A 56482-nucleotide genomic window follows, 5' to 3' on the forward strand; every position below is an offset into this window, starting at 1 on the left:
GGGCGTGGCGGATCGGCTCCAGCCACAACCACAGCGGCTACCAGAACCCGCTCGCGGCCTACGCCCTCAGCTCCTACGCCCCGCTCAAGCCCAAGTCGGCCACGGGACAGGCGGACTGGGCCACCAGTCTCGACCGGCAGCTGGAGTTCTACCGCTGGCTCCAGTCGAGCGAGGGTGCCATCGCGGGCGGCGCCACCAACAGCTGGCAGGGCCGCTACGCCACCCCGCCGGCCGGTACCCCCACCTTCTACGGCATGTACTACGACGAGAAGCCCGTCTACCACGACCCGGCGTCGAACCAGTGGTTCGGCTTCCAGGTCTGGTCGATGGAGCGGGTCGCCGAGTACTACCAGCAGACCGGTGACGCCAAGGCGAAGACCGTCCTCGACAAGTGGGTCTCCTGGGCGCTGTCGGAGACCACCGTCAACCCCGACGGCACCTACCGCGTCCCGTCCACCCTCCAGTGGTCCGGCGCCCCGGACACCTGGAACGCGGCGAACCCCGGCGCCAACGCCGGCCTGCACGTCACCGTCGCCGACTACACCGACGACGTCGGCGTCGCCGCCGCCTACGCCAAGACCCTGACCTACTACGCGGCCAAGTCCGGCCACGCGGAGGCCAAGCGGGTCGCCAAGGCCCTCCTCGACGGCATGTGGGACCACCACCAGGACCCGCTGGGCATCGCCGTGGCGGAGACCCGCGCCGACTACAACCGCTTCGACGACCCGGTGTACGTGCCGAGCGGCTGGACCGGCGTGATGCCCAACGGCGACACGGTGAACTCCGGCTCCACCTTCGCCTCGATCCGCTCCTTCTACCAGGACGACCCGGCCTGGCCGAAGATCGAGGCCTACCTGGCGGGCGGCGCCGCCCCCGTCTTCACCTACCACCGGTTCTGGGCCCAGGCGGACATCGCCCTGGCCATGGGCTCGTACGCGGAGCTGCTCGAATAACAGCCCGCCCCGCGAGAGCGCGCTCCGCGTACGACGAGGCCGAGCGGACCCCTTCCGAGGGGCCCGCCCGGCCTTCGGGCCTCCGGAGAGGTGATCCATTGACCGGGCGCCGACCGCGCTCTTACGTTCTCGTTCGGAAACGCGGCCGTTGGTCGACATCTCGAACGAGAGGATCCCCCGTGTCACTTCCCGATGCGTCACTTCCCGAGCACCGCGCCCGCTTCACCATCGACCCCGACTTCACCGTCGGCCCCGTCGACCCCCGCCTCTTCGGCTCCTTCGTCGAGCACCTCGGGCGCTGCGTCTACACCGGCGTGTACGAGCCCGGCCACCCCGCCGCCGACGCCGACGGCCTGCGCACCGACGTCCTCGGCCTCGTCCGCGAGCTCGGCGTCACCGTCGTCCGCTACCCCGGCGGAAACTTCGTCTCCGGCTACCGCTGGGAGGACGGCGTCGGACCGGTGGAGCAGCGCCCGCGCCGGCTCGACGTGGCCTGGCGCTCCACCGAGTCCAACCGCTTCGGCCTGAGCGAGTTCATGGGCTTCCTGCGCAAACTCGGCCCGGAGGCCGAACCGATGCTGGCCGTCAACCTCGGCACCCGGGGCGTCGCGGAGGCCATGGACCTCGTCGAGTACGCCAACCACCCCGGCGGCACCGCCCTCTCCGACCTGCGGGCGAGCCACGGCGACAAGGACCCCTTCGGCATCCGCCTGTGGTGTCTGGGCAACGAGATGGACGGCACCTGGCAGACCGGCCAGAAGACCGCCGAGGAGTACGGGCGGCTCGCCGCCCAGACCGCCCGCGCCCTGCGCCGGATCGACCCGGACCTCGAACTCGTCGCCTGCGGCAGCTCCGCCCGCGACCTGCCCACCTTCGCCGCCTGGGAGGCGACCGTCCTCGCGGAGACGTACGAGGTCGTCGACCACGTCTCGCTGCACGCCTACTACGAGGAGACCGACGGCGACCGCGACTCCTTCCTCGCCTCCGCCGTCCACATGGAGGCGTTCATCCAGGAGGTCCTCGCCACCTGCGACCACGTCGCCGCCCGGCTGAAGTCGGAGAAGCGGCTCACGCTCTCCTTCGACGAGTGGAACGTCTGGTACTACAGCCGCCCCAACCCGCACCCCGTCAAGGACTGGCAGGAGGCGCCGAGGCTCCTGGAGGACGTGTACACGGTGACCGACGCGGTCGTCTTCGGCTCGCTCCTCATCACCCTGCTGCGTCACGCCGACCGGATCGCGGTGGCCTGCCTCGCCCAGCTGGTGAACGTGATCGCGCCGATCATGACCGAGCCCGGCGGGCCGGCCTGGCGGCAGACCACCTTCTTCCCCTTCGCCCAGGCCGCGCGGTACGGGCGCGGGACCGTCCTCGACGTGCGCCCGGTCTCACCGGCGTACACCACGGAGAAGTACGGCGAGGCGCCGCTGCTCCACGCGACCGCCGTGCGCGCCGAGGACGGCGGCGTCACGGTCTTCGCGGTCAACCGCGACCGGTACCGGGCGCTCCCCCTCGACGTGGTGCTGCGCGGCTTCGGGCTGGACCGGGTGGTGGAGCACAGCGCGCTGGCCGACGCCGACCCGGAGGCGTGCAACACCCTGGCCGAACCCGAGCGGGTGGTGCCGCACGCGGTGGCCGGCACGGAGCTCGCGGACGGGGTCCTGAGGGCCGTCCTGGAGCCGCTGTCCTGGAATGTCATCCGGCTCGCCTGACCCCCTCTTTGAATCCTTTCATCGCGGCGGAGCGCATCCGCGTTTCGAAGCGCTTCGAAAGATCCTCGTAGATCCTGTCCGAAGCGTTGACGTGGCTGACGGGCGACCCTACGGTGACCCAGCAAGCGCTTTCCTGAAACGTTCTAATCACGCGCGGGAGGACGAACTGTGCGTACTCATGGCACTGTCGACCGTCGGAGTCTGCTGAAGCTCACGGGTGGCTCGGTGGCGGCACTCGGTCTGACCGCGGCGGGCTGCGGAGGCGGCTCCGGCTCGGGAGGCGGCGACGGCACCGTCACCATCCGGTACACCTGGTGGGGCTCCGACGACCGCGCCAAGCGGATCAACCAGTCGATCGCCCTCTTCGAGAAGAAGTTCCCGAAGATCAAGGTCAAGACCGACTTCCAGCCGTACGCCGACTTCTGGAAGAAGTTCAACACCCAGGCGTCCGGCGGCAATACGCCCGACGTCTTCCAGAACGCCATCGGCTTCCTGCGCAAGTACGACGCCAAGAACGTCCTCCTCGACCTGCGCGAGCAGGTCGAGGCAGGAAACCTCCGCCTGGAAGGCTTCCGGGCCGGCCTGGAGAAGTTCGGCGAGGTCGACGGAAAGCTGCTCGGCGTCCCCGTCGGCAGCAACTCGATGGCCCTCGTCGTCGACCAGGCCGTCTTCGACAAGGCCAAGATCACCCCCAGGCCCGGCTGGACCTGGGACGAGTACCACGACGCCCTGGCGAAGATCCGGGAGACGGCCGGCCGGGCCGGCGACGCAGGACCTTACGGGATCATGTACCTGTACGACGTGTACCTGCGCCAGCAGGGCAAGGCGTTCTTCACCACCTCCGGACTCGGCTTCACCGAGGCCGACCTGACGGACTGGTGGACCAAGGCCGCCGCCCGGGTGAAGTCCGGCGTCTACGCCGACCCGAAGAAGACCATCCAGGCCAAGCCGAAGTCGGCCGTCACCGCCGGACTCGCCGGCTCCGAGTTCACCTGGGACAACTTCGCCGTCCGCTACACCGCCGAGGGCAAGAGCCGGTACGGACTCGCCCCCATCCCCACCACCGACGGCAAGCGCACCGGCCAGTACCTCGGCTCCCTCATGCTCAGCGCCTCCAAGCGCACCAAGCACCCCAAGGAAGTGGCCCGGTTCATCGACTTCATGGTCCACGACCCCGAGGTCGGCAAGATCATGGGCTACGACCGGGGCGTCCCCGCCACCGAGACCCAGTACACCGCCTACGTGCCCTCCGACCCGGTCGGCAAGCAGATCGCCGCGTACGAGAAGCAGCTCGTCGAGTCCCGCGTCCTGGAACCGATCACCCCGCACCCGGCCGGCGCCGACGTCTGCGAGGCGGCCTTCCTGCGCCTGTCCGAGGAGATGTCCCTGGGCACCCGGAGCGTCGAGGACGCGGTGAAGCAGTACTTCGCCGAGGCGAAGACGGCCCTCTCCTCCTGATGGACGCCGCCGTGACCACCGCACCGGTTCCCTCCGCTTCGGAGGCGGCACTCCCCGGGCCCGGGGCGGGGGCCCGGGCCCCCGGGAGCGGCCGCCCGCACCCGCGGAGCCGCACCGCCCGCCGCCAGAACCTCGCCGGCTACCTCTTCATGTCCCCGTGGATCGCCGGCTTCCTGCTGCTGACCGCGGGCCCCATGGCCGTCTCGCTCTACTTCGCCTTCACCGACTACAACCTCTTCGACGCCCCGCGGTGGATCGGCCTCGACAACTTCACCGAGATGTTCGGCGACCCCCGCTGGCGCACCTCCGTCGAGGTCACCGGCTGGTACGTGGTCCTCGGCACCCCGCTGAAGCTGGCCGCCGCCCTCGGCGTCGCCGTCCTCCTCAACCAGAGCCGGCGCGGACAGGGCTTCTACCGGGCCGCGTTCTACGCCCCCTCGCTCATCGGCGCCAGCGTCTCCATCGCCATCGTCTGGCGCGCCCTCTTCGCCGACGACGCCCCCGTCGACCGCGTCCAGCAGGCCCTCGGCTTCGACCCGGGCGGCTGGATCGGCGACCCCGACCGCATCATCTACGCCCTGATCGCCCTGACCGTCTGGCAGTTCGGCGCCCCCATGGTGATCTTCCTGGCCGGACTCAAGCAGGTGCCCCGCGAGCTGTACGAGGCGGCGCAGATGGACGGCGCGGGCCCCTGGCGCCGCTTCTGGTCCATCACCCTGCCGATGATCTCCCCGGTGCTCTTCTTCAACGTCCTCCTGGAGACCATCCACTCCTTCCAGATCTTCGGCTCCGCCTACATCATCGGCAGCCAGGGCAACGCCTGCGGCCCGGCCGACGGCACCCTCGTCTACACCTGCTACCTCTACGTCCAGGGCTTCGAGAACAGCCGGATGGGCCTGGCCTCCGCGATGGCCTGGATGCTGCTGCTCGCCGTCGGCCTGGTCACGGCGGTCCTGTTCTGGTCCCAGCGGCGCTGGGTGCACTACGAGGAGGGAGGCCGATGAGTCTCGTCCGCACCGGGGCGAGGGGCCCGCGCGCCGGGTCCCTCGCCTGGCACCTCGGCTCCCTCGCCGTCCTCGCCGTGGTGCTCTACCCGGTGATCTGGGTGATCGGCGGCTCGTTCAAGCCCAACGACGAGATCGTCGGCAGCACGGCCGTCTTTCCCACCGACCCCATCACCGACAACTACCGGCGGCTCGCCGACGGCATCGCCGACATCCCCATCTCCACCTTCTTCTCCAACTCGCTCTTCCTGGCCGTCGGTTCGGTGATCGGCGTGCTGGTCTCCAGCTCGCTCGCCGCCTACGCCTTCGCCAAGATCGACTTCGCGGGCCGGGGGCTGCTCTTCGCGCTGATGATCGGCACCCTGCTGCTGCCGTACCACGTCCTGCTCATCCCGCAGTACGTCCTGTTCCAGAAGCTCGAACTCATCAACACCTACACGCCGTTGCTGCTCGGCAAGTACCTCGCCGCCGACGCCTTCTTCGTCTTCCTGATGGTGCAGTTCATGCGCGGGCTGCCGAGGGAGCTGGACGAGGCGGCGCGCCTGGACGGCTGCGGCCACCTGCGGATCTACAAGTCCGTCGTTCTGCCGCTGTGCAGGCCGGCGCTCATCACCAGCGCCATCTTCACCTTCATCAACGCCTGGAACGACTTCATGGGCCCGCTGATCTACCTCAACGAACCCGAGAAGTACACCGTCTCCCTCGGACTGAAGATGTTCGTCGACCAGGACGGCGTCGCCAACTACGGCGGCATGATCGCCATGTCGCTGGTGGCGCTGCTGCCGGTGGTGGCGTTCTTCCTCGCCTTCCAGCGGTACCTGATCGACGGCATGGCCACCTCGGGGCTCAAGTGAGGGGGTTCCTGTGAAGGGAGAACGCTTCCGGGCCCGGTTCGGGGTGTTCGCCGAGTGCCTGCTGACGGGGGTGTGGATCGCCGTCGCCGCGCTGCCGCTCGTCACGCTCCCGGCCGCGCTCGCCGCCGGGGCCGGACACCTGCGGCGCACGGTCGAGGGCGAGGACACCGGGGCGCGGTCCTTCGCGGCCGAGCTGCGCGCCGCCCTGCGGGGCGGCGGCTGGGGCGTGGGCCTCGCCTTCTGGGCGGCGCTCGCCCTGGTCGCGGTCGACCTCGTCCTCGTACGGGCGCTGCCGGTGCCCGGCGGCCGGCCGGCCGGAGCCCTCGCGATCCTCGCCGCCCTGTGGGGGACCGTCACTGTGCTCCGGGCGGCCACCGCCTGGCGGCCCGGCGCCTCCTGGCGGGCCCTGCTCCAGGGCGCCGCCCGCCGGGCCCTGCGGGACCCGGCCGGTTCCCTGCTCGTCGTCTGCGGCCTGGCGGTCGTCGCCGCCTCGGCCTGGTTCTCCGCCCCGCTCGCCCTGCCCGCCCTGGGCCTCCTGGTCGCCGGCGCCCTCGCGGCGGAGCACCGTACGACGGCCGCCCGCGTGACCGTCTGACCCCCCTCCGCCCCCGGGGGCCGCCGCCCCTTTCCGTCGCGCCGGGCGACGGCCCCGGGGCCCGGCCTTCCCGGCCTCGCGGTCCGAAGCCGTACGTGGTCCCCGCCGGTCCCGGAGCCGTACGCGATCCTCGTCGGCCCTGGAGCCGTACGCGATCCCCGTCGGTCCCCGCTCCTTCCTCCCTCCCCCTCCCCGCGCATGCCACCGGCATGCCCTCGAAAGGAGTTCCCGTGTCCTCGATACCCCGCCGCTCCCTCCTCAAGGCGGCCGCCGTCGCCGGTGCCGCCGCCCAGTTCAGCTGGGTCCTCGGCCGGAACGAGGCGCAGGCCGCGCCCGCCGCCGAGACGGCCCCCGAGGAGCGGCCCGCCACCATCACCTGGCTGGAGCCGGGCGGCCTCGGCGCCGCCGGCGGGTCCACCTTCGGCGTCGCCTGGCCCAAGGGCGTACACGCCGGCGACACGGCGTTCGCGCTCACCACCGCCGACGGCGCGCCCGTCCCCGTCCAGACCTGGACCACCGCCCGCTGGCCCGACGGCTCCCTCAAGTGGACCGCCCACGCCGTCGGCCCCGAGGCCGCCGGCGCCGAACGCTTCTCGCTCGCCCCCGGCACGCCCGCGACCGGCGCGAAGACGGTCGCCGTCACCGAGACCGACCGCCGGATCACCGTCGACACCGGCCTCGTCAAGGCCGTGCTGCGGAAGGACGGCGGCAAGCTCGTCGAATCCCTGACCCGCGACGGCGTGAAGATCGCCACCGACGGACGGCTGGTGCTGCTGCGGCAGGGCGACCTCGACGACGGCGACCAGGGCAACGCCAAGTGGGAGCGGTTCGACGGCGAGATCTCCGGCGCCGTCGTCGAACAGACGGGGCCCGTCCGGGCCGTGGTCCGCATCGACGGCAAGCACTGCAAGGGCAGCCGCAGTTGGCTGCCGTTCTCGGTCCGGCTCTACTTCCACGCCGGCTCCGAGGCCTTCCGCATGGTCCACACGATCACCTATGACGGCGACCAGAACAAGGACTTCATCCGCGGCCTCGGCGTCCGCTTCACCGTCCCGATGCGCGACGCCTTCTACGACCGGCACATCCGCCTCGCCGGCGAGGGCTCCGGCTTCCTCACCGAGGCCGTCCAGGGCATCACAGGACTGCGCCGCGACCCCGGCGCCGCCGTCCGCGCCGCCCAGGTCAAGGGCGAGAAGCTGCCCGACCCGGCCACCTGGGACCAGCGCGTCACCAGCCGCCTCCCGTACATCCCCACGTGGGGCGACTACACCCTCTCCCAGCTGACCGCCGACGGCTTCGGCATCCGCAAGCGCACCAAGGCAGGACACGGCTGGATCCCGGCCGGCGGCGGCCGCCGCGCGAGCGGCTTCGGCTACGTCGGCGGCGCCAGCGGCGGACTCTCCTTCGGCCTGAGGGACTTCTGGCAGAAGCACCCCGCCCAGCTCGACATCAGGGGCGCCGCCGGCGACGAGGCCGAGGTCACCCTCTGGCTCTGGTCGCCCGAGGCCCAGCCCATGGACCTGCGCTTCTACCACGACGGCATGGGCCAGGACACCCACTCCGAGCAGCTCGAAGGCCTCAACATCACCTACGAGGACTACGAGCCCGGCTTCGGCACCCCGTACGGCATCGCCCGCACCAGCGAGCTGATGTTCTGGGCCGACGCCACCACTCCGACCGCCGCCGCCCTCGTCGCCCAGGCCGCCGCCGTCCGTGTCCCGCCGCAGCTCGCCGCGAGCCCCGAAGACCTCGTCCGCGCCCGCGTGTTCGGCGGACTCTTCTCGCCCGTCGACCGCTCCACCCCCGCGAAGGCGAGGATCGAGGACCGCCTCGACTACCTCTTCACCTACTACAAGGACCAGACCGAGCAGCGCCGTTGGTACGGCTTCTGGGACTACGGCGACATCATGCACACCTACGACGAGGACCGGCACCAGTGGCGGTACGACGTCGGCGGCTACGCCTGGGACAACTCCGAGCTCTCGCCCGACCTGTGGCTCTGGTACGCCTACCTGCGCTCCGGCCGCGCCGACGTCTTCCGCTTCGCCGAGGCCATGACCCGCCACACCGGCGAGGTCGACGTCTACCACCTCGGTACGTGGGCGGGCCTCGGCACCCGCCACGGCGTCCAGCACTTCGCCGACAGCGCCAAGCAGCAGCGGATCTCCACCGCCGTCTACCGCCGCCCCTACTACTTCCTCACCGCCGACGAACGCGTCGGCGACCTCATGCACGCGCTCGTCGACTCCGACGAGACCTTCCTCGTCCTCGACCCCATCCGCAAGATCCGCACCGAGCCCTACACCCCCGACCGCCACGCCCTCTCCATCGGCTTCGGCACCGACTGGAGCGGCCTCGCCGCCGCCTGGCTCACCGAGTGGGAGCGCGGCGGCCCCAAGGCCGCCAAGGCCGAGGCCCGCCTCCGCTCCACCATGGAGACGATCGCCGCCCAGCCCAACGGCTTCGTCCAGGGCACCGGCCTGTACGACCTCGACACCGGCCGCTTCGCGATCGCCGAGCAGCCCTCCGTCGGCGTCTCCCACCTCTCCGCCATGTTCGGCCTCGTCGAGATGTGCGCCGAACTCATCGACCTCATCGACATGCCCGCGTTCCGGTCGGCCTGGCTCGACTACTGCCGCTACTTCAACGCCTCCAAGACCGAACAGGCCGCCCGCTACGGCAAGAACTTCGGCACCCTCCTCCTCTTCCAGGGCCATTCCCGCCAGGACGCCTACGCCGCCGCCCAGCTGAACGACACCGCGCTCGCCCAGCGCGCCTGGGCCAAGTTCGACAAGAGCGACGGCTACACCTCCGCCATGGTCTGGGACAAGACGCCCGTGCAGGGCCCGGACGCCCTCGAACCCGGCTACGAACACCTCTGGATCAGCACCAACACCACCGCCCTCTACGGCCTCGCCGCCATCCAGAACCTCGCCCTCGTCGGCGACCACCTCCCCAAGTGACCTACCGGAGAACCCCGATGAAGAGGAAAACCGCCCTCGCGGCGACCCTGCTGACCCTCCTCACCGCCACGGCCACCACCACCGCGCACGCCGACACCCCGTACGGCCAAGGCCTCGACCACTGCACGACGGCCGCCGAACCCGGCGCTCTGGCCTGCCACTTCGACCTCGCCCCCGGCACGTACGACGTCACCGTCACCCTCGGCGGGGACACCGCCGGCGCGACCGCGATCACCGGCGAGACCCGCCGCGCCCTGCTCGCCGAGACCCCCACCGGCGCCGGCGAACGGATCCGCCGCTCCTTCACCGTCGACGTCCGCGACCCCGAGGGCGAACCCACCGGCCCCACCGGAACCCCCGGCCTCGACCTGCTCCTCGGCGGCCCCGCCCCGCGCGTGGCGGCACTCCGTATCAGCCCCGCCCCCACCGCCACCCGCCTCTTCCTGATCGGCGACTCCACCGTCTGCGACCAGCCCGGCGCCCCCTACACCGGCTGGGGCCAGCAGCTCCCCGTCCACCTGAAGCGGGGCACCGCCGTCGCCAACCACGCCGACTCCGGCGAGAGCACCGTCACCTACCTGGCCGACCCGGCCCTCTTCGACCGGGTCGAGGCGGAACTCCGCCCCGGCGACCCCGTCCTGATCCAGCTCGCCCACAACGACAAGCAGACCGACGCCCCCACCTACCGGGCCAACCTCACGACCCTCGTCGAGCGGATACGCGCCCGAGGCGCCACCCCCGTCCTCGTCACCCCCGTCGTCCGCCGCTGGTTCAACGCCGACGGCACCCTGAACAACGACATCGCCCTCCTCGTCAACGGCCTCGGCGTCGACCACCCCGCCGAGATCCGCTCCCTCGCCGCCACCCTCGGCACCCCTCTGATCGACCTCACCGCCCTCACCCGGGCCCGCGTCGAACACCTCGGCCCCGAAGCCTCCAAGGCCCTCTACCTGACGACCGAGAAACGCGACAACACCCACACCTCCCTCCAAGGCGCCACCGAATACGCCGCCCTCGTCGCCACCGAACTGAAGACCCAGGGCATCCTCCCGGAGCGGCGGTTCCGCTGACCTCCCCATGGCCCGCGGACGGCCCGCCCCTCACCCGAGGAGCGGGCCGTCCACACATCGGGGACCGGTGGCCTCAGCCCGTGGTGGGCGTGAACGACAGGGTGAAGGACGCCGGGGCCGGGTCCAGGCGGTGGGCGGGGAGGACGCCCGGGCCACAGGACTGAGAGCCGATGCCCTGGAGGGCGTGGTCCAGGTTCAGCCACAGGGTGTCGCCGGGGACCAGGTCCGGGCGATGGGCGGCGGCGTCCAGGTCCGCGTGGGTCCAGCGGCGGGCGGTGAACCAGAACACCGGCTCGCCCTCGATCCGTACGCCCGCGTCCCCGCCCGTCAGCTCCAGCCACCGGGTGTCGACGCGGGCGCCGTTCTCCTGCGGGCGCACGTACGGGGTCTGGAGGCCGGCCACCGTCGACTTCCAGCGGCCGAGCCGCGCGGCGGCCCGGGTGTCGGGGTACGCCTCGCCGGGGCCGCCGCCGTACCACTCGGCCCGGTCGAGCTCCGCCGGCAGGCCGAGGCGGACGCCGAGGCGGGGGAGCGGCACCGGCCACTCGCCCTCCGGCCGTACGTCCACGCCGAGCCGCACCACCGTGCCGTCGGAGGTCCAGCGGTACGTCACGGCCAGGCCGAGGTCGCGGGCGGCGGGTGCCACCCGGGTCCGGACCGTCAGGCTCTCGGCGGTCACCTCCACGCCGTCGGTGCGGTGCCGCATCCGGTGCAGGCCCAGCGTCCGCCACAGCGACCCGTACCGGGTGTCCGGCTGCCAGGGCGCCCCCTCGTCGTTGTCCGTCGGCGCCCGCCACACGTCGAGGCCGAAGCCGGTCACCGGCAGGCCGCCCAGGGCCAGCGGCGCGCCCGTCCGGACGTCGAACGCGGCCGGGCCGAGGAGGATCCGGTCGCCCTCCGCGGTCGGGGGGACGTCCGGGCCCGGCCGTGACGGAAGCGGCGCCGGGGCGGCCGGCAGCTGGCCCCAGGCCACCTCGTGCCCTGCGGGCGCCCACACCGCGTCGGCGGCGAGCACCGCCCGTACCGTCCACACCGTCTCCCCACCCGCCGGATGCGCCGGCGCGGCGGGCAGTGGCACCTCCGCGCGCTCCCCGGCCGGCAGCGGCGGCACGGCGAGCGTGCCCCGGCCGATCGCCCGCCCGTCCGCCAGGAACTCCCACACGAAGGCGAGCGCCGACAGGTCCGCCACGTCGTGGAGGTTGGTCACCGCGACCGTGCCCGGCCGCCCGCCGGGGGCGATCCTGACCGGTTCGACGACCTTCTTGTACTCGATCAGGCCCGGCGAGGGCGTACGGTCAGGGAAGAGCAGGCCGTCGCAGACGAAGTTCCCGTCGTGCAGTTCCTCGCCGAAGTCGCCGCCGTAGCCGTACCCGTGGACCGGGTGGGTCAGGCCGTGGTCGATCCACTCCCACACGAAACCGCCCTGGCAGCGCTCGTACGTCTCGAAGAGGCGCTGGTACTCGCTCAGACCGCCCGGCCCGTTGCCCATCGCGTGCGCGTACTCGCAGAGGATGAAGGGGAGTTCACGGCGGCGCGCCGGGCCTCCTTCCTCGCGGCGGCCGATCTCCTCGACCTCCGCGTGCGGCGCGTACATCCGCGAGTAGACGTCCGTGTCGGCGCAGGACCGGTCACCCTCGTAGTGCACCGGCCGCGACGGGTCGCGGTCCCGGATCCAGCGGGCCATCGCCCGCAGCCCCGCGCCCGTCCCGCACTCGTTGCCCAGCGACCACAGCACCACCGACGGATGGTTCTTGTCCCGCTCGACCTGCCGGGCCACCCGGTCAAGCAGCGCCGGCGTCCACCGTTCGTCGTCCACCGGGTTGCCCCGCCAGCCGAACTCCTCGAAGCCGTGCGTCTCCAGATCGCCCTCGTCGATCACCCACAGCCCGTAGGCGTCGCACAGGTCGAGGAAGGCCGGGTGCGGCGGATAGTGCGAGGTCCGTACGGCGTTGATGTTGTGACGCTTCATCAGCTCGGCGTCCGCGCGCATGGTCTCCAGGTCCACGGCACGGCCCCGCTCCGGATGGAACTCGTGCCGGTTCACGCCCCGGAAGAGGATCCGCCGTCCGTTCGCCTTCAGGACGCCGTCCTCCACGTACACCGAACGGAAGCCGATCCGCAGCCCGATCCGCTCCCCGCCGGCCGCGAGCACGCCCTCGTACAGCCGCGGCACCTCGGCGCTCCACGGCTCCACCGTCACCGTCACGGACTCCCCGGTCGCCAGGTCGAGCCCCAGCTCCGGAACCAGGACCCGGCCGGGCACGTCGCACTCCACCCTGAACTCACCGGTCCCGGTCGTGTGGTCGTACGAGGCGTGCACGAAGTGGTCGCCGGGCGCGCCCTCCGGACGGTGCAGCAGCGTCACCTCCCGGAAGATCCCCGGCAGCCACCACTGGTCCTGGTCCTCCAGGTACGAGCCCGAGGACCACTGGTGGACGCGGACCGCGAGCACGTTGTCCCGCTCCCGCAGCAGCGGACCGACCGCGAACTCGTGCGCGAGCCGGGACCCCTTGAACCAGCCCAGCTCCGTGCCGTTCAGCCACACCCGCGCACAGGACTCGACCCCGTCGAAGCGGAGCACCGCGCCACCGTCCCCGGGCCAGCCGTCCGGCAGGTCGAACCGGCGCAGATGGTCCCCGGTCGGGTTCTCGTCGGGCACGTGCGGCGGGTCGACCGGGAAGGGGTAGGCGATGTTGGTGTACGCCGGGCCGCCGAACTCCCCGTCCTTGCCCTGGAGCACCCAGTGCCCCGGCACGGCGACGGTGCGCCAGTCGCCGGCGTCGAAACCGGGCTCGGCGAAGGAGGCGTCCGCCGCGTCGGCGGCGGGGGAGAGGCGGAACGCCCAGTCGCCGTCCAGCGGCAGACGAGCGGCGTCGGAGTCCGCGGTCCAGGCGCGCGGCGGCAGGGTTCCCCGCTCGGGGGCGAACGAGGTGTACCAAGGCAGATCGGTCATGGTGCTCCCGTCGAAAGGGCTCGTTGGAAGGCTCGCTGGAAGGCTTGTCGGAAAGCTCGTCGGAAAGCTCGTCGGAAAGAGGCATGGGAGAGGCGAGGGGGCGCGGTCGTCCGGCGCCCGTCACGCCAGAAAGCGCTTGCGCGACAGGTTCCATCCCACCCCGCCGGCCGCCCCCGCACAACCCCGCACGGCCCCCCGGTCCTTGGACTCTTCACACCCCGCCTGGACAGTCCGACGAGCGGCCGCTTAGGGTCGGGGTCCCTGTCGCCTACGGGCACCCCCCAACCACCCCGGACCAGCCGAGGAGCGCGCACGTGGTCACCCTCGCCGACGTCGCCCGGCACGCCGGTGTCTCGGCCAGCACCGTCAGCTATGTCCTGAGCGGCAAGCGGTCCATCTCCGCCGCCACCCGCGAACGCATCCGGCAGTCCATCGACGAGCTCGGCTACCGCCCGCACGCCGGCGCCCGCGCGCTCGCCAGCAGCCAGACCAGCATCCTCGCCCTGATGATGCCGCTGCGCACCGGCCTCTACGTGCCGGTGATGATGGAGATCGCCATGGCCGTCACCACCACGGCCCGCACCCACGGCTACGACGTGCTGCTTCTCACCGGCGAGGAGGGCCCCGAGGCCGTCCGCCGCGTCGAGGGCAGCGCCCTCGCCGACGGGATGATCGTCCTGGACGTCGAGCTCGACGACCCCCGGCTGCCCTTCCTCCGGGAGGCCGAGCGGCCCTCCGTGCTCATCGGCCTGCCCGCCGACACCGCCGGACTCGACTGCGTGGACCTCGACTTCGCCGCCGCGGGCGCCCGCTGCGTCGAGCACCTCGCCGGTCTCGGCCACCGCGGCCTCGCCGTCCTCGGCGAACCCCCCGCCGTCTACGCCCGCGGTACGGGCTACGCCGAGCGCACCCTCTCCGGGATCCGCGCCGCCGCGGCCGAGCACGGCACCGCCCTGCTCCACCGGCCCGTCGAGGGCACCTACGCGGCCGTCTCCGCCGCCGTAACCCGGATCTTCGAGGAACGCCCCGGCACCACCGGCCTCGTCGTGCAGAACGAGGCCGCCGTCGAACCGCTCCTCGCCGTCCTGCGCCACCAGGGCCGCGCCGTCCCCGAGGACGTCTCCGTCACCGCGCTCTGCCCCGACCAGGTCGCCGCCCACGCCTCCGTACCGCTCACCGCCGTCGCCGTGCCCGCGCAGGACATGGGACGCATCGCCGTCGAACGGCTCGTCGCCCGGCTGCGCGGCGAGGACTCCCACGGCACCGGCCTCCTCGCCCCCCGCCTCACCGTCCGGGCCAGCACCGGACCCGCCCCCGACCAGCCGGAGGCCGGCCGTGGCCGACGCTGAACCGCCCGGCGGACGGCGGGACGGGGCAGGCGCTGAACCGCTGGGCGAACCCTGTGACGCCGCCGCCGAGTTCCGGGACTTCTTCGACCGGCACTACGCGGAACTCGCCCGCCTCGCGCACCTCCTCACCGGCGAGACCGACGCCGCCGACGACCTCGCCGCCGACGCCATGCTCGCCCTCTGGCACCGCTGGGACCGGGTCCGAGCCGCCGACCACCCCGCCGCCTACGCCCGGGGCGTCGTCGCCAACCTCGTCCGCACCCGCATCCGCGGCACCGTCCGCGAGCGGCGCCGGATCGCCGCCTTCTGGGACCGGCGCCCCGAGCACACCGAGGACCCGGACGTGCCCGCCGTCGTCGACGTCAGGACCGCGCTGCGCGCGCTGCCCTTCCGCAAGCGCGCCTGCGTCGTCCTCCGGCACGCCTTCGACCTCTCCGAGCGGGACACCGCCCTCGCCCTGGGCGTCTCCGTCGGCACGGTCAAGAGCCAGACGGCCAAGGGCATGGCCGAACTGCAGAAACTGCTCGGCGGACGGGCCGCCACCGAACTCGCCGCGGGGAGACACTGATGGACGAGACACGCCTGCGCGGAGAGCTGCGCGAGGCGGCGCTCGCGCACCGGCCCGACCGCGCCCGGATGCTGGCCCGCGTCGAGCGCGGCATGGCCGCCCCGCCGCCGCGCCGGGACCGTACGCCCGCCCGCGCCCTGTGGGCCGGCCGCCGCTGGACGGCGACCGTGGCCGTCGCCACCACCGTCGCGGCCGTCGTCGGCCTCGGCGGCCTCGCCGCGGCGACCCTCCGGGACCGGCCCGCCTCCCCGGCCCTCCCCGCTCCCACGGCACCCGCTCCCACGGCACCCGCTCCCACCGTCTCCGCCTCCACCGCGCCCGTTCCCCCCGTCCCTGCTCCCACCGCCCCCACCTCCACCGCCCCCACCTCCACCGCCCCCGCTCCCACCACCCCCACCACCCCTACCACCCCCACCGCCCCCGGCCCGGCGGCGAGCGCGGCCGGCACCATCGACGCGGGCAGCCACCGCTGGTGGGCCCAGAGCGACCTGGCCGTCACCACGGACACCGAGGTCACCGGCCTCACCGTCGAACTGCGGGTCGCCCTCACCGGCGGGATCGCCACCACCGGCCACTGGCAGACCCGCCCCGCCGAGGACTTCACGGTCACGGTCGCGGAGGAGTCCGGCGCCCTCGTCTACCGCTGGACCCTCAAGGAGGGCCGCACGGTCCCGGCGGGCCCGCACACCTTCGCCGCCCAGTACAACCACGCCGAAGGCACCCGGGACGCCTCCGCCGACGCGTACACCGTCGTCCTCACCGGCCCCGACGGCGGCCGCACCACCCTCCGCGGCGGCTTCGCCTGACGGCACTCCGCGACCTGGGGCGACGACCCCGGCGGACATCTCCTTGAAACGTTTCGAGCGAAGGGGGCAACCCTTTCCCGCCCCGCGGCGACCTACGGCTACCCCACACCGTCGAAGGAGCCGCACCATGCACACCCACCCCGTCCGCCGCCGGATCGTCCTCGGAGCGGCCGTCGCCGCCGGCGCCACCGCCTCCCTCGCCACCGCCGCCGGACCCGCCGCCGCGGCCGGCTTCGGCTGGAGCGACGACGGCGCGAACTACGTGATCGACACCGGCGCCGGACTCGTCTTCAAGGTCTCCAGGACCACCGGCGACCTCACCTCCCTCCTCTACAAGGGCAAGGAGTACGAGGGGTACGGCGGCAAGCACTCCCATGTCGAGTCGGGCCTCGGCGCCTCCACCGTCAGCCTCCGGCAGATCGGCTCCGCCATCCTCGTCACCGTCGTCCACGGCACCCTGCGCCACTACTACGCGGCCCGCTCCGGCCGCAACAACGTCTACCTGTGGACCGACAAGGCCGACACGTCCTTCACCGCCACCCGCTTCATCGCCCGCCTCAAGCCCGGCGTCTTCCCCAACACGGGCCCGGACTCCTGGGTCGAGGGCGCCGACACCGTCATCGAGGCCGGGGACGTCTGGCGGCGCGCCGACGGCCAGACCCGCTCCAAGCACTACTCCGGCGTCCGTGTCATGGACTACGACCACATCGGCTACACCACCGGCACGGTCGGCCTCTGGATGATCCGCTCCAACCACGAGAAGGCGTCCGGCGGCCCCTTCTACCGCTCGCTGCTCCGCCACTCCAACGAACTGGGCGTCGGACTCTACGAGATCCTCCACTACAACCAGTCCCAGACCGAGCCCATGCGCTTCGGCCTCCAGGGGCCGTACCTGCTCGTCTTCACCGACGGCGGCACCCCCGACCCCGCCCTCTTCGCCGCGAACCACGACACCGGCTGGGTCGACGGGCTCGGCATCCCCGGCTGGGTCGGCGCCGCCGGACGCGGCCGGGTCGCGGGCGTCGGCCTCAGGAACATGGACCCGGCGCACCCGTACACCATCGGCTTCGCCAACGCCGACGCCCAGTACTGGACCCGCGCCGCCGACGGCACCGGTGCCTTCTCCTGCCGGAACATGCTGCCCGGCGTGTACACGCTCACCGTCTACAAGGGCGAACTCGCCGTCCACACCGCCCAGGTGACCGTCACCGCCGGCACGGCCACCGCCCTCCACACGATCACGATCACCGGCGACCCGAGCACCGCCCCCGCGATCTGGCGCCTCGGCGACTGGGACGGCACCCCCGCCGGCTTCAAGAACGCGGCCCTCATGACGTACGCCCACCCCGCCGACGTCCGGGCCGCCGCCTGGACCGGGAACGTCGTCGTCGGCAGCGGCGACCCCTCCGGCTCCGTCCCCTGCTACCTCTGGAAGGACGTCAACGACGGCTTCCTGGTGTACTTCCGGCTCACCGCCGCCCAGGCCGCCGCCGCGCACACCCTGCGGATCGGCGTCACCACCGCCTTCCTCAACGGCCGCCCCCGGGTCACCGTCAACGACACCTGGGTCTCCGCGATCCCCTCACCGCCCACCCAGCCCTCGACGCGTTCCCTCACCACCGGCTCCTACCGGGGCAACAACCACACCTTCACCTACAGCGTCCCCGCGAGCGCGTGGCGGGCGGACCCGTCCCAGTACAACGTGGTCCGCCTGAACGTCGTCAGCGGTTCGACCGGAACGGGTTTCCTGAGCCCGGGCACCGCCCTCGACTGCGTGGACCTCCTCGTCTGACCGACGAGTCAGGGATCCGGGCCGCGTCGCCGCCCGGATCCCTGGGTGGGAGCACGTCACATGCCGCGCTCCTCGTCCTCCTCCTGGACGATGCCCGTGTCCTCGCCCTCGACCTCGATGTGCTCCTTGCGGACCTGGCCGGTGACCGTCCGCTCCTCGGTGACCTCGTCCGTCTCCAGGCGGACCCGCTCGACGGGGACGGCCCGCGTCTCGACGACGGGGCGCTCCTCGTGGAGGGTCACCTCGTGCTCGGCCTCGGAGATCTCGGGGCCCGACATGGCCTGCTCGCGGTTGGCCTCCGTGATCGGCTCGCGCACCACGCGCGCCTCCTCGTGGTGCAGCGGCACGGTCTCCTGGACGTCCTCGGTGACGACGTACTTGCGCAGCCGGATCCGGCCGGTCTCCACCTGCTCGGTGCCGACGTGCATCCGCTCCTCGGAGCGGGTCATCGCGTCGTCGGCCGAACGGCCCGCCCACTCCGCCTCCCTGCCCGCGGCGCCGGCAGTGCCCGCGGCGCCGGCAGTGCCCGCGGCGCCGGCCGCGCCTGTGGTGCCGGCGCCGGTGCCGTGTGCCCAGCCGCCCTCGCCGGGCTCGTTCGCCTGCTGCCAGGCCTCGTCCCACGCGATGCCGTAGTACTCGTAGAGACGCTGCTCCTCGCTCGCGTCGAGATGGCCTCCGCCGTCGATGTCGACGCGCGGGGCGTCCTTGACCCGGTCCTTGGAGTAGGGCACCTCCAGGTGGTCCCGCACCACGGCGGCGTCCTTGATCGGCACGAAGGACTCACGGGTGCCGAACATGCCCGTCCTGACGGTGACCCATTCGGGGCGGCCGGTGGCGTCGTCGAGGAAGACGTGCTTGGCGTCACCGATCTTCGTGCCCTCGGTGTCGTAGACGGGATGATCCAGCACAGCGGGTATCTGTTCCTGGGCGATCATGGTGAACCCTCCAGGCGTTGTTGCGGACACCCGGCGACCAGCCGGTGAGACCGGCGGAAAACCTCCCCGGTCCCCCCGAGTTGTTTCGACGAATGACCGGTTGACCGTTGAAACGGTGGCTCAGAGGCCGAACGCCCTGGCGGGCGTCCAGTCGCCCAGGTACGCGCCCCGGGTGACGGCGGAGGCCTGCGCGGCCGTCAGCTGCGGACGGTTCTCCGGTACGGTGACCGCCGCGCCCCGGCCCGTGTTGCGGTACTCCGCGAAGCGCTGCTCCTGCCACGGGTGTTCGGCCCGCATGTTCGCGTACGGCGCCACCGCGTCGATCCCCGCGTCCAGGACGGACTCCCGGATCACCAGCGCGGGCCGGGCGGTCGGGTCCGAACCCGGCACCCACGGCCGGGCCAGCTTGTAGTAGCCGTCCGGGGCCTCGCTGGTGACCCGGCAGCGGGAGGCGAGGAAGCCGTACGGGTTGGGTCGGGCCGTCGAGGGAGCGAAGACGAAGCCGTACGGGGCACCCGTCAGGTCCGTGCGGACCAGGGTCCGGAAGTGGCAGTGCTCGAACACGGCGGTGGCCCGCCCGAAGACGAAGTCGACGTCCCCCTCGACGTAGCAGTGCGCGAAGTACTGCCGGGCGAAGGCCGTCAGCGCCGTCGAGTCCGTGTAGAGGGTGTCCTGGTGGCCGAGGAACCGGCAGTGGAAGAAGGCCGAGCGGTCGCCCTGCGCCTTCAGCGCCACGGCCTGCGTGCCCGGGTTGCCCGGCAGGTCGGTGCGGAGGAAGTCGTTGGCGAAGGTGACGGCGTGGGCGGTGAAGTCCGCCGCCTGGAGGGTGACCGTCGCCGAACCGGTGGTGCCGTACGTACCGGAGCCGTCCGGTTTCGGGGTGCCCGCCGCGTTGTCGTACACCACGACGACGTCCTCGGCGTCCCCGCTCGCGCCGATCCACGTCATGCCGGTACGGGCCGAGGCCACCCTCACCGTCTCCCGGTACGTACCGGGCGCGAGGACCAGCGTCCAGCCGGTGCCGCTCGCCGCGTCCACCGCCGCCTGGACGCTGGTGTGGTCGCCGAGGCCGCCGGGGTGGACGTAGAGCGTCCGACTTGTCAGCCGTGTGGCGGGCGAGCCGTACCGCCCGAAGGGCCCGGCGCCGGAGGCCGCCGCGGGAGCCGCGGGCAGGGCGAGGGCGGCGAGGGCGGCGCCCGCGCCGGTGAGGAAGGCACGGCGGCCGAGGGGGGTGCGGGGGTGGTGCGAGGGCATGCGGATGCTCCTTCGCCGATAGGCAGAAAAAAAGAGGGAAAGGACCGGGCCGGGGCGGGCGCGACGGGACGGGGGTGCCGCGCTCCGCCCCGGCCCGGGGAAGGGGGGCCGGTCAGTGCGGACGGCCGGCGCCGGCGCGGTGGCCGACGAGGGCGGGCACGGCCCGCGGGTGGTCCACCCGGGTGCGCAGGACGGGGGTCCAGCCCGCGTCGGGGCGCAGGATCTCCGACGGGATCTGCTCGTTGTGCACGGCGAGCAGGTCGACCGGGCGCCCGTTGACGTAGTTGCCGGTGGTGGTGACCGGCGCGTCCTTCCACTTCTTGAGGATCTGCCCGACGGGCACCTCGGGCGCCAGCGTGAAGGCGTTCTTCTCGGCGACGAGCTGCGACTCGAACCCGATGCCCAGGCTGTACACGTAGGTGCCGTCCGGGACCACGTAGTGGTTGTTGTACGCGTCGACCTGCCCGAAGCGGACCCGGGGCGCCCGCTCCACCACGTTGTCGAAGAGGTTGTGGTGGAGGGTGACGCGGAGCTTGCCGCGGTCGGTGGCGCCCGCGCCGTCGCTGTTGCCGATCATCAGCGTCTTGTCGTGGTCGGTGAAGGCGTTCCACGAGACGGTGACGAGGTCGGCGCCGCGCACGATGTCCAGCTCGCCGTCGTGCTGCTGGTAGATCTCGCCGTAGTACCTCGGCAGCGAACTGTCCGGGTGGGCGCCGTCGGTGAAGGTGTTGTGGTCGATCCACACGTGGGTGGAGCCGTACACCACCAGAGCGTCGTACTCCGAGTTCCAGGCGCCGTCGGCGCCGTCCGTCGGGTCCCACTGCGGGAAGCAGTCGAGCGGGCTCTCCAGCGTGAGGTTGCGGATCACCACGTTGTCGACGCCGGTGACCTGGAGGCCGGCGCCGAGGATCGTCGCGTCCCGGCCGACGCCGATGAGGGTGGTGTTCGAAGGGACCTTGACCTTGACGGCCCGGCTCTGGGCGGCGGCGGAGGCGGCGCGCAGCTCCTCCTGGGGGCCGCTGACCTCGTTCTCGTACCCCCACACCGCCGGGTCGTAGTCGGCGAGGTACTGCTGGAAGTCGTAGCCGGGGGCCTCGAAGGCGGCGCAGCCGGCCTCGGTGGCGTTCAGGGTGCCGACGACCTTGACGATCCGGGGCTCGGTGCCGGGGACGGCGAGGGCGGCCCGGAGCTCGGCCCAGGTGGTGACGGTGAAGACGCGGGAGGCGTCGGCGTCGGCGCCGCCGGTGGTGCCGGTGCCGGCGGAGGCCCAGCCGTCACCGGCGGGAAGGGTGGCGCGGGCCGGGTCGGCGGGGCGGGGGCCGGAGTGGGCGCCGGCGGCGGGGGCGGTGACGGTGAGGACGAGGGCGGCGGCGGCCGCCGCTCCCAGCTTCGTGCTTCTGTTCACGCGCGGTTCTCCTCAGATGCGGGGGGCCAGGTGATCCAGCGGGTGGGGACGTCGTCGTCGAGCCGGCGGGTCTCGCGCGGGGCGAGGACCCGGGTGCGGAGCAGTTCGCGGGCCACGAGCCGGGAGACCTCGATCGCGCCGGGCGGGTTGAAGTGGGTGTTGTCCTGCTCGGTGTCGGTCCAGTTGAAGTACGTCTTCGTGGCCTCGGGGCCGAGCCGCTGCCACAGGGCGAGCGACAGGGCCTCGACGTCGAGGAGCGGCACGCCGGAGGCGGCGGCCAGCTCCCGCATCGCCGCCGGGTAGTCGCCGAGCGAGCGGCGCGCGTTCCCTTCGGCGTCGAAGCGGCGGCGTTCCACGGAGGTCGCGAGCACCGGGAGCGCGCCCCGGGACCGGGCGGCCTCGACGAAGACCCGCAGGTTGTCCTGGTAGGAGCCCCAGGGGTCGGTGGAGCGGGCGGGGTCGGTGGTCTTCTGGTCGTTGTGGCCGAACTGGACGAGCAGGATGTCGCCGGGCCGCATCGCGGCCCCGATCGGTTCGAGCCGGCCCTCGTCGAGGAAGCTCTTGGTGGAGCGCCCGTTGACGGCGTGGTTGGCGACCGTGATCCCGTGGTGCAGGAAGAAGGGGAGCGCCGTGCCCCAGCCGGTCTCGGGGGCCGCGTCGGCGTACTTCTGCGCGGCGGTGGAGTCTCCGGCGATGAAGAGGGTACGGGCGGGGGCGCCGGGCGCGGCGCTCTCGGCACGGGCGGCGGTCCGGCCGGTGACCAGGGCGAGCGCGAGGCCCGCCCCGGCCACGACCGCCTCGCGGCGGCCCGGCATCACTTCCGCTGCTGCTTCCACTCGGCCTGGGCCTCGTTGAGCTGCTCGGCGAGCTTGTCGGCGAAGTCCTTGGCTCTCATGGTGCCGAGGAGGACCTTCTGGAAGGCGGCCTCGTTGTCGGCCTTGGAGATGGTGTTCCAGTCCGGCAGGTAGTACGGCAGCTGGACGATGGTCGCCTTGCCGCTGAAGAGGACCTCGGCGGCGAGCTTGGTCGGCTCGGCCTCCTGGATCCACGGGTCCTGCGCCGCCTCGGTGTTGGCGGGGATGGCGCCGGCGGACCTGTTCCACTTGGAGTTGGACGCGTGGGAGGCCGCGAACTCGATGAACTTCCAGGCGGCGGCCTTGTTCTTGCTGGTGGAGAAGAGACCGAGGCCGTCGACCGGGTGGGAGACCATCACGCGGGTGCCGTCGTCGAGCGTCGGGTTCGGTATGCCGCGGAACTTCCCGGTGCCCAGGGCCTTCACGTGATCCTGGTACGAGCCGAGGTTGTGGTTCAGCATGCCGATCTCGCCGCTGTCCCACTGGGCGACCATCTTGGTGAAGTCGTTGTTGACGTCGGCCGCCGGGGTGTTCTTCTTGAAGAGGCCGACGTACTTCTCCAGGGCGGCCACGTTCTCCGGGGCGTTGACGGTGGTCTTGTCGCCCTCCCAGAAGCTCTGGATGCCGCTCTGGCCGTACATGGCGTCCAGGGCCTGGGCGATGGAGCCGGCGCCGCCGCGGATGGTGTAGCCGAAGCGGTTCTTGTCCTTCTGGGTGAGCTTGTCGGCCGCCGCGTAGAACCTCGACCAGGTGCTCGGCTCCTCCAGGCCAGCCGCCTCGAACAGGTCGGTGCGGTAGTAGAGGACGCCGTTGCTCGCGGAGGTCGGGACGGTGAAGAGCTTGTCCTGGCCGCCGGCCGCCTTGACGGACTCGACCATGCCGGGGTTCAGCCTGCCGTGGAGGGCACTGCTCGCGATCCGCTCGTCCAGCGGCTCCAGCGCGTTCTGCGCGGCGATCCCGGCGAGCATCGCCGCGCCGACGCCGCCGACGTCCGGGAGCCCGCCGCCCTGGATGGCGGTGTCGTACTTGGACTGCACCTCCTTGGAGGCGACGCCCACGTACTCGACGTCGATGTCCGGGTTCGCCTTCTCGAAGTCGGCGATGATCTCCTTCCAGACGTCGGTGCGGACACCGCCGTTGTTGTCCCAGAAGGTGATCCTGCCCTTGCCCGATCCCTCGCTGCCCGCACCGGCGCCCCCGCTGCCGTCGTCACCGCAGGCGGTGGCGGTCAGCGCGAGGACACCGGACAGGGCGAGGGCGAGGGCGGCTCTGCGCCGGCCGGGGAAGATGGTCATCGTCGGCTCTCTTCTCTCGGGTGGTACTCGGGTCGTACGGGGGATGGGGTCGTACGGGGATGGGTGTGGGGGAGTACGAGGGGGCTCGCCCGGGTTCAGCGAGCGGTGGTGGTGACAGCGGCGGCGGTGGCGAGGGTGCGGAAGTCCGTGAACACGCCCGTCCCGGCGTGCCCTTCGCTCTCGGGCGCCGCGGCGAACAGGCCGAGCGGGGCGCCCACCCACCGCCAGGGGGTGGCCGCGAACTCGGGGCCGAGCCGGACGGGTCCCGTACCGGCGTCGTAGGAGAAGCGGCAGCGGCCGTCGGCGGTGACCGCGATCCGCAGCAGTACCTCGTCCCTGGCGAGCGGCCGAGGGCGGGCCGCGTCCCGCTCCCGGTCGGCGTTGCCCGGCGCGAAGCGGTGGACGAGCAACAGGCCGCCGCCGTCGGCCCGTTCCAGATCGATCCAGGCGTACGCGTCGCCGAGCACGACCAGACCGGCCCGGGCCCCGGGCGCCCCGGCGCCAGGCCGCAGCCGGACCTCGACGGTCCGGGCCCCGGCGGGCAGCCGCTGCGTCAGCACGTGCGGCACCGACCGCAGGTCCTCGGCCAGGTCCGTACGGACGCAGGCGAGCCGCAGCCCCTCCCCGTCATGCGAACCGGCCCACTCCGCGCGGGGGTTGGCGGTCCACTGCCACTGCGGCCCGAAGACGCCGCCGGGGAAGGCGTCGTCCACGGCCGGCCGGACCGCGGGCCCCTCCGGCAGGGCCGGCTCGCGGTGGACGCGTACGGGGGCACCGTCGTCGCCCATGACCGGCCGGCCGTCCGCGTCCCAGCGCATCGGCTGGAGGCGGACCGGCCGGCCGTACGCGCCGGCCTGCTGGAAGCGGAGGAACCGGTCCTCGCCGTCGCCGGTGCGCACCCAGCCGCCCTGATGGGGGCCGTTGACGTCGGTGTCGCCCGGGGCGAGGATCCAGAAGCGGGCCTCGTGCCGGTAAGCCCGGGGCCCTCCAGGGTGAACCAGCCGGGGATCAGGTCGGCGTCGACCGGCGTCGTGCCCTCGTCGAGGACCTGGGTGCCGTCCGGGCTCATCCGGTGCCCGGTGAGCCGGTTGTCGAAGCCGGCCCGGGACTTCGCCCAGCCGTGCACCAGGTACGCCTCGCGGCTCTCCTCGTCCCGCAGCGGACGGGCGTCGATCAGGCCACGTCCCCTCTTCACCAGATGGGGACTGCTCCAAGGTCCTTCGATCGAAGGGGAGTTGATCTGGAAGATCCCGTGATCCGGGTAGCCCCAGAAGGTCCAGAAGCGGTCGTCGTGGTGACGGAAGGAAGGCGCCCCCACTCCGCAGTCGTGCCGGGGCCGGGTGAACTCCTCCTCGGGCGCGAGCCGTTCGAGGGCATGCCCGACGAGCCTCCGGTCGACCAGGTCGCGGGAGTGCAACAGCGGCGGTCCGGGGGCGCGGCCGAAGCTGGAGCCGGTGAGGTGGAAGTCCTCGCCCACCCGGACCGCGTCCGGGTCGGACCAGTCCGCCGCCAGGACCGGGTCACGGTACGTGCCGTCCCCCAGGTCGCCGGTGACCTGGGGCACCAGCGGGCAGGTCACGAGGCCACCGCCTTGCGCACCAGGGCCGCGGCGCCGTCCCGGTCGAGCCTCCCGTCGGCGACGACCGTCACCACGCGGCGTACGAAGGTCTCGCCTGCAGGGACCGCGAGCCGCTCCCCGTACGCGAGGGAGGAGCCGACGCCCGGGTACTCGGCGGCCCGTACGAACCACGGGTCGCGCCGGGTGGTCTCCGTCGCCCCGGCGAAGACCAGCGTCCAGCCGTCGCCGCACATCGCCACCCAGCCGGCGCGGACACCGTGCACGGCCTCCTCGCCGTCCGCGCCGGGACCGAACACCACTGGCGCCGAAGCCTCCTTGGGGGCGCGCCAGAAGAAGCCGCCGTAGGCGGCGCCCGGGCGTCCGTTGGTGGCCGGACTGCCGATCGACAGGTCGCGGCCGGAGACGTTGGCGACGGAGAAGGTCAGGTCGAGCGCCCACGCCGTGTCGGTCAGCGGGACCGCGGCGACCGTGCGGTGCTCGGCGAGCAGCCGTTCCCCGCCGGCGGTCCAGCTCACGTCCTCGACGAAGCCGTCCGGGTCGCACAGCTTGAAGCCGTCGTGCCGCTGTGTGCCGTGGTTGTCGAGCGCGACCGGGCCGCGGCCGCGGACGAAGGTCCTGCCGCCCCAGAAGTTGCAGCCCTCGACGTCCGGGACGGCGACGGAGACGCCCAGGTGGTGCACGTGGTCCTCGGGCAGCACCTCGGTGACGGTCCGCCCGGCGAGCGTGGTCACGGGATGGAGGTAGGGGCGGGGGGAGTGGTCGGCGGAGAGCGCCGGCCGGGTCACGCAGTGGGCGACCGCGCGGCCCGCCGCCCGCAGCACGACACCGGTCCCTTCGGTGCTCATCGGACCTCCGCCGGGGCCGGCGACGCCCACGGGGCGCCGAGCTCGGAGTAGAGCCGCAGCTGTTCGGCGCTCCCGTCCACCAGCGCCTCCACGCCCTCCACGACCCGCCGCGCGGCGCTCTCGCCGGGCTCGGTACGCCAGTGGGCGGCGGGCAGCGGCAGCGGGTCGGGGGCGGTGCGGACCGCCTCGACCACCCGCATGAAGGCGCCGGTCGCGTCCGGCGGCACGAGCAGCGGGGTGCCGTCGGTGAGGTGCGCGACCAGGTTCTCCAGGAGGTCGGTGCGCCCGTACACGGTCTCCTCGGGGCCGTGGCCGGCCCGCTGGAGCAGAACCCGGTCCTCGCGGTACCAGAAGGTGATCCGGCCGCGGGTGCCGTGCACGACCACGTACGGCTCGCGGCTCTTCTCCGCGCAGAGCGTCGCCGCCACGGTCACCGGGAAACCGGCGGCCGTGGTGACGCGGACGGCGGAGGTGTCGTCGGACTCGATGGCGTGGGCGTGGAACAGCTCGGTCTCGATGCCCGTCACGTCCTCGGCCAGGGTGGTCCCGGCGAGCGCGAGGGCGGTGGCGACGGCGTGGGCGAGCGGGTTGGTCAGCGCCCCGTCGACGACGTCGAGGCCGTCGAGCCGGCGCCGGCCGGCCCAGGGCGCGCGCCGGAAGTACGCCTCGTCGCGGACCCAGGCGCCGGCCGCGCCGACCCCCCGGACCTCGCCGATCGCGCCGTCGGCGATCAGCTCCCGGATCGCGGGCACGGCGTGCGAGCCGAGCGACTGGAAGCCGATCTGGCAGACGGCGCCGGCCGCCGCGACCCCGTCGGCCATCCGGCGGAACTCCGCGTACGAGGGGGCCGGCGGCTTCTCCAGGAGGACGTCGGCGCCGTGCCGGACGGCTGCCAGGGTCAGGTCGGTGTGGGTCTGGATCGGGGTGCTGAGCACCGCCAGCCTCGCGCCGGTGACGGCGAGCAGCGCCTCGAAGTCGTCGGACTGGGCGGGCTCCCCGAGCCCGTCGAGCTCGGCCGCGTCGAGCGGGCGCAGCTCGCAGACGCCGGCGAGCCGGACCAGGCCCCGCTTCTCCAGGCGGTGGATGTTGAGGAGGTGGCTGCGGCCGTGGCCGCGGGCGCCCGCGAGGACGACGGGCAGGGGTTCGAAGGCGGGTGCGGGCAGGGGCTCTCGTATGGACAGGGGTTCAGGTGTGGGCATGGGGCTCATCCCTTCACCGCCCCGGCGCTGAAGCCGGTGACGAGCCACTTCTGGATGAAGGCGAAGACGATCACGACGGGGACGGCGGCGATGACACCGCCCGCGGCGAGCGCGCCGAGGTCGACGCTGTCGGCGCCCATGAGGGTGTTGAGGCCGACCGGGATGGTCTGCTTGCTCTGGCTGCTGAGGAACATCAGGGCGAAGAGGAAGTGGTTCCAGGCGTGGACGAAGGCGAAGGAGCCGACGGCGACCAGGCCGGGCCGCAGCAGCGGGAGCACGACGATCAGGAAGGCGCGGAAGCGGTTGCAGCCGTCGACCCAGGCGGCCTCCTCCAGGGACGGGGGCACGTTCCTGATGAAGCCGCTGATGAGGATCATCGACAGCGGCAGCTGGAAGACCGTCTCGGCGAGGATGACGCTGCCGATCGAGTTGATCATCCGCAGCTCGGCGAAGATCTGGAAGAGCGGCACCAGGAGCAGGGCGCCCGGCACGAACTGGGAGCAGAGGAGGGCCAGCATGAAGCCCTTCTTGAGCCGGAAGTCGAAGCGGGCGAGGGCGTAGCCGCCGGCCAGCGCGACCAGCGTGGTGCTGATGAGGACGGCGACGCCGATCAGGAGGCTGTTCTGGAAGAAGACCCCGAAGCTGCGCTCGGTCCACACCTTCTCGAAGTGCGCGCTCGTCATCGGCCAGGGCAGCAGCGAGGTCGAGCCGGCCGGGCGGACGGCGAAGAGGAGGATCCAGTAGAAGGGGACGAGGGTGAAGACGAGGTAGACGCCGAGCGGCAGGTAGATCTGCCAGCGGGGGACCTCGTCCCAGGCCCGGTGCCGCTTGCGGGCGGCGGCGGGCGGGGTGCGGTCCGGCGGCTCCGCCGGGGGCGTGGCCCCGCCGGTGGGGGCGGTGCGGGTGCGGGTGGCTGCGGCGGTCACTTGCTGTGGCCTCCGAACTTGCTCAGGCGCAGGTAGACGATCGAGCAGAAGAGAAGGATCACGAACGCCACCGTGGTGAGGGCGGAGGCGTAACCGAAGTTGTGGGCGTCGACGCTGGTCTCGGCGACGTACAGCGGCAGCGTCGTGGTGACGCCCGCGGGTCCGCCGCCGGTCAGGGTGTAGAGCAGGTCGACGTTGTTGAACTCCCACACCGCGCGCAGCAGTGTGGAGAGCACGATCGCGTCCCGGAGGTGCGGGAGCGTGATGTGGAGGAACTGCCGCAGCCGGCCCGCCCCGTCGACCTCGGCGGCCTCGTACAGGTCCTTCGGCACCGACTGGAGGTCGGCGAGGATGAGGATGGCGAAGAAGGGCACGCCGCGCCAGAGGTCGGCGACGATCGCCGCCGGGAAGACGGTCGCGGTGTCGGAGAGCAGCGAGGTGCCGTACTCGCCGACGCCGAGGTCCGCCAGGTAACGGGTGATGCCGGTCTGGGAGTTGTAGAGCAGCACCCAGATCGCCGAGGTGAGCACGCCGGAGACGGCCCACGGCGAGAAGACCAGGGCCCGGCCGAGCGCCCGGCCGGCGAAGGTCTGGTTGACGATGAGGGCGAGCGCGAGCCCGAAGAGGAGCTGGAGCGTCACCTCCACCACGACCCACTTGAGGCTGAAGGTGAGCGTGCCCCAGAAGTGGGGGTCGTCGGTGAAGATCTTCGTGAAGTTGTCCAGGCCGGCGAAGCCGTTCCGCCAGGGCTTGGTCGGGTTGTAGTGCTGGAGGCTGTAGTAGAAGACGCTCAGCACGGGGTACGCGATGAAGCCCAGCATCAGCAGGCCGGCGGGGGCTATCAGCAGGTACGGCAGCCGGCGGGGGGTCGCTCCCGTGCGGCGGCGCCCCCGTGCCGTGGCGGCTCGGGGCGGTTCGGTCACAGCTGTGGCCATGACGGCGGCTCCGTTCTCGGGCGGGCGGTGCGGAGTTCAGAAAGCGCTTTCTATCAAGGGATCGGAAGGCGGGGGATCACAGGTGAAGCGCTTCGCGAACCCTGTTCGAGATCTCGAACGAGAGGGGCGGTGGTGCGGTAGGGCGGGGTGCTCAGCCCGCGTACGGATCGGGGGTCGTCCCCGGCCTGGCCAGGAACTCGAAGTCGCAGCCGGTGTCGGCCTGGGAGATCTGCTCCATGTACAGCGCGCCGTAGCCGCGCCCGTACCGGGCCGGCGGCGGGGTCCACGCGTCCCGGCGGCGCCCCAGCTCCTCGTCCGTGACGTGCAGGTGGAGGGAGCGGGCCGCGACGTCGAGAGTGATCGTATCGCCCGTGCGCACCAGGGCAAGGGGCCCGCCGACATGGGATTCCGGCGCCACGTGCAGCACGCACGCCCCGTAACTCGTCCCGCTCATCCGGGCGTCCGAGATGCGCACCATGTCCCGTACCCCCTGCTCCAGGAGGTGCTTGGGAATCGGCAGCATCCCGTACTCCGGCATCCCCGGACCCCCCTTCGGCCCGGAGCCGCGCAGCACGAGCACGTGGTCGGCGGTGATGCCGAGCGCCGGGTCGTCGATGGTCCGCTGCATCGTCCGGTAGTCGTCGAAGACGACGGCCGGACCGGTGTGCCTGAGGAACCTCCGCTCCATCGCGACGTGCTTGACGACCGCCCCGTCCGGGCACAGGTTGCCCCGCAGCACCGCGAGCCCGCCTTCGGCCGCCAGCGGCCGGTCCCGCTCCCGGATCACCTCGTCGTCGTGGACGAGCGCCCCGTCGAGCTGTTCGCGCAGGGTGGCGTGGGAGACGGTCGGCCGGTCCAGGTGGAGCACGTCCGCGATCCGCGACAGGAAGCCGGGCATCCCGCCGGCGAAGTGGAAGTCCTCCATGAGGTACTTCCCGCCGGGCCGCAGGTTCGCGAGCACCGGCACCGTCCGCGCGATCCGGTCGAAGTCGTCGAGCGTCAGCTTCACCCCCGACCGCCCGGCCATCGCGATCAGGTGGATCACCGCGTTGGTCGAGCCGCCGAGCGCCAGGACGGCGGCGACCGCGTCCTCGTACGCCTCCCGGGTCAGCAGCCGCGAGAGCCTGAGGTCCCGCTGTACGAGCTCCACGATCCGCATCCCCGACGCGGCGGCCATCCGGTCGTGCCCGGAGTCCACCGCCGGCACCGAGGAGGCGCCCGGCACGGTCACGCCCAGCGTCTCGGCGGCGGCCGTCAGCGTGGACGCCGTCCCCATTGTCATGCAGTGACCGGGGGAGCGGGCCAGACCGTTCTCCAGCTCGGCCATCTCGCAGTCGCCGATCGTCCCGGCCCGCCGCTCGTCCCAGTACTTCCACATGTCCGTACCGGACCCGAGGGTCTCGCCCCGCCAGTGCCCCGGCAGCATCGGCCCCGCCGGGACGAAGACGGTCGGCAGGTCGACCGAGGCCGCGCCCATCAGCAGCGCCGGCGTCGTCTTGTCGCAGCCGCCCATCAGCACCGCCCCGTCCACCGGGTACGAGCGCAGCAGCTCCTCCGTCTCCATCGCCAGGAGGTTGCGGTAGAGCATCGGCGTCGGCTTCTGGAAGGTCTCCGACAGCGTGGACACCGGGAATTCGAGTGGGAAGCCGCCCGCCTGCCACACCCCCCGCTTCACGGCCTGCGCCCGGTCGCGCAGGTGCACATGGCAGGGGTTGATGTCCGACCAGGTGTTGAGGACCGCGATCACCGGCTTGCCGAGGTGCTCCTCGGGCAGGTAGCCGAGCTGCCGGGTGCGGGCCCGGTGACTGAACGACCGCAGCCCGCCGGTGCCGTACCACTGGTGACTGCGCAGCTCCTCGGGCCGCACTTCGCGGTTCCCGCTCACGGGGCGACTGCGCGGCTCCTCGGGCCGCACTTCGCGGTTCCCGCTCACGGGGCGACTGCGCGGCTCCTCGGGCCGCACTTCACGGTTCCCGCTCATGCCGGCCACCCGGCGGCGATCGCCGCGACCTCGGACCGCTCGGCCTCCGGGAGTTCACGGCTCGGCGGCCGGACGTCCCGGCGGCACAGGCCGAGGGAGGCCAGTGCCTCCTTCACCACCGTCACGTTGTCCGCGTTGCCGTTGGCCGCGCGCAGTTCCTCGAAACGGCGGATCCGCTCCCACACCTTCATCGCGGTCCCGTGGTCGCCCGCCCGCAGCGCCCGGAGCATCTCCAGGGAGAGCGAGGGGGAGACGTTGACGAGCCCCGAGGTGAAACCGGTCGCGCCGGCCGAGAAGTACGAGGGGGCGTACGGCTCCGCGAGACCGGCCACCCACACGAAGCGGTCGAGCCCCGCGTCCCGGGCGAAGCCCGCGAACCGCGCCGCGTCCGGCACCGCGTACTTGACGCCCACCACGTTCGGGCAGGCGGCGCCCAGTTCGGCCAGGCGCGCCCCGGCGAGCAGCGGGTTGCGGATGTAGGGGACGACGCCCAGCTCCGGCACCGCCTCGGCGATGGCGCGGTGGTAGGCGACCCAGCCGCTCTCGGAGACGTACGGGTGCACCGGCTGATGGACCATCACCATGTGCGCCCCGGTGTCCCGGGCGTGCCGGGCCGCCTCGACCGCCGTCGGCACGTCGTGCCCGACGCCGACCAGGATCGTGGCGCGCCCTGCCGCCTCCGCGACCGTCGCCTCGGTGATCGAGCGGCGCTCCTCGGGGGTCAGGGCGTAGAACTCGCCGGTGTTGCCGTTGGGGGTGAGGGTGCGCACCCCGCCGTCGAGCAGCCGCCGCAGCAGCGCCCGGTGGGCGGCGGAGTCCACCCGGCCGTCCTCGGCGAACGGCGTGACCGGGATGGCCACGACGTCGGCGAGGGCGGCCCGAAGGGTCTCGAATTCCATGGTCATTCGCTGTCCAGAGGGTCCGGAAGGGGGGAGCCCGCGGCGGGCTCCAGAGGGTTCTCGGGGAAGGCGCGCTCGACGAACGAGGCGATGTGGTCGTGCACCGCCCGGCACGCCCCGTCGGCGTCGCCGACGGCGGCGAGCCGCAGGATCTCCGTGTGCTCGGCCGCCTCCCGCTCCCAGGACGGCACGGCGGCCCAGGCGACCGTGGAGACGAGCGCGGCCTGGTCGCGCACCTCGTCGAGCATCCGCCCGAGCAGCGGATTGCCGCAGGGGAGGTAGAGCGCCCGGTGGAACGCCCGGTTGGCCAGGGAGCGTTCGGCCGGATCCTCGGCGGCCGCGGCCCGCGCGAGCGCCTCGTGCGCCGCGTCGAGCGGGGCACCCGAGGCGACCGCCCGGCGTACCGCCTCCGGCTCCAGGAGGAGGCGGACGTCGTACACGGCCCTGGCCATGTCCGCGTCCACCATCCGCACGGTGACGCCCTTGTACTGGCTCATCACGACGAGCCCACTGCCCGCGAGGGTCTTCAGCGCCTCGCGCACCGGCGTCTTGGACACCCCGAAGCGCGCGGCGAGTTCGGCCTCCACCAGGGCCTGCCCGGGTCTGAGCCCCCCGGTGAGGATGTCGTGCTTGATCGCCTCCAGGACGTACTGGGTCCGGGAGGGGATGGGGCTGGGGGCATAGGGCATGGAGCACTCTCAGATCTCGTGTATGACGTCTCATATATGACGTACGAAGTGCAACGGGCATGAAGCTAAGGGGGTGCCGGTGTTTCGTCAATGCTTCGCGCACGCTTGGGGGAAAGCGTTTTCTATCCGTCGCCTTCGAGGGGGTGGGGGGGTGCCGGAGGGTCGGCCCCCGACCCCGGCATGCCTCCGGCCCTTTCGGCTGGGCGCGCCTCCGGCCCTTCCGGCCCGGCGCACTCCACCGGTCCTTCGTGCCCGGCGTGCTCCCCGTCCACGGGCCCGCGGAAGAACCCGCATGAAGTTCACCGACGGCTTCTGGCTGATGCGCGAGGGCGCGCAGGCCTCGTACGCCGCGGAAGTCCGCGACCTGCGCGTGGAGGGCCGGCCGCTTCACCGCGTACGCCTCCGTCCAGCGGGTCCACGCCCGCGGCGACCTCCTCGACTTGGCGCTGCTCACGGTGGAGTGCCACGCGCCTGCCGAGGCCCCGGCTTCATGCTCGCCGCCCCCGCCTCCGTTCCCGACGCCGGGACGGTACGCGAGGGCGGCACCGCCGTCGAACTGCTCTCCGGCCCGCTCCGCCTCCGCCTCGACCGCGCCGCCCCCGGACCCTGTCGTCACGCGACGCCGACGGCCGCACCCTGACCCGGGTCGGCCGCAAGGGCACCGCCTTCGTCGCCACTCCCGACGGAGCCCACCACATGGCCGTCCAGCTCGCCCTCGGCGACGGCGAGCAGATCTGCGGCCTCGGTGAACGCTTCACGCCTTTCGCCCGCTCGGCGACCGCCGGCGGCCGGCGGTTCCCCGTCCGCTGGGGCGGCGACTGCTGGGCCTCCTTCGAGCCCATGGCCGAGTCCCTGCGCGGCGGACTCTCCCTCTCCGGTGCCCTTCGTCATCGCCGCTGATGCCGAAATCCGGGCCGGAGAACCTCAAACCTCACGGCCGCGTCGTCCGGGCGGTTCAGAGGCTTGCCCTGCCATCGGTCTGCCGGCACGGTGACGGTGCCGTCGTGTTCGGTCCGGGGCACCCGGCGGTCGCCCTGCTCACAGGCGACCAGCCGCCCCTCGCGTCGGAGCAGGAGGACGCCTTGGCCGGTTGCCCGGAAGCCTGTCGGCCGCTTCCAGGGTGTGGGAGTATCTCGGCGTGGTCCGGGAGGGAAGAACGCAGGCCGTCGCGCGGGGCGTGGCACTGCTGGCGACGGTGGTGCTGCTGACCGGGGTGTCGGCGTGCGCGAGAGTCTCCGTGCGGTGCGGCGAGAGCTGCGCGGGGCAGGGATATCCCCCTGCGGGGCACGAGGTCCTGTATGACGACGGGCTGACCCTCGGTACGTACCCCGGCGAATGGGTCGAAGGCGAGAAGAGGATCAGGTTTCGGATCGACCTGAGGAACTCAGGGGCCGCGCCCGTCCCCGCCGGAAACGTGGACGTCCGGCTGTTCGAGTCGACACGGTCCCAGACGCTGCGGAAGCACACCCACGATGACAGCCTGGAGCAGGAGATCCCGGCCGGTGGTGCCGTCTCGGGTTTCGTCGTTCTGCGTACCGAGGGGATGAGGGACCTGAACATCAGGGTCATGGTCCGACCGCGCGACGGCTACGAGATGGCTCGTTGGTCCGTCGTCGTCTGAGCCGGACGTTCAAGAGGCCGTTGCCTTGTCGGACGCCATCGCCCCGTCTTCGTCGGTGAGGCGTGATGCCGGCGTCGCGGCCGCGCGACCCTCCGCCGGTGGTCGGACGGGGAGGGGCGCGACCCAGGCCATCTGCGAGCGGTGCCGTGACGGATCGCCTCATGCCCGCCGCCTGCCCTTCCCCGTTCGGGCCCGGTGACGCTCCCGGCCTCGTGCAACGAAGGCCGCCACGATCGAGCCGACCACGAGCGGCCCGACGACCCAGCGGATCACATCCGCCGCCCAGCCGGACCCCCCGCCGGTCATCAGAACGATCGTCTCGACGACGAGGGCGACCCCCAGCAGGACAAACCCGAGTCCCCAGGCGCGGACCACCCCCACGGGCCCCCGGACGGGCTCCGGTGGCCGGCGTGGCCGGAGCACGGCCCAGCAGCCCAGCCACACGCAGCCCAGCCCCAGGACCACCATGAACCCGTCCGTGATCCTGTCGAGCACGTCGGTCACGCTCCCGGACATCTGCCCTCCCCCCTTCCCTTCCTGCCGGCCTCGGAACGGCAGGGCCGCCCACCTCGGGCTCATCATGACGACTGCCCGGACATAACCTCTCACCCACCGGGCACGGCGGATGGCCCGATCGGCCGCTTTCCGGCACCCGTCAACGCGGGTGCCGGCGTCCGGCGAGTGCGAACTTCCCGGGCGTCACCTGATGGCGGACGGGAAGCGGGTGGACGGCTGCCCGACTCCACCGAGCGGGCCGGTGGCTCACCGGGTCGGTGCGTCCGGCCAGGGCCGCCGGCCGGACCCGGTCGGGTGCGTACCGGTGACGCCCATGACCACCGAGTACAGACTGGTCTCCGCGGCGATGAAGAGGCGGTTGCGCTTGGCGCCGCCCCAGGAGATGTTGGCGACCGGCTCGGGGACGTCGAGCCGCCCGATGAGGGTGCCGTCGGGGTCGTAGCAGTGCACGCCGTCGCCCATCGCGGCGGCCCAGAGCCGACCGCCTTCGTCGAAGCGGAGGTTGTCGAAGCGGGCCTTCGCGCGGGTCCCGGCCTCGGCGAAGACCTCGCCCTCGGACAGGGTGCCGTCGTCGCGCACGTCGAATACCCGGATGAAGCCGGCGCGGGTGTCGGAGACGAACAGCTGCCGCTCGTCGGCGGAGAAGACCAGCCCGTTCGGCGCGCCGAAGCAGTCCGCGACCAGCCGCACCTCACCCGTCGAGGGATCGATCCGGTACACGTTGTCGGCGCCTATCTCGCTCTCGGCGCGGTACCCCTCGTAATCGCTGGTGATGCCGAAGTCCGGGTCGGAGAACCAGATCGAACCGTCGGACCTCACGGCCGCGTCGTTCGGACTGTTCAGCCGCTTGCCCCGCCACCGGTCGGCCAGCACCGTGACGGTGCCGTCGTGTTCGGTCCGGATCACCCGCCGGTTGCCCTGCTCGCAGCTGATCAACCGCCCCTCGCGGTCGAGGGTGTTGCCGTTGGTGTGCCCGGCGGGGCGGCGGAAGACGCCGACCGTGCCGGTCTCCTCGTCCCACCGCAGCATCCGGTCGTTGGGGATGTCGCTCCAGACCACCTGCCGCCAGGCGGGCACGTAGACAGGCCCCTCGGCCCAACGGCAGCCGGTGTACAGGACCTCCAGCGCGGCATCGCCGTTCATGCACCGCCCGGTACGGAACCTCTCGTCGAACATCTCGTACAGCCCGGGGCGTTCGTCGGCCATGGGACTCTCCCCTTCCGCCAGTACCGCATGTCGAATCAGATCTTGCCCGAAGCGCAGATTGCAGGATGAAATACGGTCAGTACAAGAAACTTCCGAACGGAGAGTCGTGGATCACATCGACCGGGCCCTACTGGCCCGGCTCCAGCAGGACGCGACCCAGCCCTACGCGGCCCTGGGTCAAGCCGTCGGCCTGTCCGCCGGCGCCGCCCACGAGCGGGTACGCAAGCTCCGCGAACGCGGTGTCATCCGGCGCACCGCCGTCGAGGTCGACCCGGCCGCGGTGGGCAGCGGGGTCCTGGCCTACGTCATGATCGACTCGACGTCCTGGATGGGCGATTCGGCCCAGGCCTTCGCCGCCCTCCCCGAAATCCTGGAGGCCCACGTCATCGCCGGCAGCGCCTCGGTCCTTGTGAAGGTCAGAACCGCGACCGCCGAGCAACTGCAAGACGTACTGCGCCGGATCTACGCCATCGACGGCGTCAGCGGGACGCAGGCCACGGTGGTCCTGGAGACCTTCTTCGAACGCCCCCTCTCCCCCCTGACGGAAGGTCAGAAGTGAACCCCTCGCACCTTGCCGCCCGCCCCGCGGGAACGAACAGACCGATAGAACTCGTGATCTTCGACTGCGACGGCGTCCTGGTCGACACCGAACGCCTCGCCATACGCCTCCAGGTCGCGCTCGGGGCGGAGCTCGGCTGGCCGCTCACCGCCGACGAGGTGGTCGAACGCTTCATCGGGCGCTCCAAGGAGTCGATCGTCGGGCAGATCGCCGAGCGGCTCGGCGCGCAGACGGCCGGCCTCTGGTGGAGCCGGCTGATCCAGCGCCACCGGGACGCGGTCGATCTCGGCCTCGACCCGGTGGACGGACTGCCCGAAGCGCTCGCCGCCCTCACCCTGCCGACCTGCGTCGCCTCCAGCGGCTCGCACGAGAAGATGCGCCACACCCTGGGCCGCACCGGCCTCTACGACTTCTTCGCCGGCCGGATCTACAGCGCGAGCGAGGTGCCCCGCGGCAAGCCCGCCCCCGACCTCTTCCTGCACGCCGCCCGCCGGATGGGCGTCGACCCGGCGGCATGCGCGGTGGTCGAGGACAGCGGCCCCGGTGTCGCGGCGGCACGGGCGGCGGGAATGCGCGCCTTCGGCTACGCGGGCGGCCCGACCCCCGCCGAACACCTCGAAGGCCCGGACACCGTCGTCTTCGACTGCATGCGCGAGCTTCCGGCCCTGCTCGCCGGAGCGTGACCTCCGTCGATCTGAACGCGCAGCGAAGCGACAGGAGGGAGCGGCCCTCATTGCCGGGGTCCGGCATCGAAGGGGGACCGTGTCCGTGCCAGACTGCGGGGCATGGGGTGGACATTCAAACTGCACGGCGGCGTCGCGGCCGCACTGGGTACCGCGCTGTCGGCACTGACAGCGCTCACCTGGCTGCCCGGAACTCTGCCGTTGCTCGAACAGAAGTGGTTGCTGGTGGCAAGCGCCATGCTGCTGTTCCCGGTCTTCATCACCGCCATGGTGCGTATGTTCCTGGCCCGCGCGGGCCAGCACGTGACCGGGCTGGCCTTCCGCTGCCTTCCCCGCAAGGTCCAGGCGGGGCTCGCGGCCGTGCTCGTGTCGGGCGCGGCGACGATGGTCTTCGGCACGGCGGGCGAGGGGCACCTGCAGTCCGCGGAGACGCAGGGGAACCGGTACTTCGTCCTCGACACGGCATCGCGCCCACACGTCAGGATCGAGGTCTCCCAGAGCCAGTACCAGGCGGTCCTGGAGAGCGACCAGCGCCTCATGTTCGGGGTCTTCGGCGTGCTGTTCATCGGCGCCGCGTATCTCGTCCTGGTAGCCGGAGAGCTGAACCGAGCGGACCGAGCGTCCGAGCCGGCGTGAGGGGACGGGCCGACCGGGCGGGGGAGGAGCCGTACGCGGAGGGAAGCGGTGCCGTCGTGGTCGGTGACCTGCAGGGGCGGAGCGTCGTAGCCGAACCCGCGTACGGGCGATCAAAAGCGCCTGAGTTCGCGATCTCTGAGGCGCTGACACCACGAACTTGGCCCTGCCTTCCGGGATCCTCAGCTGTGTACGGCTCGGTTCCGACTGATTCGGTGTCGAAGCGCATGACGTTTTCGGTGCCCCGTGAGCCGATCGGTGGTCAGCCGACTTCAGGTACCGCCCCAGGCGGAGCAGGCTTCTCCACGGTGACACGCCGGATGTGGCCTACCCACGAGTCCGGCGTCAGGGAGGACCACTCGACGTCGATCTCAACGCCGTGGAATATGCGGGTGAGGTCCGCAAGCTGTGTGAAGATCGCCGTCTGTACCTCCTCAGGGGCCGCGTCGGCGGGCATCGGGACTCTGCCGCATCCGCCACTCGAGTCGTCGGCGGTGAACGTGTAGGGCCACACGTCTTGCCCAGTCAGCAGGATGATCTCCTTCGGTGTGCCGAAGGGGAGCCGCTTCCCCTTCGTCTTGGGTCGTCTCGCCATGGTGTCATCCAACCTGACGGACCGCAGGGTCAGGCACCCGCCATGCACACCTCAGCCACCACGACCAGACCTGACCAGAGCCGTATGACGCCACCCACCCAGGTGAAGGTAGGTTGATCGCCGGTCGGCTGGGGCCATGGGGAGGAACTGCGGTGACAGGTATCGAGGTCCCGGGACCTGAGCCCGACTGGCAGCCGGAACCACAACCGCCCTACTGCACCGGCAAGAACCGGATGTGTCAGAGTCTGCGCATGCTCGAGATCGTGGTGAAGACGGAGAACGGGGAGCGGCACGTCCGCGTGTCCGCCGGGGAACTGGCGGGGTTGGTCCGGCGCATCGGTGACGAAGGCGACCGGTTCCTGGTGGTCCAGCGGATACCCGACCTGCCCGATGTCTTCGCCCAGGTCTGGCACAAGACCGGTGGCGACTACACGCTGGAGTACCGCGACGGTGCCGCCGGCCGGCACTTCCAGGCGATGGCCGACGGGCCCGAAGCCGTGGTGGAGGCGATGACCGGTTGGGCCCGCCAGGAGGCGGGCTGGGACAGCGGCCTGCTGTGGACGCTGCTGGACATGGGACCCGCCCGCGAAGTACCGCCGCTCGACCTCGACGACGACGAGCGCGAGGAGCTGGAGGAGCGCGTCCGCGAGGTGCTGGTCGGCGGCTACGCCTCCCGCGCCGAACTGGCCGAGCTCGCGGAGGAGTGCCTGGTCACCCAGGACCACCGGCCCGTTTCACGCGAGCAGGCGGAGGCGCTGGCCGACCGGTTGTGGCTGGAGCGGGTCGCGGAGCAAGCCGCATGGCAGGGCGAGACCGACCCCGAACGGCTCACCCGCGCGTTCACCGCCCTGCAGGAGGCCGGTATCACCGCCCGCGAGAACTTCACCTGCTGCCGTAGCTGCGGTCAGTCCGAGATCGGTGGTGAAGGCGCACCCGACGCCCGCGGCTACGTCTACTTCCACACCCAGTGCACGGATTCCGCCGCGGCCGGTCATGGACTGACGCTCCTCTACGGCGGTTTCGACGGCTCGCCCGAGACCACCGCGGCCATCGGCCACGAGGTCGTGGCCGCCCTCACCGCAGCCGGTCTCCATGCCGAATGGGACGGCGACCCCGGTCGGGCCATCACCGTCACTCCCCTCGACTGGCGCCGCCGCCTGGTCGGTTAGGGACGAGCGTTCAAAGAGCACGCCCACGTCAGACCGCTGTCCCACCGACAGACCGCACACCCGCCACCCGGCGCCGCGGACGTGAACACAGGCCACACCGACCTTCTCGGCGCCCTGCCGTTCACCGCGCGCGAGCTCATCCGTCACCGCCCGCGCGCGGCCCGGAGCCCGAACTGCCGGGGGAACTGCCGCCGTCGACCACCGCTCGCCGCCCCGGCCCGTCCCTACGCTCCTGAGTCCCAACCACCATGAGACAGGAGTACGTCATGGACAACCCGACCCGCAGGACGGTCGCGGTCGCCGCCGGGGCCGCCGCGCTGCTGGCGGCGAGCGTGGCCACCGCCGTCGCCGGTACGGCGAGCGAGGCGCCGCGGCAGCAGCCCGAGCGGATCACGACCGCGGCCCAGCTCCAGGAGAGCATCGGGACGGCCGTGGAGCTGGAGCGCCAGTACGGTGCCGCCGAGATCGGCGGTTCCACCGGCGGCCAGATCACCGACATCGAGGCCTGAGGCCGGGAAGGTGACCACCGTGGGCGGAGACGAGTCCGTGCAGACCTGGTGTCCCAGCGGCGAGGCGCACACGCCGGAGTCCGTCGTCCTGGGCGTGCGCTCCGGCGCGGACGGCAGCGTCGTATACCTGGCCGACCCCGTACCGGCGGCCGAGGTGCTCGGCAGCGTCCCCGCGGACATCGAGCCGCGCCGCGTCCTGCGTTTCGCCTCGCACTGCGTCAGCGACTGCCTGCACCGCCGGGGCACCGACTGCACGCTCGTCGAACGGGTGCTGACGCGGCCCGTCGCGCGCGAGACCGGCTCCGTCCCGCGGTGTCACCTGCGCACCCAGTGCCAGTGGTGGACCCAGATCGGCGTGGACGCGTGCCTGCGCTGCCCGGCGGTCGCCACCCGGCACCACGCGGACGACGCCCTGGCCGAGCTGGTGGCCGACCCGGCCACCACGAAGGAGCAGCTCGACGCCTGGATAGCGGCGTCGAGCTGAGGACAGGGCGGAAGGGGCCGCCGGGCGCGACCGGGGAGAACCCCCGGGGCACCCGGCGGCCCGCGTCGCTAAAGGCGCAGGAGTTCAGCAGCGGAACAGCGCGAGAAGCAGGCCCGCGACCGCCCCCGGACGGTGAACTGGCTGGCAGAGCAGGTGAATCGGTGGGCGGCCAGCGCGTGAGTACGGCGACGGTCACGACCTCACTCGCCCAACTCGCCCACGGCCTCGGTGGTCACCAGAGCGATGTACTCCAGACAGACGGCGAACGTGGTGTGCCCCGTGGCGGCGGTGTGCGACGCACAGCCGGCCGCGCCGCTCCCCGGCTGTGGCGTCGGCTCCGACTCCCATCCGCATCCGCCGTCCATACAGCGTGCAGTCATGGTGAGTTCGGACTCCGGGCCGGGATGGGGACTCATACGGTAGACCGGTACCACGTCCACCGCCGCCGTGGTCACGGCCGCTCCCGGGGAAACGTCACCTTCGGCACGTCGTGCGGGTGGTTCCGGATCTCGACCCGGAAGTCCGCCGCCGCCGAATGGTCGTGCGCCCGGCGGTGATGCCGTTCCCGCTCGGCCGCGAGCGCGCACGTGGCGCAGCCGGGGGTGGGGACGGCGGACGGTACGAGATCCACCGAGAGGACCACCGGCGGCTCCGGACAGGTCTGCTGCGGGCGGGCCGCCGCCGGGACCGGAGTGGTGAGCACGCGGATCAGCGCGCGCTCGTCCTCCGTCGGCCGGCGCAGCTCGGACGGCACAGCCGTCCATACGGTTCCCCCGCCGGGCCGCTGCAGATAGACGAACTCGCCGTCCCAGGCGGTCACCTTCCCGAGGCGGGGCTTTCCCTCGGGTGTGTCTGCCGCCATGAAGGCCCCGAGGTCGGGGACGGGGCCCTGACCGTCGCTTGCGGGCATGAGTGTTCCTCTCTGTAGCGAATCCACTACCAGGCGCCATCAGGGTGTCCTACAGTCGAAGGGTCCTCAACGGACGAGTTGCTGAGGGGGAACTGTGGGCAATCGCAAGGTGCTTGACCCGGACAGCGGGCCCATGGCCGCGTACGGGGCACGTTTGCGCAGGATGCGCGAGGAGAGGGGCTGGCGGCAGGAGGACCTGGCGGCGCGGACGGGGTACTCCAGCAAGCACATTTCCGGCGTCGAAATTGGCAGTCGACCCTCAACTCTCAAGTTCTCGAGGGCTGTCGATGTGGCGTTCGGACTGGCGGGAACGGACCAGTCGTTCGATCGTGAGTGTCGGCAGGTGCGGCATGGGGTGCTCCTGGAGGGATTCCCGGAGTACGTGCACCAGGAGCGACGGGCCGCAGAGATTCGCGTGTTCGATATCGGGATCATCCCGGGACTTCTGCAGACGCCTGAGTACGCAGAGGTCCTGGCATCCAGTTCCGTCATGCGCGGAGCCATCACGGCGGAGCAGGCTGCGGAGCGTGTGACGTTCCTGACCGAGCGGCAACAGGTCCTGGAACGACAGCCACCACCGATGCTCTTCGTAGTGATGGACGAGAGTTGCATCCGCCGCCTGGTCGGCGGCCCCGAGGTCATGGCAGCTCAGCTCGACCGACTGGTGGAGTTGGCGGCACACCCTTACACGGTCCTTCAGGTGGCCCCGTTCGCCATAGGGGAGAGGCGTTCGCTCAACCTTCCCGTGAACATCGTGACCATGCCTGACCGGTCCGTGCTCTCCTACGCCGAATCGCAGGCCCAAGGCCACTTGACGCGAGAGGGGGGAGCCGTGTCGTCCATGCTCAGGGTCTACCATCAACTCGCAGCGGAATCGCTCTCCCAGGCGGACACCGTGGCCATGATCAAGGAAGTGCGAAAGGGCATGCTGTGACGACCGAGTCCCCCCGCTGGTTCAAGTCCTCCTACAGCGACAACGGTGGCACCTGCGTGGAAGTCGCCCACAACCTCGTCCCCACCCTCGGAGTCGTCCCCCTCCGCGACTCGAAGGTTCCGGCCGGCCCGACCTTCGCCGTCTCCGCCGCCGCCTTCGCCGCGTTCATCGACTCGGTCAAGGGGTGACGAACGTTACGGCGCCGCGTGACCGGACGCGGCGCATCAACGACGTACGGGAGCGGCTGGCGGAGGAGATGGACCTGTGGGTCGCGTCCGCCGACGAGGCGGGGCTGCCGTACCTCGTGCCGCTCTCCTTCCTCTGGGACGGCACCGCCGTCTGGCTCGTCACCCGCCTCTCCAACCCCACCGGCCGCAACCTCGCCACCAACCCCCGCACCCGCCTGGCCCTCGGCGACACCCGGGACGTCGTCCTCCTCGACGGCGAGGTCACCTCGTACACCCACGACGAGGTTCCGGCGGAGACCGCCGAAGCCTTCCACGCCAAGACCGGCTGGGACGCCCGCCGTTCCGGCCCCGCCTACCGCTGGTTCCGCGTCCGGCCCACCGCCGTGCAGGCCTGGCACGAGGAGCACGAGCTGCCGGGGCGGCAGCTGATGACGGACGGGGAGTGGACACACGACTGACGGCTGACGTACCCGCTCAAGGGGCGAACTCGGCGAAGCGGCCTGGCCGGAGCAGGGGTGTGTTGTGTGACGCGAGTATGTGTCTATGGCGCCGCGCCTTCGGCATCGGCTGATACCGCGCTCGACTGTGTGCCTGACCGCAGGTCGCACCTTGTGAGCTGCTCCGAGGCGTCCAGAGCGAAGGCTTTCAGCTCTGGCGGAAGAGTCTCATCACCCCAGCATCTCCTGAGTCGATGACGCCCACCGATCCGCCGTGTGCCGATCAGCTCCCTTCTGGTGCTTCTCCTCGACTGCCCTGAGCAGGCACTCGCGGCCATCTGTGCTCATCGGTTCGTCCGGCAGGGCCTCGTCCTCCAGCGACGCGGGGCGGTCGGGTGCACCCTGCCCTATCTGCGGATAAGCGCGGAGGAGCCGAGAGACGGCGGCTTTCTCGGCCGCCGCAAGCTGACGCCCCCTCGGGGTGGCGTGACAGCCCGCCACGCTCTTCCGGGACAGCCCGGAAGGGCGTGGCGGAAAGTTGCGTTCGATCGGGTCCGTCCCCGTCTCCGCACGCCCTTCACCAGCCGTTCGAACTGCTGCAGCCGCTGAAGGTGGTGCGAGGATGACCCCATGGAGTCGACTTACAACGACAGCGAAACCATCCATTACGTGCGGTTTCAGTCGCCCCACCGGAATGGGCGAGGTCACTTCACCGGCATCTTCGGTCTCATCAACACGCTGGCGCGAGAGGGGAGGCTGTCAGAGGAGCAGGAACTCTTCCGCCGCAGCAACAACAGCTGGTACGACGCCGCGTACACCGACCCCTCGACCGTTGGTCCGTCCGTCTACGACCACGAGATCAACCCCGGTGCGGCAGCATGGTTCAAGTCGTCGGCCACGCATCTTCTTGCGCGGATCCCTGGCTATCTTGAGATTCTCGAGGCCCACGGCGTCGACTGCCGGTCGCTGCGTTCCGCGGATCCGGGCCGGATCATCTATGAGGACGACATGCAGGTCGTGGTCGTGCCGTACACGTAGGCTTCGTGCTTCTCGAGCGACGGAGGTCTATCCCTTGTGCGGAAATTGAACCTTTTCACCCTCACTGCTCCTCACCCGGCCCCGTGAAGCCGCCGGCTTCACACTGCGGCGAGAACCGCCCGGATGAAGTCGGTTGGCGGCACGTAGCCGTGGGCCTCGACATAGTGGGCGATCAGTTCAGGGGCGGCGTGGGCGACGCCGCCGCCCATCACCCGTATCTCGGCACTCCCCTGCGGATGACCGGCCCGGCTGCCGAATATCCGCGACGCACAGAACGGGCAGGAGTGGTGGCCACGGATCTGCTGAGCTCGGTGCGTGCGGCGCATACGGTTCAGGACTTCAGCCAGCCCGGAAGGGGCGACGCCCTTCGCATAAGGCTTGCCGCGCTTGAGCCGGCCCACGTTGACCAGGGGAGCGCCACGCCAGAGGCCGGTCGTACCTTGAGCCCCGTTGTCCCCGCCGTACGTGTATGGCGTCAAGTCCGCGTAGTACGTCACTCGCGGTGCCTACCAGACGTGCGCAACCGCAGCGCAGCCGGCTGAGCCGCCCATGGGGGTTCACGCACCTCCGGTCGGAGCCGGGCTCAGCGGTAGTCGTCCGGGTGGTCCTGCATCCACGTGCTGATGAAGTCGCGGGTGCCGATCAGCTGCTTCTGGTGCTTCTTCAGGTTCTCGTAGGAGCTGTCCCCGGCCAGGGTCTCGTTCAGTTCCGCGATCCGGGCGAGCGGCTCGGGGAAGTGGCCGGGGCCCTTCGGGTCGGCCTTCATCGCCATGCCCAGCTCCTGGAGTTCCTTGTGGACGCGGCCGAGGAAGTAGGCGCAGTCCGTCGCGCAGGAGTCGTAGAGCGTGGCCTGGAGGGTGGCGAAGGCGTCACGGACCTTCTCGCCGGAGGCGGGCGCGAGCTCGCCGGTCGTGGTGGGGACGGCGTCGGGCTCCGCGGGCGCGGTCGTGGGCTCGGCGGGGGTCGCCTCCGGTGCGGCGGTCGTCTCCTCCGGCGCACCGGTCGTGGTCGGTGCCGTCGTCACCGTGCCGGGGCCCGCCGCCGCCCGGTCGGGCTCCGGCGTCGTGCCGCAGGAGACGGCGAGGGCGGCGAGTGCCGCCGCGAGCAGGGCGGCGCGGCGTACGGACGACGTGATGGTCACGGAATGAACCCCCGGGCAGACGATCACACGAGCTTACGGCCGCCCGCGATCGATGCCGGATCCCACCCTGCCGGCCCGGCGGTCGATCGGGGTGGCCACGGGCTCAGGGGCCGACGTGCTCGAAGACCCCGCCGTACGGGTGCCGCAGCACGGCACGGCGGCCGTTCGGTGTCGGGGGCGGAGGGGCCGACGCCCCGGTGCCCGCCGCCACCGCTTCCTGCACCGCCACGTCCAGGTCCTCGACTCGCTGCCGTACGACCACTGATGCGATAGTCATCGTGTCACATCACTGGGCAGGATCCCCTGACCCGTCCGGGCCCTCAGTGGGCGAAGGCGACAGAGGGCCTTCACGGTGGTGTGGGCGTACGGGCCGCCGTGGGGTCCACCGTCACGCGGCCCAGTTCGGCCGTCTCCGTACCGGCGAAGAAGGTCACCTCGCCCGCCCCCGAAGCCGTCACGGTCAGTTCCGTGGTCCCGGAGCCGAAGTCGCCGTGGCGGTCTGGTCGTCGTGGGCGGCGGCCTCCAGACCGGGGCAGGGGCTCGGCGCGGTGCCGGTGAGTCGATGCGGACGGTGCGGCGGGTGGCCGTGCTGGAGGCGCCGGCCAGGAACTCGTACGGGCCCGGCTCCACCGCCCAGCGGCCGTGCGCCACGTCCCGGTACGCGAGGACCGACAGCGGCACCGTGAAGGCGAGGGTCGCCGTCTCGTCCGGCATCAGGTGGACGCGGGCGTGCGTGACGTCCTCCGCCTCCGTGTTCACCGCCGCCGTCAGGCCCTCGTACCCGAAGCGCGTGTACGTCAGGCCGTGGCCGAAGGGGAAGAGCGGGGTGCCGCCGTACGCGGTCCACAGCAGGGCCGGGAGCGTGGCGGCCGCGTCCGGTACCGCGTACGGGTAGGAGGAGGCGAGGACGAGTGCCGTGCGCGGCCCGCCACAGGCGGTCCTGGTGGGCGGCGTACGCAAGGGTCCGCGCGGTCCTCGGTCTCGCGGCCGTCGATGTGCGGGTCGTTCCCGGCGGCCACGATCACCGTGCCCGCCCCGGCGGCGGCCCGCGCCACCGCCTCCTCGCCGCTCTCGACCGTCTCCACGGTGAAGGTTTCGGCCGTCTCGCGGTCGGCGGCAACCTTCACGCCGTCGGCGGCGACAGAGACGTAGCCCCCCGTCCCGAGGCGCAGAAGGAGGTGGCCGTCGCCGTGGGCCTCGAACCGGAACGTCTCCCGGACGACCCAGCCGCCGGGCTCGTCCGCCGAGGCCCGCACCCTGCCGTCCTCGGCCACCGACAGACAGCGCCCGCCGAGGGCGCGCAGGGTCGGAACCCCGTCGCCCCAGTCGATCAGGTCCAGGACCGAGCCCCCCTCGGTGCCGGCGGTGAGCGGCGGCAGGTCGGTGCGGCCGGCGGGCAGCGCCGGGTCGAGGGCGGCCTCCGGGCCGCGTACGGACTCGCCGCCGGTGGGCTCCGGGACGCGCAGCGCGCGGCCGTCGGCGGTCCGCAGCCGGATCCGGTCCACGCCCTCGGCGAAGTCCACCCGGTCCGCGCCGAACCGCCCCCGGATGCCGTCCAACGGGGAGGAGCGGTGCGGCAACGCGCCGCTGTACCAGCCCGGTTCGACGGTGTCGGCGAGCAGGCCCGCCACCGCGAGCCGGGCGTCGGCGGTCCCCGGGGTCAGGGGGAGCAACGGGGCGCCGTCGCCCATGGGTTCGTTGCGCGGCAGGACGAGTGCCGGGTCGAACTCGCCCAGCAGGAACCGCGCGGTCAGCAGCTGCCTGCGTACGACCCTGTCCACGTCCTCCTGGCCGATCAGGCCCCGCTCCAGGGCGCGTCGCAGTCGGCCCAGGACCACCGAGGCGTCCGTGCCGTGGTCGGTGAAGGAGTCGACGCCCGCGCGCAGCGCCGCCGCGACCGCCTCCTCGCGGCTGTCGACGTACGCCTGCGGGCCGGCGAGGTTGCTGGGCGCGCCCGCGCCCGCGCAGACGAGGAGTTCCTGCTCCGTCCAGGTACGCAGCTCCGAACCCGGGTACGGGGAGAGGCGGTCGGGGCGGCCGTTGACCAGGTCGTACGCGGGTGTCTCGCCCGAACTCACCGACAGCGCCCGCATCGACGGCGCCGGCGACCTGCGCACCCTGTGGACGATCGTGCTGCCGCTCTCCCGCGCGGTGATCGCCGTCATGGTCCTCGCCCTGCTGCCCGTCGTCAAGGACTGACACCGCGCCCCACTCATCTGGAGGAGCACCCATGAGCGAACCCGGCCCCGTGCACGGCACGTGGGAACCCGCCCCCGCCGCCCGCAGTGAGGACGCCTTCCCCACCGGGAACGGCCGGCACGGGGCCCTGGTGTACGGCGACCCCGTGGACGACCGGGTGATCGTCACCCACCACACCTTCGTACGCCCCCACCACCGGCCCGGCGACACCGAACCGGCCCGCCCCGCAGGCCTCCTCACCCGCGTCCGCGCCGAAACCCCCGGCGGCGGCCCCATGACGGGCCGCGCGGTCGACTTCACCACCGGCGTCGTCACCGCCACCGCCGGGGACCGCACCAGCCGGGTCTTCGTCTCCCGCGCCGACGACGTCCTCGTCCAGTACGTCACGGAGCCGGGTCCCCGTGTCCGCGTCGAGCTCGACCACCGTCTCGACGGCGGGCCGGCCGGCCTCGCCGCCGGGCGCGGCATCGCCACCGCCCACGGCGAGACCCTCCTCACCCTCCGCGCCGACCGGCCAGGCTCCCCCTTCGGCCACACCGCCCTCACCCTCGTCGTCGCCGACACCGGCCGCACCACGCTCACCGACCGGGGCATCCGCGCCGAGGGCGCCGGCCGGCTGCTCCTGCTCACCCGGGTCCGCCGCCACGACGGCCCGTACGACCCCGGGGGCGAGACCGCCGCCCTGCGCGCCCTCGCCGGGGAGGACGGCCCCGCCGCCGCGTACGCCCGGCTCCTCGACCGGCACACCGGCCTCCACCGCGCCGCCTACCTGCGGGTCGCCCTCGACCTCGCCGCCGCCCCCGCCGAACGGGCCCTCTCCGGCTCGGCCCTGCTCGCCCGCCCCGCCGGACCCGCCCTCCTCGAACGCCTCTTCGCCGCCGGCCGCTACCACCGGCTCTCCTCGCCCGGCCTCCTCCCGCCCCGCCTCTGCGGCCTGCGGACCGACGCCGACCCCGCCCCGCCCCCGCCGCTCGTCGAGGCACTGGTCCGCTCCACCCCCGGGCGGCTCGTCCTGCTGCCTCCGCCCGGCATCTGCGCCCGTGGCCGGCTCACCGGCCTGCCGACCCGGTTCGGCGCCCGCCTCGACCTCGCCTGGGCGCCGGGGGAGTACCGGGCCGTCCTCCGCCCGGGCCGGGACGCCGACCTCGAACTGTGCGCGCCCGAGGGCAGTAGGCGGCTGGTCCTCAGGGCGGGCGAGGAGCGGGTCCTCGTCAGCCCGTGGACCGGCGGGCGGGCGGCGGTGGTCCCGAGCCGGGCCGGACGGTCGGCACCGGGCCGAGCAGCCCCACCCCCCGCGCCCGCGGGCCCTCCGGGTCGGTGAGCCGGGCGAAGAGCCGCTCCACCGCCCGCAGGCCCGGCTCCTGCGCCGGGACCGCCACAGAGGTCAGCGGCACCGACGCCTGAGCGGCCACAGCCTCGGCGCAGACCGCCACCACCGACACGTCCTCGGGGACCGCGCGGCCGGTCCGCCGCAGCAGGGCGAGCAGCGGCTCCACAGCCGTCTCGTTCCGCACCACGAAGGTGCTGACCGCCGGGCGTTCGTCCAGGATCCGGGCCGGTCCGACGAGGACGGCCGGCGGCGCGGCCCCGCGCAGCGACGGCGGCCGCCCGTCGTCCGGCTGCACGTCCATGAGGATCACCGCCCCGGCGAGCCCGCCGCCGGTGACCCGGCGCGGCGCCGAAGGGCCCTCCTCGCCGGTGAGGAGGAGGGCGTCGTAGCCGTGCGCGCGGGCGGCGGTGGCGACGGCGGCCGCGATCTCCAGCGTCACCGGCACGTACCTGTCGGTGCGCAGAGGACATGGCTCACCGTGCTGGCCGACACCCCGGCGTGCCGGGTGACCTCGGCAAGCGCGACCATCCGGTCTCCCCGCGGGCAGGACTGTGGTGCGCCTGTGGGGAATCGCTTCGACGAAGGGTTCAAGGCCGCAGCAGGACCTTGCCGACCGTCGGTCCCCGCCGCCGGCCAGGGCCAGCGCCTCGGTGAAGCGGTCGAGGGGGAACTCGTGGGTGACGAGCGGCGCCGGGTCCAGGCGGCCGGTGGTGAAGGCCCGGACCGCGTCCGCCCAGGCGGCCGAGGAGGCGCCGAAGACGCTCCGCAGCTTGAGCCGGCTACCGAGGGCCTCGTCCACCGGGCGGCCCTCACCCGGCAGGACGGCCGCGCCCCTCCGGGCCGTCGAACTCGCCGCACCCGTCCTCCCCGACGACGGTGTGCCGCGCCGCCCTGCCCACCGCCCCCGGCCACCGCCGGCGCAACCCGGCCCTTCGGCGCGCGGCTGCCCTACCGGTGGCCGAACCAGCCCGCCGCGGGAAGCAGCCGGTTGTCGTAGCCGAACAGCGCCTGGTTCTCCCAGCCGTTGCCCGACGACGGGTCCGCCGGGTCCCAGCCGTTGCCGGTCACCGCGGTCCAGGCCGGCTCCCAGTAGACGACGCCGAGGCCACGGCCGCCCGGGACGGCTTCCACCACGTTCATCACGTCACGGAGCCACGCCGACTGTCCTGCCGGGGACGCCGGGTAGCCGGAGACCAGCTCCGAGGGGAGGTCGATGATGTTCTCGTGCGCGTCCTTGCTGTCCAGACGGAAGGGGTACGCCGTCTCCACGACCATGACCTTCTTGCCGTAACGGGCCGAGATGTCGTCCAGGTTGGCCTGGAGCGAGGACAGCGCCCCGTGCCAGTAGCCGTAGAAGGACAGCGCGATCACGTCGTAACTCACGCCCTGCGCCTTGGCGTTGTCGAACCAGTTGCGGTACAGCGCGTTGTCGCCGCCGTTCGCGAGGTGCAGCGCGATCTGCGTCGACGAGGAGACCGCCTTCGCCGCCGAGATCCCGGAGTTCAGCAGCCCGGCGAGCTGCGTCCAGTTGCCGGTGGAGCCCTCGGGCCACAGCATGCCGGTGTTGATCTCGTTGCCGATCTGCACCATGTCGGCCGTGGTGCCCTGCGCCTTCAGCGAGTTCAGGACGTCGTACGTGTGGTGGTACACGTCCGTCTTCAGCTGTGTGTACGAGTGCCCGGCCCAGGCTGCGGGCTTGGTCTGGGCGCCGGGGTCGGCCCAGGTGTCCGAGTAGTGGAAGTCGACGAGCAGCTTCATGCCCCGCGCCTTGATGCGCTGCGCGGTGGCAAGCACACGGGCCTTGTTGTTGTAGCCGTCGGCGGGGTTCACCCACACCTTCAGACGGCCGTAGTCGGCGCCCGCGTTCTTGAGCAGGGCGACGGGGTCACCGGTCGCGCCGGAAGCGTTCTTGTAGGTGCCGCCGAGGTCCTCGCTCTTCTTCAGCGCGGACAGGTCGACGCCCTTCACGGCCAGGCCGGTCGATCCGGCGGTGAAGGACAGGTCGTCGATGTTGATCCAATTGCCCGCGTCGGCATCGGAGTTGATGCTGATCGTGCAGCCGCCGCCGACCACCTTGACGGAGGTCACGATCCGTATCCAGGCACTGGTCGTCACCGGCAGGTCGGTGCGCTGCTCGGCGGAGCCGCAGTTGCGCAACGCGAGGTAGGCCGCGTTCTGGCCGCCGCCCGAACGCACCCAGGCGCTCAGCGTGTAGGTGCCGTCGGCGAGTCCGCTGAGGTACTGGTACGTCTCGACCTTGTACGCCGACGGCGACCAGTGCGAGAGGCGGTGGCCGCCGCTGCGGCCGCCGGCCTCGGTGAAGGAGGCGGAGTTCTGGCCGGTGGCCGAGTAGGTCGACCAGCCGGCCGGCGTGGCCGTGCCGGTGCCGTCGGCCTCGAAGCCGGTGTTGGTGAGCGTGCTCGCGGCCACGGCCTGCCGTGCGGGCAGCGGGGCGAGGAGCAGGCCCGCGCCGAGCGCGATGGCGAGCGCGGCGGACCGGAGCCGGGAACGGCTTCTGATGGTGCGCATCGTCGAGTCCCTTCGACGGTGGCGGACGGGGGAGTTGGTGGTGCGGTGGTGCTCTTCCTCGCGGTGGTGCGGGTGGTGCGGCTCACCCGGGGGCGGCGCGGCGGGTGCGGGCCGCCCCCGGGGAGTTCCGGGGGGAGAGAGGAGCGCGTGGGGCTCAGCCGTCCAGGCGGACGACGCGTACGGCTCCGGCGGGGACGGTGAGCCTGCCGGTCACCCGCGCCCCTTCGAGGAGTTCGGTGCCGGGGCCGTCCAGAGGCACCTCCGACTCCGCGGCCGTGTGGTTGAGCGCGAAGACGTAGTGGCCGTGCGCGCCGGCCCGGCGGACGACCTCCACGTCCCGGGCGAGCCCGGTGCGGCCCGGGACGCCGGCGTCCTCGGCCGCCGCGCCGACGATCGCGTCGAGCGAGGCCGCGTCGAGGCGGGTGGAGACGTACCAGGCGGTGCCGCGCCCGAGCCGGTTCCGGGTGACGGCGGGCCCGCCGGCGGCCGGCCCGTCCGCGTACGTCCAGACGGTCTCGGCGCCGCGCGGCCGGACGGACTCCGTCCACACGTCGCCGGTGAGCGCGGCGCCGCCGGGGCCGGTGATCCCTACCCGCTGGTGGTCCAGGAGCGGCGACCACTCGTCGACCGTGAGGCCGAGGACGTCCCGCAGGGCGCCGGGGTGGGCGCCGGGGTGGACGGCGTCGTGCTCGTCGACGATCCCGGAGAAGTACGAGACGACGAGGGTGCCGCCGTTCTCCACGTACTCCCGCAGGTTCTGCCCCGCGGCCTCCGTCATCAGGTAGAGGGCCGGGACGACGACCAGCGGATAGGCGGAGAGGTCGGCCTCGGGGTGGGCGAAGTCCACCGTGAGGTGCCGGTCGTAGAGGGTCTCGTAGAAGCTGTCGGCGCGCTCCCGGGCGTCGTGGGCCTCGTTCGGCCGCCATTCCAGGCCCTGCGCCCACCAGGAGTGCCAGTCCCACAGCATCGCCACGTCCGGGACGGTCCGGCTGCCCCGGACCTCCTCCAGGGCGCCGAGCCCGGCGCCGAGCTCGACGACCTCGCGCCAGATCCGGGTGTCGGTGCCGCCGTGCGGGACCATCGCCGAGTGGAACTTCTCGGCGCCGCGCCGGGACTGACGCCACTGGAAGAACATGGCGCCCTCGGAGCCGCGGGCGACGTGCGCGAGGGAGTTGCGGGCCATCTCGCCGGGGCGCTTGGCCGGGTTGCGGGGCTGCCAGTTGACGCCCGAGGTGGAGTGCTCCAGGAGCAGCCAGGGGGCGCCGCCGGCGACGGAGCGGGTCAGGTCGGCGGCCATGGCGAGGTTGACGTGGGTGCGGCGGCCGTCGGTGATGAGGTAGTGGTCGTTGGTGACGAGGTCGACCTCGCGGCCCCACGCCCAGTAGTCGATCGAGTCGCACTGGCTGAGCGCGGTCATGAAGTTGGTGGTGACCGGGACGCCGGGGGACAGCTCGTGCAGGATGTCCCGCTCGGCGCGGAAGTTCTCGCGAAGGGTGGCGTCGGCGAAGCGGCGGTAGTCGAGCCGCTGGGCCGGGTTGCCGACCGTGGGGGTGGTGCGGGGCGGCAGGATCTCCTCGTACGAGCCGTACCGCTGGCCCCAGAAGGCGGTGCCCCAGGCCTCGTTCACGGCCTCCACGGAGCCGTACGCGTCGTCCAGCCAGCGCCGGAAGTGCGCGGCGCAGCCGTCGCAGTAGCAGGCGCTGACGGGCACACCGTACTCGTTGTGGACGTGCCAGAGGGCGAGCGCCGGGTGGTCGGCGTAGCGGCGGGCCAGCTCGGTGGTGATCCGGGCGGCGGCCTCGCGGTAGGCGGGGGAGCTGTGGCAGATCGCGCCGCGTGAGCCGTACGTGTGGCGGACGCCGTCGGCGGTGACGGGCAGCGCCTCGGGGTGCGCGCGGTAGAACCAGGCGGGCGGGGCGACCGTGGGGGTGCCGAGGTCCACGCGGATGCCGTGGGCGTGGAGCAGGTCGAGGACGCGGTCGAGCCAGCCGAAGTCGTACCGGCCCCGCTCGGGCTCCAGGAGGGCCCAGGAGAAGATCCCGACGCTCACCATCGTGACGCCGGCCTCCCGCATCAGCCGCACGTCCTCCTGCCAGACGCTTTCCGGCCATTGCTCGGGGTTGTAGTCCCCGCCGAACGCGAGCCGGGACAGGCCCTTGGGGGGCGTCGGCGACATGAGTCTCTCCTGAACGGGCTGAGGCCAATGTTTGGGAACGTTCACACACTCGATTTCGATGTGGCAACGCAACATAACCCCACAGGAACAACCATTGACAAGTGTCCGGAACGTTTCTCTACTGTGAACGCTCACAGATGCATGGTCGGCCTCTCCGTCCGCAGGAGAGGCCCCTTTCGGTCAGGGAGAACCCACCCATGCCCCAGATCACGCGCCGCAGCCTCGCCGCCGCCACCGCCGTCCTCCTCGGCGCCACCGCGCTCACCGCCTGTGGATCCTCCGACTCCGGCGACGAGGCGGGCGGCGGGTCCGGCCCGGTCGAGCTCACCTACTGGGCCTGGGCGCCCGGCATGGACAAGGTCGCCGCCCTCTGGAACGCCGAACACCCCGACATCCAGGTCACGGTGCAGAAGCAGGCATCAGGCGACGACCTCGTCACCAAGATCATCACGGCCGCCAAGGCCCACAAGGGCCCCGACCTCGTCCAGGCCGAGTACCAGGCCCTGCCGACCCTGGTCAGCAACGACGCCCTCGCCGACATAGCCAAGGAGGTCCGCGGCGCCGAGGAGAAGTTCGCCCCCGGCATCTGGCGGCAGACCACCCTCGGCGGCGACGCCGTCTACGCCCTGCCGCAGGACTCCGGCCCGCTGATGTTCTTCTACCGCGAGGACCTCTTCGAGCAGTACGGCCTCACCGTCCCCACCACCTGGGACGAGTTCGCCGAGACCGCCCGCGCACTGAAGAAGAAGGACCCGAAGAAGGCCCTCACCACCTTCTCCGCCAACGACTCCGGCCTCTTCGCCGGCCTCGCCCAGCAGGCCGGCGCCCAGTGGTGGACCTTCGAGGGCGACACCTGGAAGGTCGGCATCGACGACGCCGCCACCAAGAAGGTCGCCGACTTCTGGGGCGGCCTGGTCGCCGAGGGCGCCATCGACAACCAGCCCATGTACACCCCCGCCTGGAACAAGGCCCTCAACACCGGCGAGCAGATCGCCTGGGTCTCCGCCGTCTGGGCCCCCGGCACCCTGGGCACCGCCGCCCCCGACACCAAGGGCAAGTGGGCCATGGCCCCCCTCCCGCAGTGGACCGAGGGCGAGAACGTCACCGGCAGCTGGGGCGGCTCCTCCACCGCCGTCACCAGCGACTCCAAGCACAAGGAAGCCGCCGCCCGGTTCGCCACCTGGCTGAACACCGACCCGAAGGCCCTCGCCGCCCTCGTCAAGGAGAGCGGCATCTACCCCGCCGCCACCGCCGCCCAGACCAGCGGCGCCCTCGCCAAGGCCCCCGACTACTTCGCCAACCAGCCCGACTTCTACACGAAGGCCGCCGAGATCGCGAAGACCACCGCCCCCGCCGCCTGGGGCCCCAACGTCAACGTCGCCTACACCGCCTTCAAGGACGAGTTCGGCAAGGCCGCCAAGGCCAGGACGGCCGCCGCCTTCGGCACCGCCCTCACCAGGCTCCAGGACGCCACGGTGAACGACCTCGCCAAGCAGGGCTTCGAGGTCGCCAAGTGACGCAGCCCCCCAAGGGCGCGCGCCGGTCGTACGGGGCCAAGACGGCCCCGTACGCCCACCCGTCGCCCACCACCACCCTCAAACGAGCGCGAAGCGCCCCCTACTTCTACCCGTCGCCCACCACCACCCTCGAACGAGCGCGAAGCGCCCCCTACTTCTACCCGTCGCCCACCACCACCCTCGAACGAGCGCGAAGCGCCCCCTACTTCTTCCTCCTCCCCGCAGCCGTCCTCTTCCTCCTCTTCTTCGCCCTCCCCATCGGCTACGCCGTCTGGCTCAGCCTCCACAAGGTCCAGATCAAGGGACTCGGCCTCGGCAAGGGCGCCAAGTCGGAGGTCTGGGCCGGCCTGGAGAACTACGCCTCCGCCCTCACCGACCCCGAGTTCCTCGCGAGCGCCCTGCGCGTCCTCGGCTACGGCGCCCTCGTCGTCCCCGTGATGCTCGGCCTCGCCCTCTTCTTCGCGCTCCTCCTCGACTCCCCGCGCGTCCGGGCCCGTTCCTTCGCCCGGCTGGCGATCTTCCTCCCGTACGCCGTCCCCGGCGTCATCGCCGCCGTCCTCTGGGGTTTCCTCTACCTCCCCACCGTCAGCCCCTTCCACCACCTCCTGGACAAGGCCGGCCTCCCGCAGCCCGACCTCATGGACGGCGGCCCCCTCTACCTCTCGATGGCCAACATCGCGATATGGGGCGGCACCGGCTTCAACATGATCGTCATCTACACCGCGCTGCGCGCCCTGCCCACCGAGGTGTACGAGGCGGCCAAGCTCGACGGCTGCTCCGAGCTCCGGATCGCGCTCCGCATCAAGATCCCGATGGTGGCGCCCTCCCTGGTCCTCACCTTCTTCTTCTCGATCATCGCCACCCTCCAGGTCTTCAACGAGCCCATGACGCTCAAGCCGCTCACCAACGGCATCCCCTCCACCTGGAGCCCCCTGATGAAGGTCTACAACGACGCGTTCACCGGCGGGAACATCCACGCGGCCTCCGCCACGGCCGTCCTCCTCGCCCTCGCCACCTTCGCGCTCTCCTTCGGCCTCCTCAGGATCTCCAACCGCCGCACCACGCAAGGAGCCAGCCGATGACCGGGCTCGCCTCCCCGCCGCTCCGCAAGGCGGCTCCCGCCGCCGGCACCACCCCCGGCGTCCCGCAGGCCCCGCCGCGCCGCACCGCCCTGCTGCCCACCACCGCGCTCGTCCTCGGCGCCCTGTACTGCCTGCTCCCCGTCGCCTGGGTGATCG

At 72.3% G+C, this 56482-nt stretch carries 50 protein-coding genes and 7 pseudogenes (2 of these 57 running past the window's edge); 30 read left to right on the forward strand and 27 right to left on the reverse strand.

Annotated elements, in window-relative coordinates:
* The 8 genes from QK442_RS04920 to QK442_RS04955 all read left to right on the forward strand — a co-directional run.
* A protein-coding gene (locus QK442_RS04920) for a glycoside hydrolase family 48 protein (protein ID WP_282692564.1) crosses the window boundary here: on the forward strand, positions 1 to 953 show its end. Its footprint begins 1963 nt before the window's first position; the window shows 953 of its 2916 coding nt (coding positions 1964–2916); the start codon falls outside the window, past its left edge; its stop codon occupies positions 951 to 953.
* 179 nt (positions 954 to 1132) lie between these two features.
* Positions 1133 to 2662: an alpha-N-arabinofuranosidase gene (locus tag QK442_RS04925; protein WP_282692565.1), complete on the forward strand. Its 1530-nt coding sequence runs from the start codon at positions 1133 to 1135 to the stop codon at positions 2660 to 2662.
* Between the two features lie 168 nt (positions 2663 to 2830).
* Positions 2831 to 4120, forward strand: coding sequence for an extracellular solute-binding protein (locus tag QK442_RS04930; RefSeq protein ID WP_282692566.1), 1290 nt, complete (start codon positions 2831 to 2833; stop codon positions 4118 to 4120).
* A complete protein-coding gene (locus QK442_RS04935) occupies positions 4120 to 5124 on the forward strand; it encodes a sugar ABC transporter permease (RefSeq protein ID WP_282692567.1) in 1005 nt (334 codons plus the stop codon). The genes QK442_RS04930 and QK442_RS04935 overlap by 1 nt, the downstream gene beginning before the upstream one ends.
* The gene (locus QK442_RS04940) at positions 5121 to 5978 is read left to right on the forward strand and encodes a carbohydrate ABC transporter permease (RefSeq protein WP_282692568.1); all 858 of its coding nucleotides are present in this window, start codon (positions 5121 to 5123) and stop codon (positions 5976 to 5978) included. Before QK442_RS04935 ends, QK442_RS04940 begins: the two co-directional genes overlap by 4 nt.
* Positions 5979 to 5988: 10 nt before the next feature.
* Complete coding sequence (locus QK442_RS04945; protein ID WP_282692569.1) at positions 5989 to 6573, forward strand: hypothetical protein; 585 nt, start codon at positions 5989 to 5991, stop codon at positions 6571 to 6573.
* Positions 6574 to 6803: 230 nt separating this feature from the next.
* Complete coding sequence (locus QK442_RS04950) at positions 6804 to 9536, forward strand: Tat pathway signal sequence domain protein (RefSeq protein ID WP_282692570.1); 2733 nt, start codon at positions 6804 to 6806, stop codon at positions 9534 to 9536.
* A 17-nt stretch (positions 9537 to 9553) separates the two neighbouring features.
* Positions 9554 to 10606 carry a rhamnogalacturonan acetylesterase gene (locus QK442_RS04955; protein ID WP_282692571.1) on the forward strand — a complete coding sequence of 351 codons (1053 nt, stop codon included), beginning with the start codon at positions 9554 to 9556 and terminating at the stop codon, positions 10604 to 10606.
* A 73-nt stretch (positions 10607 to 10679) separates the two neighbouring features.
* On the opposite strand, the gene QK442_RS04960 is transcribed toward QK442_RS04955, so the two are convergent.
* Positions 10680 to 13559 carry a glycoside hydrolase family 2 TIM barrel-domain containing protein gene (locus QK442_RS04960; protein ID WP_282692572.1) on the reverse strand — a complete coding sequence of 960 codons (2880 nt, stop codon included), beginning with the start codon at positions 13557 to 13559 and terminating at the stop codon, positions 10680 to 10682.
* Positions 13560 to 13873: 314 nt separating this feature from the next.
* On the opposite strand from QK442_RS04960, the gene QK442_RS04965 reads away from it, so the two are divergent.
* The 4 genes from QK442_RS04965 to QK442_RS04980 all read left to right on the forward strand — a co-directional run bounded on the left by QK442_RS04965 (position 13874) and on the right by QK442_RS04980 (position 18074).
* Positions 13874 to 14908 carry a LacI family DNA-binding transcriptional regulator gene (locus QK442_RS04965; RefSeq protein ID WP_282692573.1) on the forward strand — a complete coding sequence of 345 codons (1035 nt, stop codon included), beginning with the start codon at positions 13874 to 13876 and terminating at the stop codon, positions 14906 to 14908.
* A 40-nt stretch (positions 14909 to 14948) separates the two neighbouring features.
* Positions 14949 to 15476 (forward strand): SigE family RNA polymerase sigma factor, encoded by a 528-nt coding sequence (locus QK442_RS04970; protein ID WP_282692792.1) that lies wholly within the window; start codon positions 14949 to 14951, stop codon positions 15474 to 15476.
* Complete coding sequence (locus QK442_RS04975) at positions 15476 to 16282, forward strand: hypothetical protein (protein ID WP_282692574.1); 807 nt, start codon at positions 15476 to 15478, stop codon at positions 16280 to 16282. Before QK442_RS04970 ends, QK442_RS04975 begins: the two co-directional genes overlap by 1 nt.
* Positions 16283 to 16409: 127 nt before the next feature.
* Positions 16410 to 18074, forward strand: coding sequence for a rhamnogalacturonan lyase B N-terminal domain-containing protein (locus QK442_RS04980; protein WP_282692575.1), 1665 nt, complete (start codon positions 16410 to 16412; stop codon positions 18072 to 18074).
* A 56-nt stretch (positions 18075 to 18130) separates the two neighbouring features.
* Here QK442_RS04980 and QK442_RS04985 read toward each other — a convergent pair whose 3' ends face one another.
* The 13 genes and pseudogenes from QK442_RS04985 to QK442_RS05045 form a co-directional block, all read right to left on the reverse strand.
* Positions 18131 to 19009: a PRC and DUF2382 domain-containing protein gene (locus QK442_RS04985; RefSeq protein WP_282692576.1), complete on the reverse strand. Its 879-nt coding sequence runs from the start codon at positions 19007 to 19009 to the stop codon at positions 18131 to 18133.
* Positions 19010 to 19129: 120 nt separating this feature from the next.
* Positions 19130 to 20263, reverse strand: a complete 1134-nt coding sequence (locus QK442_RS04990) for a pectinesterase family protein (protein ID WP_282692577.1) — start codon at positions 20261 to 20263, stop codon at positions 19130 to 19132.
* A gap of 112 nt (positions 20264 to 20375) precedes the next feature.
* The gene (locus QK442_RS04995) at positions 20376 to 21668 is read right to left on the reverse strand and encodes a pectate lyase (RefSeq protein ID WP_282692578.1); all 1293 of its coding nucleotides are present in this window, start codon (positions 21666 to 21668) and stop codon (positions 20376 to 20378) included.
* Positions 21665 to 22483 carry a rhamnogalacturonan acetylesterase gene (locus QK442_RS05000; RefSeq protein ID WP_282692793.1) on the reverse strand — a complete coding sequence of 273 codons (819 nt, stop codon included), beginning with the start codon at positions 22481 to 22483 and terminating at the stop codon, positions 21665 to 21667. Before QK442_RS05000 ends, QK442_RS04995 begins: the two co-directional genes overlap by 4 nt.
* Positions 22483 to 23817, reverse strand: a complete 1335-nt coding sequence (locus tag QK442_RS05005) for a sugar ABC transporter substrate-binding protein (protein ID WP_282692579.1) — start codon at positions 23815 to 23817, stop codon at positions 22483 to 22485. Before QK442_RS05005 ends, QK442_RS05000 begins: the two co-directional genes overlap by 1 nt.
* A 95-nt stretch (positions 23818 to 23912) precedes the next feature.
* A pseudogene (locus tag QK442_RS05010) lies at positions 23913 to 25381 on the reverse strand (family 43 glycosylhydrolase).
* A gap of 11 nt (positions 25382 to 25392) precedes the next feature.
* The gene (locus tag QK442_RS05015; protein ID WP_282692580.1) at positions 25393 to 26241 is read right to left on the reverse strand and encodes a PmoA family protein; all 849 of its coding nucleotides are present in this window, start codon (positions 26239 to 26241) and stop codon (positions 25393 to 25395) included.
* On the reverse strand, positions 26238 to 27440 hold the full coding sequence (locus QK442_RS05020; RefSeq protein ID WP_282692581.1) for a Gfo/Idh/MocA family oxidoreductase: 1203 nt from the start codon (positions 27438 to 27440) through the stop codon (positions 26238 to 26240). Before QK442_RS05020 ends, QK442_RS05015 begins: the two co-directional genes overlap by 4 nt.
* A gap of 5 nt (positions 27441 to 27445) precedes the next feature.
* Positions 27446 to 28366, reverse strand: coding sequence for a carbohydrate ABC transporter permease (locus tag QK442_RS05025; protein WP_282692582.1), 921 nt, complete (start codon positions 28364 to 28366; stop codon positions 27446 to 27448).
* Positions 28363 to 29301, reverse strand: a complete 939-nt coding sequence (locus QK442_RS05030) for a sugar ABC transporter permease (protein WP_282692583.1) — start codon at positions 29299 to 29301, stop codon at positions 28363 to 28365. The genes QK442_RS05025 and QK442_RS05030 overlap by 4 nt, the downstream gene beginning before the upstream one ends.
* Positions 29302 to 29452: 151 nt before the next feature.
* Positions 29453 to 31186 (reverse strand): L-arabinonate dehydratase, encoded by a 1734-nt coding sequence (araD, locus tag QK442_RS05035; protein WP_282692584.1) that lies wholly within the window; start codon positions 31184 to 31186, stop codon positions 29453 to 29455.
* Positions 31187 to 31278: 92 nt separating this feature from the next.
* Positions 31279 to 32187 (reverse strand): dihydrodipicolinate synthase family protein, encoded by a 909-nt coding sequence (locus QK442_RS05040; RefSeq protein ID WP_282692585.1) that lies wholly within the window; start codon positions 32185 to 32187, stop codon positions 31279 to 31281.
* Positions 32184 to 32870, reverse strand: coding sequence for a GntR family transcriptional regulator (locus QK442_RS05045; protein ID WP_282692586.1), 687 nt, complete (start codon positions 32868 to 32870; stop codon positions 32184 to 32186). Before QK442_RS05045 ends, QK442_RS05040 begins: the two co-directional genes overlap by 4 nt.
* A gap of 292 nt (positions 32871 to 33162) precedes the next feature.
* Here QK442_RS05045 and QK442_RS05050 point away from each other — a divergent pair.
* Both QK442_RS05050 and QK442_RS36330 read left to right on the forward strand, forming a co-directional pair.
* A pseudogene (locus QK442_RS05050) lies at positions 33163 to 33644 on the forward strand (alpha-xylosidase); the annotation flags it as partial.
* Positions 33645 to 33674: 30 nt separating this feature from the next.
* Positions 33675 to 33770 (forward strand): annotated as a pseudogene (locus QK442_RS36330) (hypothetical protein); the annotation flags it as partial.
* Here the strand turns inward: QK442_RS36330 and QK442_RS05055 are convergent.
* Positions 33745 to 33940: pseudogene (locus QK442_RS05055) on the reverse strand (SMP-30/gluconolactonase/LRE family protein); the annotation flags it as partial. The pseudogenes QK442_RS36330 and QK442_RS05055 overlap by 26 nt on opposite strands.
* 68 nt (positions 33941 to 34008) lie before the next feature.
* Here QK442_RS05055 and QK442_RS05060 point away from each other — a divergent pair.
* A complete protein-coding gene (locus QK442_RS05060; RefSeq protein WP_282692806.1) occupies positions 34009 to 34491 on the forward strand; it encodes a hypothetical protein in 483 nt (160 codons plus the stop codon).
* A 159-nt stretch (positions 34492 to 34650) separates the two neighbouring features.
* Here the strand turns inward: QK442_RS05060 and QK442_RS05065 are convergent, their stop codons facing one another.
* Together QK442_RS05065 and QK442_RS05070 are read right to left on the reverse strand one after the other, a co-directional pair.
* Positions 34651 to 35007, reverse strand: coding sequence for a hypothetical protein (locus QK442_RS05065; protein ID WP_282692587.1), 357 nt, complete (start codon positions 35005 to 35007; stop codon positions 34651 to 34653).
* A gap of 246 nt (positions 35008 to 35253) precedes the next feature.
* Entirely contained in the window at positions 35254 to 36213 is a 960-nt protein-coding gene (locus tag QK442_RS05070; RefSeq protein ID WP_282692588.1) for an SMP-30/gluconolactonase/LRE family protein, read from the reverse strand.
* 106 nt (positions 36214 to 36319) lie between these two features.
* Here QK442_RS05070 and QK442_RS05075 point away from each other — a divergent pair, with 106 nt between their 5' ends.
* The 3 genes from QK442_RS05075 to QK442_RS05085 all read left to right on the forward strand — a co-directional run bounded on the left by QK442_RS05075 (position 36320) and on the right by QK442_RS05085 (position 38091).
* Entirely contained in the window at positions 36320 to 36772 is a 453-nt protein-coding gene (locus QK442_RS05075) for an Lrp/AsnC family transcriptional regulator (RefSeq protein WP_282692589.1), read from the forward strand.
* Positions 36773 to 36825: 53 nt separating this feature from the next.
* The gene (locus QK442_RS05080) at positions 36826 to 37455 is read left to right on the forward strand and encodes an HAD-IA family hydrolase (protein WP_282692590.1); all 630 of its coding nucleotides are present in this window, start codon (positions 36826 to 36828) and stop codon (positions 37453 to 37455) included.
* A 102-nt stretch (positions 37456 to 37557) separates the two neighbouring features.
* The gene (locus QK442_RS05085; RefSeq protein WP_282692591.1) at positions 37558 to 38091 is read left to right on the forward strand and encodes a hypothetical protein; all 534 of its coding nucleotides are present in this window, start codon (positions 37558 to 37560) and stop codon (positions 38089 to 38091) included.
* Positions 38092 to 38350: 259 nt separating this feature from the next.
* Here QK442_RS05085 and QK442_RS05090 read toward each other — a convergent pair whose 3' ends face one another.
* Positions 38351 to 38683 carry a hypothetical protein gene (locus QK442_RS05090; RefSeq protein ID WP_282692592.1) on the reverse strand — a complete coding sequence of 111 codons (333 nt, stop codon included), beginning with the start codon at positions 38681 to 38683 and terminating at the stop codon, positions 38351 to 38353.
* A gap of 251 nt (positions 38684 to 38934) precedes the next feature.
* Between QK442_RS05090 and QK442_RS05095 the strand changes: the two genes are divergently transcribed.
* From QK442_RS05095 to QK442_RS05105, 3 genes are all read left to right on the forward strand, one after another.
* Positions 38935 to 39852, forward strand: a complete 918-nt coding sequence (locus tag QK442_RS05095) for a hypothetical protein (protein WP_282692593.1) — start codon at positions 38935 to 38937, stop codon at positions 39850 to 39852.
* 266 nt (positions 39853 to 40118) lie between these two features.
* A complete protein-coding gene (locus QK442_RS05100) occupies positions 40119 to 40361 on the forward strand; it encodes a hypothetical protein (RefSeq protein WP_282692594.1) in 243 nt (80 codons plus the stop codon).
* A gap of 19 nt (positions 40362 to 40380) precedes the next feature.
* Positions 40381 to 40845, forward strand: coding sequence for a hypothetical protein (locus QK442_RS05105; protein WP_282692595.1), 465 nt, complete (start codon positions 40381 to 40383; stop codon positions 40843 to 40845).
* Positions 40846 to 41045: 200 nt separating this feature from the next.
* Here the strand turns inward: QK442_RS05105 and QK442_RS05110 are convergent, their stop codons facing one another.
* Both QK442_RS05110 and QK442_RS05115 read right to left on the reverse strand, forming a co-directional pair.
* Positions 41046 to 41225: a hypothetical protein gene (locus tag QK442_RS05110; RefSeq protein ID WP_282692596.1), complete on the reverse strand. Its 180-nt coding sequence runs from the start codon at positions 41223 to 41225 to the stop codon at positions 41046 to 41048.
* A 71-nt stretch (positions 41226 to 41296) separates the two neighbouring features.
* Entirely contained in the window at positions 41297 to 41755 is a 459-nt protein-coding gene (locus tag QK442_RS05115; protein WP_282692597.1) for a hypothetical protein, read from the reverse strand.
* A 94-nt stretch (positions 41756 to 41849) separates the two neighbouring features.
* Here QK442_RS05115 and QK442_RS05120 point away from each other — a divergent pair, with 94 nt between their 5' ends.
* The 4 genes from QK442_RS05120 to QK442_RS05135 all read left to right on the forward strand — a co-directional run bounded on the left by QK442_RS05120 (position 41850) and on the right by QK442_RS05135 (position 44352).
* Positions 41850 to 42689: a helix-turn-helix transcriptional regulator gene (locus QK442_RS05120; protein ID WP_282692598.1), complete on the forward strand. Its 840-nt coding sequence runs from the start codon at positions 41850 to 41852 to the stop codon at positions 42687 to 42689.
* Complete coding sequence (locus QK442_RS05125) at positions 42686 to 42877, forward strand: DUF397 domain-containing protein (protein WP_282692599.1); 192 nt, start codon at positions 42686 to 42688, stop codon at positions 42875 to 42877. Before QK442_RS05120 ends, QK442_RS05125 begins: the two co-directional genes overlap by 4 nt.
* Positions 42874 to 43335, forward strand: a complete 462-nt coding sequence (locus tag QK442_RS05130) for a pyridoxamine 5'-phosphate oxidase family protein (RefSeq protein ID WP_282692600.1) — start codon at positions 42874 to 42876, stop codon at positions 43333 to 43335. The genes QK442_RS05125 and QK442_RS05130 overlap by 4 nt, the downstream gene beginning before the upstream one ends.
* Positions 43336 to 43944: 609 nt before the next feature.
* A complete protein-coding gene (locus QK442_RS05135) occupies positions 43945 to 44352 on the forward strand; it encodes a hypothetical protein (protein WP_282692601.1) in 408 nt (135 codons plus the stop codon).
* A 98-nt stretch (positions 44353 to 44450) separates the two neighbouring features.
* On the opposite strand, the gene QK442_RS05140 is transcribed toward QK442_RS05135, so the two are convergent.
* From QK442_RS05140 to QK442_RS05155, 4 genes and pseudogenes are all read right to left on the reverse strand, one after another.
* Positions 44451 to 44753, reverse strand: coding sequence for a hypothetical protein (locus tag QK442_RS05140; RefSeq protein ID WP_282692602.1), 303 nt, complete (start codon positions 44751 to 44753; stop codon positions 44451 to 44453).
* Positions 44754 to 44935: 182 nt separating this feature from the next.
* A complete protein-coding gene (locus QK442_RS05145) occupies positions 44936 to 45493 on the reverse strand; it encodes a hypothetical protein (RefSeq protein ID WP_282692603.1) in 558 nt (185 codons plus the stop codon).
* A gap of 103 nt (positions 45494 to 45596) precedes the next feature.
* Positions 45597 to 45770 (reverse strand): hypothetical protein, encoded by a 174-nt coding sequence (locus QK442_RS05150; protein WP_282692604.1) that lies wholly within the window; start codon positions 45768 to 45770, stop codon positions 45597 to 45599.
* Between the two features lie 311 nt (positions 45771 to 46081).
* A pseudogene (locus QK442_RS05155) lies at positions 46082 to 47589 on the reverse strand (glycoside hydrolase family 3 C-terminal domain-containing protein); the annotation flags it as partial.
* Between QK442_RS05155 and QK442_RS05160 the strand changes: the two are divergent.
* A pseudogene (locus tag QK442_RS05160) lies at positions 47546 to 47665 on the forward strand (carbohydrate ABC transporter permease); the annotation flags it as partial. The pseudogenes QK442_RS05155 and QK442_RS05160 sit on opposite strands and share 44 nt — an antisense overlap.
* 58 nt (positions 47666 to 47723) lie before the next feature.
* On the forward strand, positions 47724 to 49013 hold the full coding sequence (locus QK442_RS05165) for a glycoside hydrolase N-terminal domain-containing protein (RefSeq protein WP_282692605.1): 1290 nt from the start codon (positions 47724 to 47726) through the stop codon (positions 49011 to 49013).
* Here QK442_RS05165 and QK442_RS05170 read toward each other — a convergent pair.
* From QK442_RS05170 to QK442_RS05180, 3 genes and pseudogenes are all read right to left on the reverse strand, one after another.
* Positions 48904 to 49550 (reverse strand): annotated as a pseudogene (locus QK442_RS05170) (substrate-binding domain-containing protein). The gene QK442_RS05165 and the pseudogene QK442_RS05170 sit on opposite strands and share 110 nt — an antisense overlap.
* Positions 49551 to 49970: 420 nt before the next feature.
* Positions 49971 to 51551 carry an arabinogalactan endo-1,4-beta-galactosidase gene (locus QK442_RS05175; RefSeq protein WP_282692606.1) on the reverse strand — a complete coding sequence of 527 codons (1581 nt, stop codon included), beginning with the start codon at positions 51549 to 51551 and terminating at the stop codon, positions 49971 to 49973.
* 154 nt (positions 51552 to 51705) lie between these two features.
* On the reverse strand, positions 51706 to 53727 hold the full coding sequence (locus QK442_RS05180; RefSeq protein ID WP_282692607.1) for a beta-galactosidase: 2022 nt from the start codon (positions 53725 to 53727) through the stop codon (positions 51706 to 51708).
* A 197-nt stretch (positions 53728 to 53924) separates the two neighbouring features.
* Here QK442_RS05180 and QK442_RS05185 point away from each other — a divergent pair, with 197 nt between their 5' ends.
* The 3 genes in view from QK442_RS05185 to QK442_RS05195 are tightly spaced (each overlapping or abutting the next) and all read left to right on the forward strand, a layout consistent with a single transcriptional unit that may run on beyond the window.
* Positions 53925 to 55244: an extracellular solute-binding protein gene (locus QK442_RS05185; protein ID WP_282692608.1), complete on the forward strand. Its 1320-nt coding sequence runs from the start codon at positions 53925 to 53927 to the stop codon at positions 55242 to 55244.
* Positions 55241 to 56326 (forward strand): sugar ABC transporter permease, encoded by a 1086-nt coding sequence (locus QK442_RS05190; protein ID WP_282692609.1) that lies wholly within the window; start codon positions 55241 to 55243, stop codon positions 56324 to 56326. The genes QK442_RS05185 and QK442_RS05190 overlap by 4 nt, the downstream gene beginning before the upstream one ends.
* On the forward strand, positions 56323 to 56482 hold the 5' portion of the coding sequence (locus QK442_RS05195) for a carbohydrate ABC transporter permease (RefSeq protein ID WP_282692610.1). The gene runs 749 nt beyond the window's last position; the window shows 160 of its 909 coding nt (coding positions 1–160); it begins with the start codon at positions 56323 to 56325; the stop codon falls past the right edge of the window. The genes QK442_RS05190 and QK442_RS05195 overlap by 4 nt, the downstream gene beginning before the upstream one ends.

Source organism: Streptomyces sp. CC208A, from assembly GCF_030010625.1.
In the GTDB taxonomy this organism is placed as follows: Bacteria; Actinomycetota; Actinomycetes; order Streptomycetales; family Streptomycetaceae; genus Streptomyces.

What these genes read in the sequence shown, in the direction of transcription:
- QK442_RS04955 (WP_282692571.1), top strand. Translation starts at nt 9,554, where the DNA reads ATGAAGAGGAAAACCGCCCTCGCGGCGACCCTGCTGACCCTCCTCACC.
- QK442_RS05040 (WP_282692585.1), bottom strand. Translation starts at nt 32,187, where the DNA reads ATGACCATGGAATTCGAGACCCTTCGGGCCGCCCTCGCCGACGTCGTG.
- QK442_RS05045 (WP_282692586.1), bottom strand. Translation starts at nt 32,870, where the DNA reads ATGCCCTATGCCCCCAGCCCCATCCCCTCCCGGACCCAGTACGTCCTG.
- QK442_RS04975 (WP_282692574.1), top strand. Translation starts at nt 15,476, where the DNA reads ATGGACGAGACACGCCTGCGCGGAGAGCTGCGCGAGGCGGCGCTCGCG.
- QK442_RS05020 (WP_282692581.1), bottom strand. Translation starts at nt 27,440, where the DNA reads ATGCCCACACCTGAACCCCTGTCCATACGAGAGCCCCTGCCCGCACCC.
- QK442_RS05065 (WP_282692587.1), bottom strand. Translation starts at nt 35,007, where the DNA reads ATGTCCGGGAGCGTGACCGACGTGCTCGACAGGATCACGGACGGGTTC.
- QK442_RS05070 (WP_282692588.1), bottom strand. Translation starts at nt 36,213, where the DNA reads ATGGCCGACGAACGCCCCGGGCTGTACGAGATGTTCGACGAGAGGTTC.
- QK442_RS05165 (WP_282692605.1), top strand. Translation starts at nt 47,724, where the DNA reads ATGAGCGAACCCGGCCCCGTGCACGGCACGTGGGAACCCGCCCCCGCC.
- QK442_RS05095 (WP_282692593.1), top strand. Translation starts at nt 38,935, where the DNA reads ATGCTCGAGATCGTGGTGAAGACGGAGAACGGGGAGCGGCACGTCCGC.
- QK442_RS05030 (WP_282692583.1), bottom strand. Translation starts at nt 29,301, where the DNA reads ATGGCCACAGCTGTGACCGAACCGCCCCGAGCCGCCACGGCACGGGGG.
- QK442_RS04935 (WP_282692567.1), top strand. Translation starts at nt 4,120, where the DNA reads ATGGACGCCGCCGTGACCACCGCACCGGTTCCCTCCGCTTCGGAGGCG.
- QK442_RS05005 (WP_282692579.1), bottom strand. Translation starts at nt 23,817, where the DNA reads ATGACCATCTTCCCCGGCCGGCGCAGAGCCGCCCTCGCCCTCGCCCTG.
- QK442_RS05000 (WP_282692793.1), bottom strand. Translation starts at nt 22,483, where the DNA reads ATGCCGGGCCGCCGCGAGGCGGTCGTGGCCGGGGCGGGCCTCGCGCTC.
- QK442_RS05180 (WP_282692607.1), bottom strand. Translation starts at nt 53,727, where the DNA reads ATGTCGCCGACGCCCCCCAAGGGCCTGTCCCGGCTCGCGTTCGGCGGG.
- QK442_RS04980 (WP_282692575.1), top strand. Translation starts at nt 16,410, where the DNA reads ATGCACACCCACCCCGTCCGCCGCCGGATCGTCCTCGGAGCGGCCGTC.
- QK442_RS05085 (WP_282692591.1), top strand. Translation starts at nt 37,558, where the DNA reads ATGGGGTGGACATTCAAACTGCACGGCGGCGTCGCGGCCGCACTGGGT.
- QK442_RS04985 (WP_282692576.1), bottom strand. Translation starts at nt 19,009, where the DNA reads ATGATCGCCCAGGAACAGATACCCGCTGTGCTGGATCATCCCGTCTAC.
- QK442_RS05150 (WP_282692604.1), bottom strand. Translation starts at nt 45,770, where the DNA reads ATGACTATCGCATCAGTGGTCGTACGGCAGCGAGTCGAGGACCTGGAC.
- QK442_RS05090 (WP_282692592.1), bottom strand. Translation starts at nt 38,683, where the DNA reads ATGGCGAGACGACCCAAGACGAAGGGGAAGCGGCTCCCCTTCGGCACA.
- QK442_RS04960 (WP_282692572.1), bottom strand. Translation starts at nt 13,559, where the DNA reads ATGACCGATCTGCCTTGGTACACCTCGTTCGCCCCCGAGCGGGGAACC.
- QK442_RS05185 (WP_282692608.1), top strand. Translation starts at nt 53,925, where the DNA reads ATGCCCCAGATCACGCGCCGCAGCCTCGCCGCCGCCACCGCCGTCCTC.
- QK442_RS05100 (WP_282692594.1), top strand. Translation starts at nt 40,119, where the DNA reads ATGGACAACCCGACCCGCAGGACGGTCGCGGTCGCCGCCGGGGCCGCC.
- QK442_RS04990 (WP_282692577.1), bottom strand. Translation starts at nt 20,263, where the DNA reads ATGCCCTCGCACCACCCCCGCACCCCCCTCGGCCGCCGTGCCTTCCTC.
- QK442_RS04940 (WP_282692568.1), top strand. Translation starts at nt 5,121, where the DNA reads ATGAGTCTCGTCCGCACCGGGGCGAGGGGCCCGCGCGCCGGGTCCCTC.
- QK442_RS05015 (WP_282692580.1), bottom strand. Translation starts at nt 26,241, where the DNA reads ATGAGCACCGAAGGGACCGGTGTCGTGCTGCGGGCGGCGGGCCGCGCG.
- QK442_RS05115 (WP_282692597.1), bottom strand. Translation starts at nt 41,755, where the DNA reads ATGCCCGCAAGCGACGGTCAGGGCCCCGTCCCCGACCTCGGGGCCTTC.
- QK442_RS05175 (WP_282692606.1), bottom strand. Translation starts at nt 51,551, where the DNA reads ATGCGCACCATCAGAAGCCGTTCCCGGCTCCGGTCCGCCGCGCTCGCC.
- QK442_RS05110 (WP_282692596.1), bottom strand. Translation starts at nt 41,225, where the DNA reads ATGACTGCACGCTGTATGGACGGCGGATGCGGATGGGAGTCGGAGCCG.
- QK442_RS05135 (WP_282692601.1), top strand. Translation starts at nt 43,945, where the DNA reads ATGGAGTCGACTTACAACGACAGCGAAACCATCCATTACGTGCGGTTT.